The sequence below is a fragment of the Oceanicoccus sp. KOV_DT_Chl genome (assembly GCF_900120175.1).
Classification (GTDB): Bacteria; Pseudomonadota; Gammaproteobacteria; order Pseudomonadales; family Dasaniaceae; genus Oceanicoccus.
Map to the genome: position 1 here is coordinate 1,844,107 of NZ_FQLF01000002.1, position 57,671 is coordinate 1,901,777.

At 44.7% G+C, this 57,671-nt stretch carries 47 protein-coding genes, 6 pseudogenes and 1 riboswitch (2 of these 54 only partly in view); of the genes and pseudogenes, 40 read left to right on the forward strand and 13 right to left on the reverse strand.

Annotated features, from left to right (window positions below):
- The 4 genes and pseudogenes from UNITIG_RS25610 to def form a co-directional block, all read right to left on the reverse strand.
- Window positions 1–442 (reverse strand): annotated as a pseudogene (locus UNITIG_RS25610) (hypothetical protein); it reaches 109 nt to the left of the window's first position.
- A complete protein-coding gene (locus tag UNITIG_RS25615; protein WP_369809165.1) occupies window positions 379–1,197 on the reverse strand; it encodes a transcription antitermination factor NusB in 819 nt (272 codons plus the stop codon). Before UNITIG_RS25615 ends, UNITIG_RS25610 begins: the two are co-directional and overlap by 64 nt.
- Window positions 1,190–2,152, reverse strand: coding sequence for a methionyl-tRNA formyltransferase (gene fmt, locus UNITIG_RS12520; protein WP_101758683.1), 963 nt, complete (start codon window positions 2,150–2,152; stop codon window positions 1,190–1,192). The genes UNITIG_RS25615 and fmt overlap by 8 nt, the downstream gene beginning before the upstream one ends.
- A 21-nt stretch (window positions 2,153–2,173) precedes the next feature.
- On the reverse strand, window positions 2,174–2,677 hold the full coding sequence (def, locus tag UNITIG_RS12525; protein ID WP_101758684.1) for a peptide deformylase: 504 nt from the start codon (window positions 2,675–2,677) through the stop codon (window positions 2,174–2,176).
- 232 nt (window positions 2,678–2,909) lie between these two features.
- Between def and UNITIG_RS12530 the strand changes: the two genes are divergently transcribed.
- From UNITIG_RS12530 to aroE, 7 genes and pseudogenes are all read left to right on the forward strand, one after another.
- Window positions 2,910–3,938, forward strand: a complete 1,029-nt coding sequence (locus UNITIG_RS12530) for a LysM peptidoglycan-binding domain-containing protein (RefSeq protein ID WP_101758685.1) — start codon at window positions 2,910–2,912, stop codon at window positions 3,936–3,938.
- 204 nt (window positions 3,939–4,142) lie between these two features.
- Window positions 4,143–4,753: pseudogene (dprA, locus tag UNITIG_RS24350) on the forward strand (DNA-processing protein DprA); the annotation flags it as partial.
- Window positions 4,754–4,900: 147 nt separating this feature from the next.
- Window positions 4,901–5,077 carry a hypothetical protein gene (locus UNITIG_RS24355; RefSeq protein WP_235015442.1) on the forward strand — a complete coding sequence of 59 codons (177 nt, stop codon included), beginning with the start codon at window positions 4,901–4,903 and terminating at the stop codon, window positions 5,075–5,077.
- Window positions 5,078–5,206: 129 nt separating this feature from the next.
- Entirely contained in the window at window positions 5,207–5,716 is a 510-nt protein-coding gene (purE, locus tag UNITIG_RS12540) for a 5-(carboxyamino)imidazole ribonucleotide mutase (protein WP_101759275.1), read from the forward strand.
- A gap of 37 nt (window positions 5,717–5,753) precedes the next feature.
- Entirely contained in the window at window positions 5,754–6,311 is a 558-nt protein-coding gene (locus UNITIG_RS12545) for an L-threonylcarbamoyladenylate synthase (protein ID WP_101758686.1), read from the forward strand.
- Window positions 6,312–6,350: 39 nt separating this feature from the next.
- Window positions 6,351–7,270 (forward strand): annotated as a pseudogene (gene hemF / locus UNITIG_RS12550) (oxygen-dependent coproporphyrinogen oxidase).
- Window positions 7,271–7,357: 87 nt separating this feature from the next.
- A pseudogene (gene aroE / locus UNITIG_RS12555) lies at window positions 7,358–8,193 on the forward strand (shikimate dehydrogenase).
- Between the two features lie 13 nt (window positions 8,194–8,206).
- Here the strand turns inward: aroE and UNITIG_RS12560 are convergent.
- Together UNITIG_RS12560 and UNITIG_RS12565 are read right to left on the reverse strand one after the other, a co-directional pair.
- A complete protein-coding gene (locus tag UNITIG_RS12560) occupies window positions 8,207–8,929 on the reverse strand; it encodes an SIMPL domain-containing protein (protein WP_101758687.1) in 723 nt (240 codons plus the stop codon).
- 55 nt (window positions 8,930–8,984) lie between these two features.
- Window positions 8,985–9,533, reverse strand: coding sequence for a gamma carbonic anhydrase family protein (locus UNITIG_RS12565; RefSeq protein WP_101758688.1), 549 nt, complete (start codon window positions 9,531–9,533; stop codon window positions 8,985–8,987).
- Window positions 9,534–9,606: 73 nt separating this feature from the next.
- Here UNITIG_RS12565 and UNITIG_RS12570 point away from each other — a divergent pair, with 73 nt between their 5' ends.
- The 3 genes from UNITIG_RS12570 to UNITIG_RS12580 all read left to right on the forward strand — a co-directional run bounded on the left by UNITIG_RS12570 (window position 9,607) and on the right by UNITIG_RS12580 (window position 13,299).
- A complete protein-coding gene (locus UNITIG_RS12570; RefSeq protein ID WP_200821285.1) occupies window positions 9,607–10,869 on the forward strand; it encodes a TIGR03790 family protein in 1,263 nt (420 codons plus the stop codon).
- A gap of 94 nt (window positions 10,870–10,963) precedes the next feature.
- On the forward strand, window positions 10,964–13,009 hold the full coding sequence (gene prlC / locus UNITIG_RS12575; protein ID WP_101758689.1) for an oligopeptidase A: 2,046 nt from the start codon (window positions 10,964–10,966) through the stop codon (window positions 13,007–13,009).
- Window positions 13,006–13,299 carry a YheV family putative zinc ribbon protein gene (locus UNITIG_RS12580; protein WP_101758690.1) on the forward strand — a complete coding sequence of 98 codons (294 nt, stop codon included), beginning with the start codon at window positions 13,006–13,008 and terminating at the stop codon, window positions 13,297–13,299. The genes prlC and UNITIG_RS12580 overlap by 4 nt, the downstream gene beginning before the upstream one ends.
- Before the next feature lie 212 nt (window positions 13,300–13,511).
- On the opposite strand, the gene UNITIG_RS12585 is transcribed toward UNITIG_RS12580, so the two are convergent.
- Window positions 13,512–14,168 carry a hypothetical protein gene (locus UNITIG_RS12585; RefSeq protein WP_101758691.1) on the reverse strand — a complete coding sequence of 219 codons (657 nt, stop codon included), beginning with the start codon at window positions 14,166–14,168 and terminating at the stop codon, window positions 13,512–13,514.
- A gap of 171 nt (window positions 14,169–14,339) precedes the next feature.
- Window positions 14,340–15,677, reverse strand: a complete 1,338-nt coding sequence (locus UNITIG_RS12590) for an MATE family efflux transporter (RefSeq protein WP_200821286.1) — start codon at window positions 15,675–15,677, stop codon at window positions 14,340–14,342.
- A gap of 439 nt (window positions 15,678–16,116) precedes the next feature.
- Here UNITIG_RS12590 and coxB point away from each other — a divergent pair, with 439 nt between their 5' ends.
- The 4 genes and pseudogenes from coxB (at window position 16,117) to UNITIG_RS12610 (ending at window position 20,483) form a co-directional block, all read left to right on the forward strand.
- Window positions 16,117–17,274: a cytochrome c oxidase subunit II gene (gene coxB / locus UNITIG_RS12595; RefSeq protein ID WP_101758693.1), complete on the forward strand. Its 1,158-nt coding sequence runs from the start codon at window positions 16,117–16,119 to the stop codon at window positions 17,272–17,274.
- 11 nt (window positions 17,275–17,285) lie between these two features.
- Window positions 17,286–18,845: a cytochrome c oxidase subunit I gene (ctaD, locus tag UNITIG_RS12600; protein ID WP_101758694.1), complete on the forward strand. Its 1,560-nt coding sequence runs from the start codon at window positions 17,286–17,288 to the stop codon at window positions 18,843–18,845.
- 40 nt (window positions 18,846–18,885) lie between these two features.
- Window positions 18,886–19,454: pseudogene (locus UNITIG_RS12605) on the forward strand (cytochrome c oxidase assembly protein).
- Window positions 19,455–19,508: 54 nt separating this feature from the next.
- Window positions 19,509–20,483: a cytochrome c oxidase subunit 3 gene (locus UNITIG_RS12610; RefSeq protein ID WP_101758695.1), complete on the forward strand. Its 975-nt coding sequence runs from the start codon at window positions 19,509–19,511 to the stop codon at window positions 20,481–20,483.
- Window positions 20,484–20,555: 72 nt separating this feature from the next.
- Here UNITIG_RS12610 and UNITIG_RS12615 read toward each other — a convergent pair whose 3' ends face one another.
- Window positions 20,556–20,804 (reverse strand): twin transmembrane helix small protein, encoded by a 249-nt coding sequence (locus UNITIG_RS12615; protein ID WP_101758696.1) that lies wholly within the window; start codon window positions 20,802–20,804, stop codon window positions 20,556–20,558.
- A 133-nt stretch (window positions 20,805–20,937) separates the two neighbouring features.
- Between UNITIG_RS12615 and UNITIG_RS12620 the strand changes: the two genes are divergently transcribed.
- The 5 genes from UNITIG_RS12620 (at window position 20,938) to UNITIG_RS12640 (ending at window position 25,162) form a co-directional block, all read left to right on the forward strand.
- Window positions 20,938–21,624: an SURF1 family protein gene (locus UNITIG_RS12620; protein WP_235015374.1), complete on the forward strand. Its 687-nt coding sequence runs from the start codon at window positions 20,938–20,940 to the stop codon at window positions 21,622–21,624.
- A 13-nt stretch (window positions 21,625–21,637) separates the two neighbouring features.
- Window positions 21,638–22,264, forward strand: a complete 627-nt coding sequence (locus UNITIG_RS12625) for a hypothetical protein (RefSeq protein WP_235015375.1) — start codon at window positions 21,638–21,640, stop codon at window positions 22,262–22,264.
- 68 nt (window positions 22,265–22,332) lie between these two features.
- Entirely contained in the window at window positions 22,333–23,526 is a 1,194-nt protein-coding gene (locus tag UNITIG_RS12630; protein WP_101758699.1) for a heme A synthase, read from the forward strand.
- 41 nt (window positions 23,527–23,567) lie between these two features.
- Window positions 23,568–24,488, forward strand: coding sequence for a heme o synthase (gene cyoE / locus UNITIG_RS12635; RefSeq protein ID WP_101758700.1), 921 nt, complete (start codon window positions 23,568–23,570; stop codon window positions 24,486–24,488).
- Window positions 24,488–25,162, forward strand: a complete 675-nt coding sequence (locus UNITIG_RS12640) for an SCO family protein (protein ID WP_101758701.1) — start codon at window positions 24,488–24,490, stop codon at window positions 25,160–25,162. The genes cyoE and UNITIG_RS12640 overlap by 1 nt, the downstream gene beginning before the upstream one ends.
- 191 nt (window positions 25,163–25,353) lie before the next feature.
- Here the strand turns inward: UNITIG_RS12640 and UNITIG_RS12645 are convergent, their stop codons facing one another.
- Window positions 25,354–25,623, reverse strand: a complete 270-nt coding sequence (locus UNITIG_RS12645) for a hypothetical protein (protein WP_101758702.1) — start codon at window positions 25,621–25,623, stop codon at window positions 25,354–25,356.
- A 324-nt stretch (window positions 25,624–25,947) separates the two neighbouring features.
- Window positions 25,948–26,937 carry a homoserine kinase gene (locus UNITIG_RS12650; protein WP_101758703.1) on the reverse strand — a complete coding sequence of 330 codons (990 nt, stop codon included), beginning with the start codon at window positions 26,935–26,937 and terminating at the stop codon, window positions 25,948–25,950.
- A 129-nt stretch (window positions 26,938–27,066) separates the two neighbouring features.
- Here UNITIG_RS12650 and polA point away from each other — a divergent pair.
- Window positions 27,067–29,819, forward strand: a pseudogene (gene polA, locus UNITIG_RS12655) (DNA polymerase I).
- A 246-nt stretch (window positions 29,820–30,065) separates the two neighbouring features.
- Here polA and yihA read toward each other — a convergent pair.
- On the reverse strand, window positions 30,066–30,707 hold the full coding sequence (gene yihA, locus UNITIG_RS12660; protein ID WP_101758704.1) for a ribosome biogenesis GTP-binding protein YihA/YsxC: 642 nt from the start codon (window positions 30,705–30,707) through the stop codon (window positions 30,066–30,068).
- Window positions 30,708–30,880: 173 nt separating this feature from the next.
- On the opposite strand from yihA, the gene UNITIG_RS12665 reads away from it, so the two are divergent.
- The 11 genes from UNITIG_RS12665 to UNITIG_RS12715 all read left to right on the forward strand — a co-directional run bounded on the left by UNITIG_RS12665 (window position 30,881) and on the right by UNITIG_RS12715 (window position 44,646).
- Window positions 30,881–31,189 (forward strand): cytochrome c5 family protein, encoded by a 309-nt coding sequence (locus UNITIG_RS12665; protein ID WP_101758705.1) that lies wholly within the window; start codon window positions 30,881–30,883, stop codon window positions 31,187–31,189.
- Between the two features lie 56 nt (window positions 31,190–31,245).
- Window positions 31,246–31,902: a cytochrome c gene (locus UNITIG_RS12670; RefSeq protein WP_101758706.1), complete on the forward strand. Its 657-nt coding sequence runs from the start codon at window positions 31,246–31,248 to the stop codon at window positions 31,900–31,902.
- Between the two features lie 172 nt (window positions 31,903–32,074).
- Window positions 32,075–32,728: a thiol:disulfide interchange protein DsbA/DsbL gene (locus UNITIG_RS12675; protein WP_101758707.1), complete on the forward strand. Its 654-nt coding sequence runs from the start codon at window positions 32,075–32,077 to the stop codon at window positions 32,726–32,728.
- 124 nt (window positions 32,729–32,852) lie between these two features.
- Entirely contained in the window at window positions 32,853–33,884 is a 1,032-nt protein-coding gene (locus tag UNITIG_RS12680) for a hypothetical protein (RefSeq protein WP_101758708.1), read from the forward strand.
- An 8-nt stretch (window positions 33,885–33,892) separates the two neighbouring features.
- Window positions 33,893–34,642, forward strand: a complete 750-nt coding sequence (locus tag UNITIG_RS12685) for a GGDEF domain-containing protein (RefSeq protein WP_101758709.1) — start codon at window positions 33,893–33,895, stop codon at window positions 34,640–34,642.
- A gap of 638 nt (window positions 34,643–35,280) precedes the next feature.
- Window positions 35,281–35,420: riboswitch (cyclic di-GMP riboswitch) on the forward strand.
- A 29-nt stretch (window positions 35,421–35,449) separates the two neighbouring features.
- Window positions 35,450–36,031 carry a VPLPA-CTERM sorting domain-containing protein gene (locus UNITIG_RS12690; RefSeq protein WP_101758710.1) on the forward strand — a complete coding sequence of 194 codons (582 nt, stop codon included), beginning with the start codon at window positions 35,450–35,452 and terminating at the stop codon, window positions 36,029–36,031.
- 264 nt (window positions 36,032–36,295) lie between these two features.
- The gene (locus tag UNITIG_RS12695; protein ID WP_101758711.1) at window positions 36,296–37,849 is read left to right on the forward strand and encodes a sulfotransferase; all 1,554 of its coding nucleotides are present in this window, start codon (window positions 36,296–36,298) and stop codon (window positions 37,847–37,849) included.
- A 5-nt stretch (window positions 37,850–37,854) separates the two neighbouring features.
- Window positions 37,855–39,393, forward strand: coding sequence for a sulfotransferase (locus UNITIG_RS12700; protein WP_145999163.1), 1,539 nt, complete (start codon window positions 37,855–37,857; stop codon window positions 39,391–39,393).
- A 346-nt stretch (window positions 39,394–39,739) separates the two neighbouring features.
- Window positions 39,740–40,252, forward strand: coding sequence for a TonB-dependent receptor plug domain-containing protein (locus tag UNITIG_RS12705; RefSeq protein WP_101758713.1), 513 nt, complete (start codon window positions 39,740–39,742; stop codon window positions 40,250–40,252).
- 26 nt (window positions 40,253–40,278) lie between these two features.
- On the forward strand, window positions 40,279–42,318 hold the full coding sequence (locus tag UNITIG_RS12710) for a TonB-dependent receptor (RefSeq protein ID WP_159931150.1): 2,040 nt from the start codon (window positions 40,279–40,281) through the stop codon (window positions 42,316–42,318).
- 84 nt (window positions 42,319–42,402) lie between these two features.
- Window positions 42,403–44,646, forward strand: a complete 2,244-nt coding sequence (locus tag UNITIG_RS12715; protein ID WP_101758715.1) for a hypothetical protein — start codon at window positions 42,403–42,405, stop codon at window positions 44,644–44,646.
- 216 nt (window positions 44,647–44,862) lie between these two features.
- Here the strand turns inward: UNITIG_RS12715 and UNITIG_RS12720 are convergent, their stop codons facing one another.
- On the reverse strand, window positions 44,863–47,397 hold the full coding sequence (locus UNITIG_RS12720) for a S8 family serine peptidase (RefSeq protein WP_159931151.1): 2,535 nt from the start codon (window positions 47,395–47,397) through the stop codon (window positions 44,863–44,865).
- A 643-nt stretch (window positions 47,398–48,040) separates the two neighbouring features.
- Here UNITIG_RS12720 and UNITIG_RS12725 point away from each other — a divergent pair.
- The 9 genes from UNITIG_RS12725 to UNITIG_RS12765 all read left to right on the forward strand — a co-directional run.
- On the forward strand, window positions 48,041–48,607 hold the full coding sequence (locus tag UNITIG_RS12725; RefSeq protein ID WP_101758717.1) for a polysaccharide biosynthesis/export family protein: 567 nt from the start codon (window positions 48,041–48,043) through the stop codon (window positions 48,605–48,607).
- Between the two features lie 52 nt (window positions 48,608–48,659).
- On the forward strand, window positions 48,660–49,991 hold the full coding sequence (locus tag UNITIG_RS12730) for a hypothetical protein (RefSeq protein WP_101758718.1): 1,332 nt from the start codon (window positions 48,660–48,662) through the stop codon (window positions 49,989–49,991).
- 19 nt (window positions 49,992–50,010) lie between these two features.
- A complete protein-coding gene (locus UNITIG_RS12735) occupies window positions 50,011–51,780 on the forward strand; it encodes a GNVR domain-containing protein (protein ID WP_101758719.1) in 1,770 nt (589 codons plus the stop codon).
- A 34-nt stretch (window positions 51,781–51,814) separates the two neighbouring features.
- Window positions 51,815–52,630, forward strand: a complete 816-nt coding sequence (locus UNITIG_RS12740; protein WP_200821287.1) for a CpsD/CapB family tyrosine-protein kinase — start codon at window positions 51,815–51,817, stop codon at window positions 52,628–52,630.
- Between the two features lie 14 nt (window positions 52,631–52,644).
- A complete protein-coding gene (locus tag UNITIG_RS12745) occupies window positions 52,645–53,553 on the forward strand; it encodes an ExeA family protein (protein WP_101758720.1) in 909 nt (302 codons plus the stop codon).
- A 412-nt stretch (window positions 53,554–53,965) separates the two neighbouring features.
- Window positions 53,966–55,174, forward strand: coding sequence for a UDP-N-acetyl-D-mannosamine dehydrogenase (gene wecC, locus UNITIG_RS12750; protein ID WP_101758721.1), 1,209 nt, complete (start codon window positions 53,966–53,968; stop codon window positions 55,172–55,174).
- On the forward strand, window positions 55,171–56,343 hold the full coding sequence (gene wecB, locus UNITIG_RS12755; RefSeq protein ID WP_369809166.1) for a non-hydrolyzing UDP-N-acetylglucosamine 2-epimerase: 1,173 nt from the start codon (window positions 55,171–55,173) through the stop codon (window positions 56,341–56,343). The genes wecC and wecB overlap by 4 nt, the downstream gene beginning before the upstream one ends.
- Before the next feature lie 7 nt (window positions 56,344–56,350).
- Entirely contained in the window at window positions 56,351–57,154 is an 804-nt protein-coding gene (locus tag UNITIG_RS12760) for a sulfotransferase domain-containing protein (RefSeq protein WP_145999164.1), read from the forward strand.
- A gap of 54 nt (window positions 57,155–57,208) precedes the next feature.
- Window positions 57,209–57,671, forward strand: the 5' end (the start) of a protein-coding gene (locus UNITIG_RS12765) for a lipopolysaccharide biosynthesis protein (RefSeq protein WP_101758723.1). Its footprint extends 908 nt past the window's final position; 463 of the gene's 1,371 nt are visible here — the first part of the coding sequence; its start codon is at window positions 57,209–57,211; its stop codon lies off the right edge, out of view.

Consider the following 57,671-nt stretch of genomic DNA (forward strand, 5'->3'; position numbering starts at 1 on the left):
GCCAGATGCTCGGCGTCGTCTTGGCGCTGGCAAAAGGCAGCGACGACTTGAGTGTTTTCTGTGGGTAAGATTGAACAAGTGGCATACAGTAATAGGCCGCCGGGTTTCAGTGTTGGCCATAATGCGGTAAGGATTTCTAATTGCAGTTGCGCCAGCTGTTGGATGTCGTTGGCGTTGCGGTGCAATTTGATGTCGGGTTGCGACGGATTACGCCGGTGGCCGAGCACGGCGCATCGAGTAATATACGATCAAATAGTTCGCCATCCCACCAGCTCTTGGGTTGTGCTGCATCGCCGCTGATTAGTTGTGCTTGTAGCTGCAACCGGTCCAGGTTTTGTTGTACCCGTTGCAGTCGGTCTTCGTCGATATCCAGCGCGATTACTGTTTCAAGGGCGGGCTCGGATTCCAACAGGTGGCAGGTTTTGCCCCCGGTGCGCAGCAAGCGTCCAGTACCCGATGACCTTGTTGTAAATCCATTAAGGCTGCAGACAATTGCGGGGCTTCGTCTTGTACACTTACCCAACCCTTGTTAAATCCGGGAAGCTGTTCAACGGCAACAGCCTGGGTCAGACGCACACCTTCGTCAGCAAATTCACAGGCTTGAGCATCGATATCGTGATCGCTTAATTGCGTTAAATAGGCGGCGCGTGATTGATGTCGTTTATTGACACGCAAACACAAAGGCGCCTGTTGATTGTTAGTGGCTTCGATGTCGGCGGCAAGCGCGGGCCAGGCATCTGCGAGTGCTTGGTGCAACCATTGTGGATGGGCACTTTGCTCGGCGCTGGTGAGTTTGGCTAACAGTTGATCTTGGTTGCGCTGCCACTGGCGCAGTACACCATTGGTTAAGGCTCTGGCCCAGGGTTTTTTTAAAGCTTTGATGGCATTGACTGTGGCACTGACCGCAGCGTGATCCGGGATGCGGGTTTCGCTCAGTTGATAAATGCCTAACAAGATCAGCATTAGTACATCGTGATCTTTTTCCTTCATCGGCTTTTTTAACAGCTGCTGGCTGATGGCGAGTAATTTAGGGTAGAAGCGTAAAACGCCATAGCAAAGTTGGCGAAATAAGGGGCGGTCGCGTTCGCTGACGGGTTGCTCAAAGAGCGGAATTTGCTGCGACAGAGAAGAGCCGTTAGCAACAGCCGCCAAACAACGAGCGGCGGCGGCTCGGCAATCTTGCGGAGCTTTACTCATTGGCGCTAATCGGGTCGAACTGGCTGGCAGTGCTAAACAGCTCTGCTTTGGAATTCATTACAGCGGCAATATCCAGCGCTTTGGCATTGGGGAGTTGGATGGTAGTAAGTTTTAAGCTGTCTTCCCCGCAAGCGACAATGAGATTTTTTTTATCCGCATGAACAATGCTCCCAGCGGCGCCTTGTTGAGTGCAGTGTTCAGCTTGCCAGATTTTTATGCGTTCACCGTTTAAATGGGTATAGGTAACGGGAAAGGGATTAAACGCACGGATTTTCCGTTCGATAATTGTCGCTGGTTGTTGCCAGTCAATTTGCAATTCTGACTTGGTAATTTTCGGCGCATAACAGGTCTGGCTGTGATCTTGTGGCGTGGCGGTAATCTGCCCAGTGCTGATTAGCTGCAATGCTTGATTTAAGGCCGGAGCGCCAATATCGGCGAGCTTGTCGTGCAGGCTGCCGCCAGTCTCCTCAGCAGTAATAATGCAGCGGGCTTCTAATAACATATCGCCAGTATCCAGCCCTTCATCCATCTGCATAATAATCACCCCGCTTTCTGCGTCACCGGCTTCAATCGCGCGCTGAATGGGCGCGGCACCGCGCCAGCGAGGCAATAAAGAAGCATGGACATTAATGCAGCCAAGCCTGGGCGCGTCGAGGATCACTTTGGGAAGTAACAGGCCATAAGCCACCACCACCATAAGATCGGCGGCGAGGGTTTTCAGTTGTTCTTGATCGTCAGTTTGCTTGAAGTTTAATGGTTGATAGACGGGGATCTGATGATCCAGTGCCACTTGTTTAACTGGGCTGGGCTTAAGTTTTTTACCGCGGCCGGCAGGGCGGTCAGGTTGTGAATAAACGGCGATAACATCATGTTGATCGGCGGCAATGATCGCTTCCAAATGAATAGCCGCAAAGTCCGGAGTACCGGCAAAGATAATGCGAAGCCTGTTGCTCATAGCGATAGACGCATAGTTGGTTTAAGCCTGTTTATGTTGTTTTTCTAATTTGCTGCGGATGCGTTTGCGTTTTAAGGGCGAGATATAGTCTACAAATAACTTGCCATTCAGGTGGTCCAGCTCGTGTTGAATACAAACGGCTAATAAGCCTTCTGGCCTCATTTCGAAGGGGTTACCTTCACGGTCGAGCGCGTTAACGACAATGTTTTCAGGCCTGGAAACCGCTTCATGAAAGCCGGGTACCGATAAGCAGCCCTCTTCATATTCGAATTGGGGGCCGTCTAGAACGGTAATCTCGGGATTGATAAAAACTTGTGGCTGGTTGCGCTCGTCACTGATATCGATAACCACTATACGTTGGTGGACATCCACCTGGGTGGCGGCTAACCCAATGCCGCTGGCCTCGTACATCGTCTCTAACATGTCGTCTAGCAGCTGATGGGTGCTAGCATCAACATGCGAAACGGGTGAGGCTATCGTGCGAAGTTTGGGGTCTGGGAATTCGAGAATTTCTAAAATGGCCATTACGAACTAGTCTGCTTGTATAGGGGTAACAATGTGATCGATTTCTAACTTCTAGTATAAATCTAAGTATTGCTGCTAAGATTATGATCAGAAAGCAAATATTGCTGTCTGAGATCGGCACTCATTTGCCGCTAAGCTGCTATAGTATATCAGGTTATCGATAAAAATTACCCAGTGTTGGGGCCTTGTCTAGTGCTCAATACCGGCCTGATTCCGAGAAAGGAATGCGATTATGAAAAAAGTGGTGATGGGATGCATCTTATTGACGATGCTGTCTCTGGTGTCTATCAGCCAAGCTGGTGATGTATTGGCGTTAAAAGAAGGTCATCCTCAAACCTATATGGTGAAGAAGGGAGATACTTTATGGGATATATCCAAGGTGTTTTTGGATAGCCCGTGGTTATGGCCAGAAATTTGGCATGTTAACCCACAAGTGGATAATCCTCATCTGATCTATCCGGGTGATGTTTTGAACCTGGTGTATATCGACGGCAGACCCAAGTTGGTGGCCAAGCGTAATCGTGAGGTGAAACTTACTCCGCAGGTACGAATCTCTGAATTGGACTTGGCTATCCCGGCTATTCCACTGGATGCGATCTCCCCCTTCCTTACCGAAAGCCGGGTAGTGAGTAATGAAGAGTTAAAGACTGCGCCCTATGTACTGTCGGGAAGTGATGGGCATATTGTCTCAGGCGCCGGTGATCAGATTTATGGTCGAGGTGTGTTCAACGAAGGTGAGGAAAATTTTGGTATTTTTCGTCCGGGCAATGCTTATATAGACCCGGATACTGAGGAGCTATTAGGTTATCAGGCTTTTTCAGTTGCCAGCGGCAAAGTGGTGAGTGTAGAGAAGGACATCGCTACACTAGGCTTGAATCGGACTAGCGAAGAGGTCCGGCGCGGCGACCGCTTATTACTGGATGAAGAAATTCGTATTAACTCCAACTTTTACCCCAGTGCCCCTGAAAGTGAAATCAATGGCTACATCATTGCTGTCGAAGGCGGTGTTTCCCAAATCGGGAGTATGGATGTGGTGGTATTGAATAAAGGTGAACGCGACGGCCTGACTTCTGGTCATGTGCTGGCGATTTACCGGGTTGGTGAAAGTGTTCGCGATACAGTTACCGGTGAGATTGTTAAGGTACCGGATACTCGCGCAGGCTTATTAATGGTGTTTCGCACTTTTGAGAAAGTCAGTTATGGCATAGTATTAAAGGCCACCCGTGCGTTGGTGGTATCGGACCGGGTTGAAAATCCCTAGTTCTATTTCAATAATATTCTCGATGATCAAGGAAGATCAATGCATAACAAGGACGTTAGCACTTATTTAGCGTTACATCGTACCCCTACCCTGACTGATCGAGCGCTGTGCCGCCTATTACAAGCAGTCACCGCGGTAGAGGATATTTTTCAGCTATCGGCAGAACAATTCTTTGCCCTTGAGATCGAGCCATCGGTGCAGCGGATGCTGCATTCCCCCCCTGATGCTGCGCAGTTGGAACAAGATCTAAACTTACTGCGGCAGCATAAGATTCAATTAATACCCTATTTATCCCCGCTTTATCCTGAGTTGCTTAAACAAATTAGTGATCCACCCCCGCTATTATATGTGCGCGGAAATCCCGCATTATTGAATCAACCGCAGCTGGCGATGGTGGGAAGCCGGCGCTGTAGCCGCCAAGGCAGCGAAAATGCGTTTCGTTTCGCAAGGGAATTGGCGATGGAGGGCTTTACGGTGACCAGCGGTTTAGCGCTGGGCATTGATACTGAGAGCCACCGGGGTGCGCTAGACGCTGGCGGTAATACCGTGGGGTATTAGGGACGGGGGTGGATGTGGTCTATCCCCGCCGCAATACGCAGCTGTTTTCAGAAGTTGCTGAACACGGCTTGATCGTGTCTGAGTTTCCACTGGCGTCGGGCCCGCGGCCGGGTCAGTTTCCCAGGCGCAACCGTATTATCAGTGGTATGAGTTTAGGGGTATTGGTGGTCGAGGCCGCGTTGCAAAGCGGCTCGCTGATTTCAGCTCGTTGCGCGCTGGAACAAGGGAGAGAGGTATTCGCAATCCCCGGTTCTATCCACAGTACCGCCAGTAAAGGCTGCCACTCTTTGATTCGCCAAGGTGCAACACTGGTTGAAACGACAGCAGATATTCTAGAGGAGTTACAAGGTTGGATACCTGCTGACGATGTTGTGAGTCAGCAATCGAACGGTGATTCAGCAGTTATGTTGAGCCTGAAAGAGCAACAACTACTATTTTTACTGGGGTTTGATCCGCTGGCAATCGATCATCTGCTGCAGCGCAGCCAATGGCCGTTGTCCGAGTTAAGTGCGACTCTAACGACTTTGGAATTAAAAGGGCAGATAGAATCTATCGGCGCATGCTATCAGCGTGTGGTTTAAAGGTTTCGAAATAGATTATTCCGGCCTGATACGAAAAATCGATAATGCTTGCATTCGTACCCGCAGTTGGGTAATTTTCGCGCTTTTTCTTTGGCCTTGGGCCAAAAAGACAGTGTTGAGGACAAGACCATGACTAACCCTTTTGTTGCCATCTTGATGGGTTCTGATTCCGATCTGCCGCAAATGGAGCCTGCTTTTGCGGTTTTAAAGACCTTTGGTATCGATTATGAAGTTAAAGTGACCTCCGCACACCGCACCCCTAAAGTGACACACGATTATGTAACTACCGCTGACCAGCGTGGTTGCGGTGTGTTTATTTGTGCTGCAGGCATGGCTGCGCACCTCGCAGGCGCGGTTGCTGCAGCAACTTTAAAGCCGGTTATCGGTGTACCTATCAATGCTTCATTAGAAGGTTTGGATGCGTTATTGTCGACTGTGCAAATGCCAGGTGGTATTCCGGTAGCCACAGTAGCAATTGGTAAGGCAGGGGCAAAAAATGCGGGCTATTTAGCCACACAAATATTGGCAACGGGTAATCCCGAGCTACATCAAAAGCTAATTGCTGAGCGGGAAACCAGTGCTCAAGCCGTCATTGCTAAAGACGAAGCTTTGCAGCAAAAACTTAACGCTGCAGGTTGATTTGGCCCGGTTCTCAGGAATAGGGTGCTGAGCGCTAATGGTTAGTCAGTCGCTACAGTTGCAGGCCGCCGTCTCATACCTTCGGGCGGGAGCTGTAATTGCTTATCCAACAGAAACTGTTTGGGGTTTTGGTTGTGATCCGAATAATCGTAAAGCGGTATTGCGGTTGCTAGCTCTGAAGCAACGACCGCTAGATAAAGGCTTGATTCTGGTTGCTGCCAATAGCGCTCAGTTGGCACCTTATTTGGCGCATTTGGATGTTTCATTACAGCATAAATTTGACCGACAAATGGTTCGACCAACGACTTGGCTGGTTCCCGGCACAGTGGCTCCTGATTGGATACGAGGCGATTATCAAAGCGTCGCTCTGAGAGTTAGCACTCACCAACAAGTGGCTAAACTGTGTTTAGCGTTTGGTGGCCCGATTGTTTCAACCTCGGCTAATGAGGCTGGAGCTCCCACCGCTCGTTGGCCTTGGCAATTACAGCGCTATTTGGGACGCGGTTTAGATTATGTGATGCCAGGAACACTGGGCTTAGGTGGCCAACCGTCTATTATTCGGGATTTACTCACCGATCAAATTATTCGAGGCTAGTGTTATAGTGCTTGCCCTCATTACTAAAAATCACCAAATATGACTTCTATCGCTATCGATCAGGTAAAGCAGTACCTCTTGAGCTTGCAAGACACCATTTGTGCCCGGCTAGAGCGGGAAGATGGCCAGGCCCAATTCCAACAAGATGAATGGCAGCGGCCTGAAGGTGGGGGTGGTCGTTCTCGAGTCATTAGTGGGGGTGCGGTGATTGAAAAAGGGGGGTAAATTTCTCTCATGTTTTCGGTAAGAATTTACCACCATCTGCCACTCAGGCGCGACCTGAGTTAGCGGGTCGAGGTTTTCAGGCGATGGGGGTGTCTCTGGTTATTCATCCTGAAAACCCCTATGTGCCTACTAGTCATGCCAATGTCAGATTGTTTGTTGCCGAAAAAGCTGGTGAAGACCCAGTGTGGTGGTTTGGCGGTGGCTATGATTTAACGCCCTATTATGGCTTTGAAGAAGATTGTCGCTATTGGCATCAAACCGCAAAGCAGGCCTGTGACCCTTTTGGCGAGGATATTTACCCACGTTATAAAAAATGGTGTGATGAATATTTTTATTTACCGCATCGTGATGAGCCGAGAGGTATCGGCGGTTTATTTTATGATGACTTATCCAGTATTGCGGGTGATAACAGTTTTGAGCGTTGCTTTGCTTTTATGCAGGCAATCGGTGATTCTTATATTGAGGCATATCAACCCATAGTGGCGAAACGTAAAGCACTGGCTTACGGTGAGCGCGAACGAGAGTTTCAGTTATACCGGCGGGGTCGCTATGTCGAATTTAATCTAGTACATGATCGAGGCACTATTTTTGGATTACAGTCCAATGGTCGTACCGAGTCGATACTCATGTCACTACCGCCGTTAGTGCGCTGGGAATATAACTACCAGCCCGAAAACAATAGCCAAGAAGCAGAACTTAATAATACATTCTTAACCAATAGGGAATGGGTTTAAATCGGTCTAAGCAAATGGTTTCTAGCAGCTATGCTGAAACTACTTTTCATAGCATTATTGTGATCGTTAAATTCAGATGTAAAAATTATGCCAAATACCGATAAATATGCAGTTTTCGGCAACCCGATAAAACACAGTAAGTCGCCATTAATTCACAGTGCCTTTGCTGAGCAAACGCAACAACATTTAAGTTATCGCGCCCATCAAGTAGACGTTGGAAAATTTGCCGATGCTGCTCGGAGTTTTTTTGATAACGGCGGCAGGGTTTGAATATTACCGTGCCATTTAAAATAGACGCGTTTAATTTTGCCGATGAGCTCAGTGCGCGCGCTAAGCGGGCCGGTGCGGTAAATACTTTAGCCTTGCAAGATGATGGCAGCATTTACGGTGATAATACCGACGGCCCAGGGTTAGTTCGTGATATCTGCGAAAACCTTGCCTGGGATGTTACGGATAAGCGTGTACTACTACTTGGTGCTGGTGGTGCAATACGCGGTGTATTGGAGCCGCTCATAAAATTAAAACCCAAACATTTATTGATTGCCAATCGCACGGCAGAAAAAGCGCAAAAACTAGCGCAGTATTTTTCTGATATCGGCGATGTAGGCGCTTGTAGTTTTGAAGCATTAAATGCCAATCAATACGATTTAATTATTAATGGCACTAGTGCCAGTATGGCCGGTGAGTTGCCGCCTCTTCCTTCCGATGCGTTAACCAACGAAGGCTGCTGTTACGATATGATGTATAGTGCAACGCCAACCCCTTTTATGCGCTGGGGAGCAGAGAATGCAGCTTGGGCATGTTCAGATGGTTTGGGCATGTTGGTCGAGCAGGCCGCAGAATCATTTTGTATCTGGCGTGGAGTCCGCCCTCAAACCCGCCCTGTGATTGACGCAATACGGGCGGTACTTGAAAAAGAATAATATTGTTTTTAATTTATTTGCTAATTAAATACACCACGCGTATTTGTTGATCAATTTTTTCTTTTGATAACACCAACCCTACCGGTTTTGAATCGGCCACTCTATCCATACTCATCGCCATCCGGGTCATGATGGGCTGCTGTTGTAGTGGTGCAACTTGATACACGTTTTTAATTTTCACACCTAAATGCTGGCTGATTGAGTCAGCTTGCTGTCTGGCATTATCCAGTGCATTACGGAGCGCCTGTTGCTGCAGTGTTTGCCGCTGTTGAAAATCCAGTTGCACTGAATTTAAGCGTTCAATACCGGTAGCCAGTAGTGCATCGACTAAGTCGTTGTAACGCGAAACATCGTTAAGAGTGATTTCAATGTGCCGAACAACCTGCTCGCCTTTATACACCCGTTTTTTTTGCTGCCACTCATATAGGGGAGAAGCACTTATTTGCGCGGCATTAATTTGATCGGTAGCAATATTTTGTTTGCTTGCGGCGGCAAATACTTTTCCTACTATCGTATCGACCGTTTGTTTTGCCTGGTCAAAATTATCTGCAGTGGCTGATGCTTGAAAGTGAAGTTGTACCTGATCAGGAATCGCTTCTACGAAGCCGTAGCCATCAACGACTATGTGTGGGTCGTTAGGTAGTGGTAATGCCATCTGCGCTTGTGCTGATAGGCTGGTTAAACTTAATAATGCAGCATAGAAAAAAAACGATAGAAGTAGGCGCTGGGCAATCATATGTCGCTCCGGTAGTTAAGGGCTTGTGTGTTTAGACGCTAATGCTGAAAAAAGTTTAGCCCGTAAGGTAATCATTTTTAAGCACAATATAATTCGCTGCGTTGCTGATAAAGCCATTGCGTTCACTTTCTTTGAGGGGCCTTGTCGGTCTCGCTGGGCTGCCAGTGTAAAGATAACCGCTTGCCAGCGTTTTACCCGGCGTCACCAGTGCACCAGCACCAATAATGACATCGTCTTCAATAATGGCGCCATCCAATATAATCGCTCCCATGCCAACCAGTACACGGTCGCCGATGCGGCAGCCATGTAGCATCACTTTATGACCGATAGTGACATCCTCGCCAATTACCGTGGGATAGCCTTCAGGATTGTTGGCTCGCGGTCGCGATTCATGGATAACGCTGCCATCCTGAATATTGCTGCGATCACCGATTTTTACATAATTAACATCGCCGCGAATAACGACTAATGGCCATACTGATACATCTTGACCTAAACTGACTTCGCCAATTACCACCGCTGCTGGGTCTACATAAGCGCCTTCAGCGAGTTGCGGGATATGATTTTTAAACGGGCGAATATGGGTGTGGGGAGTAATAGGCATAGTGAAGCGGCTCGGATAACTGTTACAGTGGCGTTATTGTAATAACAAATAAGAGTTACGGGTACTTGAGATTGTGCGTTTAGTTTTTGTACTGTTTTTAATGGTGGCGTTGCCAGCCTTTGCTACGCCAAAAATTATTTTGCCGGTTTCTGGCCTGGTTGCTAATGACATTGCTGTAGTGGTTAACACCAGTGACCCACTAAGTGTAAAGATAGCAGAGTATTATCAGCAACAACGACAGATTCCAGCGGAAAATATTATTCGCATTACCTTTGATCCGGGTAAACCCAAAATGCACCCCGGTGAATTTGCAGTACTGCAAAAGTTGGTAGAGGCTCAAATACCATCGCATATTCAGGCATTTGCCTTAACCTGGGCAGAACCTTATCGGGTGGGTTGTATGTCGATCAGCTCGGCATTTGCTTTAGGTTATAGTCGAAAATACTGTGCCAAGGGCTGTAAGCCAACGGCGCAGTCTATGTATGTGCGTTCATCCAGTTTACGTCCTTATGATGATTTGGGAATAAGGCCGACGATGTTATTAGCCGCAGAAAATTTTGCTGATGCTAAAGCGTTAATCGATCGCGGCGTAGCTGCTGATAAATTAGCTCTGGCCAATGTTGAACAAGGCACTGCGTATTTGGTAACGACGGCGGATAAAAATCGTAATGTTCGCAAGTTATTTTTTCCGGAAATAAAACAGCGTTTAGGCCGCCGGCTACCGGTTGAGCTGATTACCGCAAGCAGTATTCAGAATCGTCGCGATGTGATGTTTTATTTTACCGGGGCAGTGACGATACCGGATATCGACAGCAATCAATATCTGCCGGGTGCCATGGCGGACCATCTTACCTCGACGGGTGGTAAATTGACCGATAGCTATCAGATGAGTGCTTTGCGCTGGTTAGAGGCAGGCGTTACTGGCAGTTATGGCACTGTCGTTGAGCCTTGTAATTTACTGGGTAAGTTTCCTAATCCTGCTGTGGCGATGAAGACGTATTTAGAGGGGGCCAGTTTGTTAGAGGCCTACTGGAAAAGTGTAGCTATGCCCGGGCAAGGGGTTTTTATTGGTGAGCCTCTGGCCTCCCCTTACCGTCATTACAGTTTAAAAATAGAAGCTGATACTGCGGTCTTATCATCGCCAGTCTTACAGTTTGGTCATTACAAAATATGGGCGGCAGAAACGTCAGAGGGACCGTTTACCTTGTTACACAGCGGTATTGAAATTAATCACTTTAATCCCCATATAAGGTTGGCTAAGCCATTGCGTGCCGTCTATAAAATTGAGCGTTTAGAAGTTTTTGGTAAGCCATCCTTGCCCCTCCTAATCGATTAAAATGTTCAGTTGGTTGATGCTGGTTCCGCCACCGCTAAAATTATGCTTAAGTCGCGCCACTTAGTAAGCGCAATAGTTCGAGGTAACGATCATAGTGACAAATCCATTATTACAATTTAATAAATTACCCGTGTTTGCGGATTTTACCCCAGCTAATATTGAGCCCGCGCTCGATCAATTGTTGGCGGAAAACCGGAAGCGGATTGAAGTTCTATTAGATCAGGGAGGTCCGTTTGATCAGCAATTCCTGGCCAACATGGAACAGTGGAATGACGAGCTAAGCCAGTTATGGTCGCCGGTTGCGCATTTAAATGGGGTTAAAAATTCTGATGAATTACGTGATGTCTATAATGCCTGCTTGCCTAAGTTGACTGAGTACTCCACGCAAATCGGACAAAATAAGCGATTGTATGAAGCCTATAAGGCGCTGGCAGAGAGCGAAGTGTATGCGCAATTAAACGAAGCCGAGCGCAAATCGGTGGATAATGAGTTGCGTGACTTTACTCTCTCCGGCATTGCTCTGGAAAGTCAGCAGCAACAACGTTTTGCCCAGATTAAACAGCGCTTGGCTGAACTCTCCACCCAATTTTCAAACAATGTACTGGATGCAACCCACGGCTGGAGTAAGCTTGTTGAGGATGTAGCGGAGTTGTCGGGCATTCCTGAAAATACATTGCAAGCCTATCAACAAGCCGCACAGGCGAAGCAGCAAAGCGGGTATTTAATTTCATTGGATTTACCGGCTTATTTACCGCTAATGCAGTATTGTAATAACGCCGCTCTAAGGGAAGAAATGTATCGCGCATATACCACCAGAGCGTCGGAACAAGGTCCGAATGCTGGTCAGTGGGATAACAGTGCGTTAATGGATGAGATTTTGGCCTTGCGGTATGAGCTTGCTCGTTTACTGGGTTTTGAAAATTATGCGCAGAGATCTTTGGCTACCAAAATGGCTGAAAACCCTGCACATGTTGAAGAATTTTTAATAGATCTGGCAGAAAAAAGTTTGCCGGTAGCGCAGCGTGATTTTGCTGAGTTACAGGAGTTTGCCGCCGATCAGGGGGTGGCAACACTCAATGCTTGGGATGTGCCTTACTACAGCGAAAAACTCAGGTTGGCGAAATATGATTTATCGCAGGAAGAGCTGCGAGCTTATTTTCCCGCCGATAAAGTAATTGCCGGCATGTTTACTATTGTCAGCCGTTTATTTGATGTTGAATTTAAACAAGCCAATGCCGACATTTGGCACCCTGATGCGCGTTTCTACCATGTAGAAAAAAATGGCAAAACGATCGCCAAATTTTATTTGGATATTTTCGCCAGGGAACACAAGCGCGGTGGCGCCTGGATGGCGGATTGTCGTGTGCGCAGAACACTGACCTCGGGTGAGCAGCAAATACCAGTAGCGTTTTTAACCTGTAACTTTAGTGCGCCCACCAAAGATACCCCATCATTACTGACTCACAATGAAGTGACTACTTTGTTTCATGAATTTGGACACGGCCTGCATCATATGTTGACGGAAATTAACTGTGCAGCGGTTTCTGGTATCAATGGCGTCGCTTGGGATGCGGTTGAATTACCCAGCCAGTTTTTAGAAAACTGGTGCTGGGAAAAAGAAGCGATTCCTCTTATTTCGGCCCACTATAAAACCGGTGAAGTGTTACCCGCGCCGATGTTGGAAAAAATGCTGGCGGCGAAAAATTTTCAGGCTGGCATGATGATGGTGCGACAACTGGAATTTTCCTTGTTTGATATAAAAATGCATGCCGAGTATAACCCCGACAAGTTAATCCCGATTCAGCAGACGCTGGATGCGGTGCGGCAGAAAGTATCGGTATCTCCAGTGCCGGAGTTTAATCGTTTTCAACACAGCTTTGGTCATATTTTTGCTGGCGGTTATGCGGCCGGTTATTACAGTTATAAGTGGGCGGAGGTGTTATCTGCAGATGCATTCTCCCGGTTTGAAGAAGAAGGTATTTTTAATTCACAAACGGGACAGAGTTTTTTGACTGAAATTTTACAGCAAGGTGGTTCAAAGGAGCCAATGGAATTATTTAGTCGGTTTCGTGGTCGTGAGCCTTCGGTTGATGCCTTGTTACGCCATAGCGGTATTGTTAGCGATGAGGCAGCTGCATGAGCGATAAAGTCATCAAGCGCTTTATTGCTGGCGCAGTGTGTCCTCGCTGTGCCGAGATGGATAAACTGGTGATGTACGATAATGCAGAACAGCAGCAAGTGCGGGAGTGTGTGCGCTGTGGTTATATGGATGTGATGACTGATAACGGACCGCAGGCAATTACCGCCGAAGAAATAGCTACACGAGTGAATCAACCCAGGCTTGGTGAGCAAGCTTTAGCGCATGAAGAGGAAATACAGGTAGTCAACATTATTAATCCCAATCCAGGCAGTAAGCGCAGAGATCATTAGCGCCTAACGAACATAATTAGCGGCGACGACTGCGCATTCGTTGGGCACGACTTTTCCGCCGTTTATGTGTTGCTCGAACCAGCCCCGCCATTTTTACGGCGAATGTATTGCTTTCTTCTTTTTTTGAGTCCCTGGTATTTATCGGTGTCGGTAAGGCAAACGCCAGTGCGGTCATAGGTTATTCCTTTTTCGTTTTAGAAAAAGTTAAAGTTTTAAAGATGAATGTTGGAAAATTGTAAATTGATTGCCAATGAGTCAGTTAAGCAAGGCCAGTGTTGTTGTTCACGATCCCATTGATTATCTTTATGTTTATCGATATAAGCTTTAAATTCAGGGCTGTCATAAATATGTTCTTTAAACATTGCCCGCTCAGCGGTGTATTGAACGGCTTCGTCCAATTCATTGGCAAAGGGTTCACCAATTAAACTGTGAATAATTAAGTTGGACATGGTCATATCCATTGGTACTAATGGAATGGATGTGCGTATCATAAAACGATCATTTATTTCTTCGATCAGGCGGTGAGCCAAATACGCTTCATCCATTAATTCGTCCAGACCAATATGGCCGGCGACGATTTCAGGGGGTTTAAGAAAATACTCCTCAGCAATTCTCAATACCGGCTCAGCATAATCCTGAATGTGGGCATCCTTGGAAATAGACCGCGCCGCGTCAATAAAACTAGGAACGTGTTCAATATAGGCGATGACAAAATCAACCAGGCTGGCAGTGGATTCCTGCTCAGGCAATTGAATAGCAAAGTGGATATTATCTATCACATGCTGGTCAAACAGTTTTGCTAAGTGGCCATGTTGCTGTTCATGTAGCTTGGCTAAAGCAATGGTGTCTCGAATGGCATTGGTCGCCACGTTATTCTCCTGATTTTTTCATTAACCCAGCAGCACTACCAATGATATTTTCCAGCATTGAGCTGGCTTTGATAAAAGAAAGTATGGTGGTTAGAGTGCTGGAATTTTATCTATCAGCTAAGGCTAGTACATTTAATCAGCTTCGCTATGGACCGCTTAGAATAATATGAACTAGATAACGGTGTTTTTTTGCCACCAACGGTGGTGCAAACTGTACTCTCGAAAAACAAGACCCAATGAAACACCGCGAGCAGCGTTGAACAGTAAAAAAGCCAGCCAAAGGCCATCGTTGCCCCAGCTTTGGGTAAAATACCAACAGGGCAAGTAGATCAAGCCGGCGGAGAACATCATCGTATATTGCATGGCGGCAGTTTGGGTTGCGCCGATAAAGATACCGTCCAATAGATAGCTCCATACGGTGATTAATGGCAGCACAATCAGCCATGGGAGGTATTGTCTGGCTTGTTCGATGACCGCGGGTAATGAGGTCATAATGGAAATTAACGCCTGCCCTGTCAGTAAAAAAAAGAGTGAGAATAAGCCGGCGGTCGCCAGTGACCAGATTAGGCAATGTTTACAGGTCTGCATAAAAGCGGTTTGGTTCTTCATGCCTACGGCGTCGCCGACCAGAGCTTCAGCAGCATTAGCAAAGCCATCCAGTCCGTAAGCGGTCAATAGCATTAAGTTCAACAGGATAGTGTTAGCTGCCAGAATGACCTCGCCCTGTTGCGCCCCCTGGGCGGTAAAAAAGGCGAGACTGCTTAATAAGATCAGCGTGCGGGTAAACAGGTGCCGGTTAGTTGCCAGTAATTCACGGTAGTCCAACCAGCGCCACAATCGGTTTTTATCCAGCGTCCCCGGGATGTTGGCCAGTTGCTGCCGTAACACCCATATCGCCAAGCAACAGCCACTGTATTCAGCAATAACTGTGGCGATGGCGGCACCATCGCTTTTCATGTTGAGGCCGATAATGAATAGAAAATCCAGACCGACGTTAATCCCATTGGTGGTGAGGGCTATCACCAGTGGCCAGCGGGTATTTTGTCGGCCGATAAGCCAACCGACAATTGTAAAATTTACCAGTAGGGCCGGTGCGCTCAGAATGCGAATCTGAATATAGCTAGCAGCAAATAGCTCCGATCCGGAAGGTGGTGAAACCAGTTTGAGGCCAATATAGCCTATCAAAGGGCTCAGCAAGACAATGAGCAGCCCCAGTCCTACCGCGAGGGTAATGGCCTGAGCACTAATGAGCCGGCCAAGATCGTGTTGTTTGGCACCATAGGCCTGCGCCGCCAAGCCGGTTGTTCCCATCCGTAAAAACGCCAGCCCCCAGTACAAAATCGATAAGATGCTGCTGCCAACGGCGACAGCGGCCAAATAGTGAGCATTTTCCAGGTGGCCAAGGATGGCGGTATCGACTAAACCCAGCAGCGGCACGGAAATATTGGAGATGATCATCGGCCATGCCAAATACCATATCTTGTGGTTGAGCTGCTTGCTGAGCATCATATCTTCAATTCTTCGGTGTGGGATCAAGGACTTAGGGGCGCCAAGGAAACATCTTTCCCGTAATTTTAAGGGGGATATAGTGGCCTGTCCCGATAAACGTGCGTATAATCGCGGCGTTTTGTCGCACCCAGCGACCGGGGATACTGAAAACACTACTATTTTTCGTATTTTATGTGGCTTTGTTTTATCAACAAAGGGCAATAAAATTCGATTTTGCCTCCAATTAGACATCTGCATACCCTGCGGATGTGAGGGGTTTGAAGGCAATTAGTCCACAAGGATTGAAAGTCACTGCTATATTATTCCGAGGCGACCAGTATTTGGTTCGTGTTTGGACTATAGCGTAACTTTGCTATGAGTTGATCTTATAGTGTGGGTTGGTCGAGTTCGGAGCGGGTTCTGGGGTATTTTTAACAATTTAACAATGGAGACACGGGAAATGCATTCACAAGCGAAACGGCTGTACAAGCTGGCGCTTAGTCCTGTGCTATTGCTGCTCAGTTTTCTGAGTACAGGTGCTTGGGCAGAAGAAGCTCAACGCTGGCAGATGAATCTGTCGCCAGGCGTTACCGAAGTTGGGGCAGAAATTTACGATCTACATATGATCGTTTTCTGGATTTGTGTAGTTATTGGAATTTTAACCTTTGGCGCTATGTTCTACTCGGTGTTCGCACACCGTAAGTCAAAGGGCGTTAAGCCAGCTACTTTCCATGAAAGTACGTCGATTGAAATTGCCTGGACTATCATCCCCTTCTTAATACTTATCGTTATGGCATTTCCTGCCACAACCACCCTATTAAAAGTCTATGACTTCGATGATTCGGAATTGGATATTTTAGTTACGGGCTATCAGTGGAAGTGGAAGTACGAATATATCGATGAAAGCGGCGAAAACGTGGTTTTCTTCAGTAATCTTCGTACCGGCAAAACTGAAATTTATAACGAAGACAGCAAAGGCGAACACTACTTGTTAGAAGTAGACGAGCCAGTTGTGCTGCCAGTGAACAAAAAAGTTCGCTTTCTGGTAACAGCTAATGACGTAATTCACGCATGGTGGGTGCCGGCCTTAGCAGTTAAAAAAGATGCTATTCCCGGTTTCATCAATGAAGCCTGGACAAAGCCACTGCAAACCGGTGTTTACCGTGGCCAGTGTGCCGAGCTTTGTGGTCGCGACCACGGCTATATGCCCATTGTTGTGAACGTCGTTGAACAAGACGAATACGACTCCTGGTTAGCCGGCAAAAAAGCCAAAGCAGCTGAAATTAAAGCGCTGATGGACAAAAATTTCACTCTGGATGAGCAGATGGCTGCCGGTAAAGCGGTATATAACCAGTACTGTGTTGCCTGTCATGGCCAGAAAGGTGAAGGTGGTGTCGGTAAAGCGATAGCCGGTAGCGCTATTGCAACAGGCGATGCTGCAGGCCATCTGGCTGCGTCTATCAATGGGGTACCAGGGACTGCGATGCAGGCTTTTGGTGCACAGCTAAATGATGTCGATATGGCCGCAGTTGTTACGTATCAGCGTAATGCCTTTGGCAACAATATGGGTGATGTAATTCAGCCCATCGACGTTTACAACTTCAAGCAAGGTCAGTAGGAGGAGTCACAATGGGTGCGCACGGGCCTACTACAAAGGGTTTAATGCGGTGGGTAACCACTACAAACCATAAAGATATCGGTACGATGTATCTTTGGTTCAGCTTCGCCATGTTTATCATGGGCGGCGCTTTTGCCATGATCATTCGTGCGGAATTGTTTCAGCCAGGACTACAAATTGTAGAGCCTGAATTTTTCAACCAAATGACCACTATGCACGGCCTCGTGATGGTGTTCGGTGCCATCATGCCCTCTTTTGTGGGCTTGGCTAACTGGTTGATTCCAATGATGATTGGTGCGCCAGATATGGCGTTACCACGAATGAACAACTTAAGTTTCTGGATTTTACCACCTACCTTCCTGCTGTTGGCTTCAACACTGTTTATGGAGGGTGGTGCACCAAACTTTGGTTGGACGTTCTATGCGCCATTATCAACGACTTACGCCCCTGACACAGTCACCTTCTTTATTTTTGGTGTGCATTTGATGGGTTTGTCGTCAATCATGGGTTCGATCAATATCATTGCAACCGTCGTTAACTTACGCGCTCCCGGCATGACTTATATGAAAATGCCGATGTTCGTATGGACCTGGTTGATCACTGCGTTCTTGTTGGTGGCAGTTATGCCAGTACTAGCGGGTGCAGTAACAATGATGTTGATGGATGTTCACTTCGGTACCAGCTTCTTCTCAGCGGCCGGTGGTGGTGATCCTGTGTTGTTCCAGCATATTTTCTGGTTCTTTGGACACCCTGAAGTTTATATCATCATTCTGCCGGCATTTGGTGTGGTGTCTCAAATCATCCCAACCTTTGCCCGCAAGCCTTTGTTTGGCTATGACTCCATGGTCTATGCAACAGCCTCTATCGCCTTCCTGTCGTTTATCGTGTGGGCTCACCACATGTATACCGTCGGTATGCCAATAGCGGGTGAGTTGTTCTTTATGTACGCCACCATGCTGATTGCGGTGCCTACCGGGGTTAAAGTATTTAACTGGATCACTACCATGTGGCAGGGCGCGATGACGTTTGAAACGCCCATGCTGTTCTGTATTGGTTTTGTGTTCCTGTTTACTATTGGTGGTTTCACCGGCGTTATGCTTTCTCTGGCGCCAGTCGATTTCCAGTACCACGATAGCTACTTTGTGGTTGCTCACTTCCATTATGTAATGGTTGCTGGTGCGGTATTTAGTATGTCGGCAGCGGTGTATTACTGGTTACCCAAGTGGTGTGGGCGGATGTATAACGAATCCATGGGTAAAGCCCATTTCTGGATTTCGTTTATCGGCTTTAACCTGACGTTCTTCCCGCAGCACTTCCTGGGTCTTGCGGGTATGCCACGCCGTATTCCTGATTACGCATTACAGTTCACTGACTTTAATACCATGTCGTCAATTGGTGCGTTTATCTACGGTACTTCTCAGCTATTGTTCCTGTTCAACGTGGTTCGCACCATCGTTGCCGGTGAGCCAACCAGCGAAGAGAAAACCTGGGAAGGTGCAGAAGGTTTGGAATGGACAGTGGCAACGCCAGCGCCATACCACACGTTCTCTACGCCACCAGACGTGAAGTAAGAGCTGTACTTAGTACGGTTAAGAGGTAAAAGTGGCGAATATGTCTGACAGCGATGTAGAAAAAAACGTCATCAAGACGGTCGGTAAATTATCGATTATTGTTGTGGCCATGTTCGCTTTTGTATTTGTGGTAATGGTGCCGTTATACAATGTGCTATGTGATGCACTGGGTATAAACGGCAAAACCAGTGGTGAGCGTTACAGAGTTGTTGAAGCCGCTGTCGATACCGGTCGTGAAATTCGAATTCAATTCGTTGCGACTAACAACGATGGCATGCCGTGGGCATTTCATCCGACCCAGTCGGTAATGAAAGTAAACCCCGGTGGTGTTAACGACACAGTGTTTTACGCGAAGAACCCGTTGGCAAAGGATATGGTTGCACAGGCAATACCAAGTGTGTCACCAAGCCGGGCTGCGGAGTACTTCCATAAAACCGAATGCTTTTGCTTTAACCAGCAACCATTGGCAGGGGGGCAGAGACAGAAATGCCGCTGCAATTTATTGTCGATCAGGATCTTCCGGCCGACATTAAAACCATTACCCTTTCATACACAATATTTGATGTGACGGATATGGTGTCGAAAGATACTCCCGTTGCGATACGTTAAAACGGTTAGTTATTTCTTTCACAGTATTAACTGAAAGAACAACGGAGAAAAAAAATGGCAGGTCAAAGCAACTCTGATTACGAGGCCTATTACGTCCCGGAAAAAAGTTATCTGGCAATATTTGCTAGCTTAACTTTATTCACATGCTTATTCGGTGCGGCCAATGTGCTGAATGATAAGACGTTTGGTGATCCTAGTCTGGAAACAAATTCCTGGTTTATATTCCTTACTGGTCTGGTTTTATTTTTAGCCACGCTGTTTGTTTGGTTTCGCACCACGATTATTGAAAATCGTGCTGGCATGAACAGTGCGCAATTGAAGCATTCATATGCGATTGGCATGCAGTGGTTTATCTTTTCTGAAGTGATGTTCTTCGCCGCCTTCTTTGGCGCGCTGTGGTATGTCCGTAACCTGGCTGGCCCATGGTTAGGCGGTGAAGGCGACGGTGGCCGCATGAACAGTTTACTGTGGGGAAGCTTTACCTATGAATGGCCGATGATGACGACGCCACAGGATGCTGTGGGTGGTGCGGCTAACCAGTTAATCGCCAATAATGGTGTGATGACTGGACCAGAGCGCAATTTGAGCTTTCCTGGCTGGAGTAATATCAGCCACTGGTTGCCTATGTGGAACACGATTGTTTTGATTACTTCGTCTTTTACTGCGCACTTCGCACATACAGGGTTGCTTGCCAATAACCGTAAGAAGTTTAATGTGTGGCTATTCATCACTGTGGCATTGGGTATTATTTTCGTCGGTTTACAGTACATGGAATACCATGAAGCGTATGTGGAATATGGCTTATACTTGAACTCTGGAATTTATGGTTCTACCTTTTTTATGCTCACTGGGTTTCATGGATTTCACGTTTGCATGGGCATGATTATGTTGTTGGTTCAATGGTTGCGATCTACTAAGGCGGGGCATTTTACCGCTGAAGACCACTTTGGTTTTGAAGCGTCTTCATGGTATTGGCACTTTGTTGATGTAGTATGGGTGGGCTTGTTCCTATTTGTTTATATCCTCTAGCCTGGTCGCTACTTATTTTAAAACGGCTGTGAAGCAAAACTTCACAGCCGTTTTTTTATTTGTTCATGTAAATTATTTTTCTAGTTTGGATTCGTAACGGGCATCCCAAGGAGCATTAGAGCCTAGTTGGTCGGTGAAAATCCCGTAAAAAATAAAGCCGATTAGCAGTGCTGCGAGGGTAATCCGTACCGTGAGCGCATTCCAGGTTCTGCGGCTTGAGGTATCACCCGCTTCACGGTCTTTGAGCAAAAAGCCCAAACCCGTAAATAGACTGATGACGAGTCCAATAAATAACACCACAATTACAATTTTTAACCACATGAAGCTGCTCCCCTTGATAAGATAGCGCCAAGTATAACCTAGCCGTTTAAAAGCCTCGATATTGAATATGACTGATAGTCACACACATGTTTTGCAATTAACCCCAAACTGGCGGGCAACGGCCCTAGTGCTTGTGCTATTACCACTTTTGTTGTCACTGGGGTTTTGGCAGCTTGATCGGGCTGAAGAAAAACGCAGCTTACAGCTACTATTTAAGCAGCGGCAATTAAAAGGGCCGATTGAGATTGAGCAAGTACAGCCGCAGCAAGATTTACGTTATCAGCCGATTAAGTTACGTGGCCATTATATCAATCAAAAAAACCTGCTATTGGATAATCGTATTTATCAACGTCGCTTCGGTTATGAGATAATCACGCCGTTACAATTAACAGGCACTGATCAAATCGTATTGGTAAATCGCGGCTTTTTACAGGGAGATATTTCTCGTCGGGAGCTACCAGCCATTGAAGCCATTGAAGGCGAGGTTGAACTAATTGGCGAAGTATATGTGCCGCAAAGCGAAATGATGACCTTGGCGGCGGATAATGCCAGTGGTTGGCCGCGCTTAATTCAAGTACTGGATATGGACGCGCTTGCTAAAGAGTTTGGTTCGGCGCTGTTTCCTTTTAGTGTAAGAATACAATCACCTATTGCAGGCAGTTATGAGGCTAACTGGGTAGTGGTAAATTTACAGCCAGAAAAACATACCGGCTATGCCGTGCAGTGGTTTGCTATGAGTGCCACCTTAATAATTATTATGGTGTTAGCTAATACTAATTTATGGGTGCTATTGAAACAGCGAAAATCCCAGCAAAATTAAATAGAGGTCTATCGTGTCAGAGTCAGGTTCAGTTGAACAAAATAGAAAAAACCGCAAAGTCATTTTAGGGATAGTTGGCATCCCTGCCTTGGTATTTCTGATATCGACCGGCTTGTATTTTTTGGTGGAATCCAAAGCTGTAGATTTAGGCACTGTTAATAATGGTGAATTAGTTGTTCCTCCCCTGCCCTTTTTCGAATTGCCACTAAAAACATTATCCGACGAAATATTTGATTACAGTAAACCAGAGCCTAAGTGGGCGTTTGTCGTTTTTGGTGATCGTCATTGTGAAGGCGAATGTGAGCGCATGTTGTATATCGCCAGGCAAAGTATTATTTCACTAGCGAAAAAAATGGGGCGCGTGCGATTAATTTATGTTACCAGTGACGCGGTTATTGATGCGCAGTTACAGCAGCGCTTTGATGATGAATATCGTGGCATGGATATCTTAACGTTAGCGCCCGATGAGTTAGATTCTTTTTTTCCTGCAACAATAGACCCATATCAATCACGAACGTTTTATGTTGTTGATCCTCGTGGATGGATGATGATGTTTTACCAGATTGAAGACACAGAGCAAGCCACATTAGCAACGTTAGGTAAGGCTGTCACTAAAGATATGAAGCGTTTAATTAAATAGTTTTATTAAGCTATTTTTTTGCTAAGTGTTATGGCAGTGCGAGTGTTTAAGCAATAGGACGAAAATGCATGACTTTTTTTAATTCATCTGAGCAGCGTTTACCAGGTTTTAAATTGGCGTTGGTAGGTTGTATTTTTGCGGTAATGGTTTTGGGTTTGGGAGCGTTTACGCGTTTGGCTGATGCGGGTTTAGGTTGCCCTGATTGGCCAACGTGTTACGGCCATGTGTTGTGGCCAACCACTGACGAACATGTTGATGTTGCTAATAAAGCTTTTCCTGATGCCCCGGTTGAACACGATAAAACTTGGCCAGAAATGGTGCATCGCTATTTTGCTCAAGGTTTGGGTTATATCACCATCGCATTATTTGTTGTGGCGGTTAGGCGGCGACAGCAAGAACAGCCAGTAAAGTTAGTGAGCACATTATTGGCAATCAATGTATTGCTTACAGCTGTTACCGCAGTTGTGGGTGAAGTCATGGAGCCGTATGCAGTCGGCTCGGTAGCCGTGACTATGTTAACGCTAGCTTATCTAGGTTTTAAAAAAGGCAGCTCTACGCAACCGTTTAAACTGCCGGCTTTTATTTTGGCGTTTATTATTTTGCAGGGGCTGTTTGGTATGTGGACGGTGACATTGAAGTTGTGGCCGCAAGTGGTGACATCACATCTGCTGGGCGGATTTACCACGTTTAGTCTTTTATGGTTGCTGACGTTGCGGTTAAATAATAAACCTTGGCAGTTAAGTTCTTCGGCGCATCAGCAATTAATACAGTTCCGTCGTTTTGCGGTACTTGGTTTAATCGTGGTTTGTATTCAAGTCGCTTTGGGTGGTTGGACGACGTCAAATTACGCTGCTGTAGCCTGTCCGGATTTGCCAACTTGCCAGTCCCAATGGTTGCCGCACATGGATTTCGCGCAGGGTTTTAATATCACCCAAAGTATTGGTCCTAACTATTTAGGTGGCACGATGGATAATGAGGCACGAATTGCTATCCACTTTAGCCACCGTGTAGGCGCAATAATTACTACCCTATTGCTACTGTTTTTAGTCCATACTTTATTTGTTCGTATCGCCACACCAGAAACTCGTACGATGGCAAAAGTCATTGTTATGGTGTTGATATTGCAAGTGGCACTGGGCTTAGGGAATATTCTTTTTAAATTCCCTGTATCAGTTGCTGTGGCGCATAACTTGGTGGGCGCCTTATTAGTATTAGTGATGGTAACCTTAAACCATCGTGTATTCACCGCGCGTCAATTATAATAGCCAACCATTTTACTCCGTTATTAGAGTTTAAGAGCCTTATGTCAGAATCTGCCGTCAATACCAGCAAAGAAGCACCCACTTGGGGTGATTATTATGAGTTAACCAAGCCTAACGTGGTTTATCTCATGTTGCTGACATCGGCTATCGGTATGTTTATGGCTACAACGGGTGCAGTACCGCTGGATATTTTGATTTTAGCCAATGTCGGCATTGGTTTGTGTGCGGCCTGTGGTGCGGTGATTAATCATTTAGTCGATCAGCGTATCGATACTATTATGGCGCGTACCCATAACCGTCCAGTAGCCCAGGGTCGAATCACCCAGAAACAAGCCGGTGTGTTTGCAGCGATACTTGGTGTGGTCGGCATGGCAATATTATTGATTTTTATTAATCAGTTAACAGCCTGGTTGACGCTATTTTCGCTTATTGGTTATGCCGGTATTTATACGCTGTGGTTAAAGCGAGCTACTCCGCAAAATATTGTGATTGGTGGTTTGCCTGGCGCCGCGCCGCCGCTATTAGGTTGGACCGCGCTAACGGGAGAGATCCACGGCCATGCGTTGTTATTGGTGTTGATTGTTTTTGCCTGGACCCCTCCTCACTTTTGGGCTTTGGCCATTAACCGTAAAGATGATTACGCCAAAGCGGCAATTCCGATGCTGCCTGTGACCCACGGGGTGGAATACACCGCCTTGCATATTATGCTTTATACCTTGGTGTTAATTGCGATTAGCCTCCTGCCCTTTGCTACCGGTTTGTCGAATGTGTTGTACTTGGCTGGCGCGGTTATTTTAGGCGTGATTCATTTGTACTACTCACTACAAATTATGCGCGGTGATCCAAAAGCGCCGATGGCCACTTTTAAGTTTTCGCTGGTGTATTTAATGGCAATTTATCTCATTATGTTATTGGATCATTACTTGATGCCGTTGACGCCTATAGTTGGAGGTGCCGCGTAATGGCGACCGAGCAGCATAACGGCTTACGCCCGGAACAAAAGCGTGGTATTTATTTAACGGTCGGCATTGCGGTCACTACGGTCAGTTTTTTGGTAGCGATGTTTGTTTTGGGTTTAAGTCGCCCAGTGGTATTAAGCGATGAAGAACTAAAAGCAAAAGGTACTTTTATTTTTGATAATCCGCGTTCGTTTAAAGAATTTTCATTGGTTGATTATCAAAACAAGCCATTTACCCCTGAGGCTTTTCAAGGAAAATGGTCTTTAGTGTTTTTTGGTTTTACCTATTGCCCGGATGTCTGCCCCACTACACTGGCTTTATTAAATCATTTTTATGCTGGGCAGCTTGAGGGTGATTACGCCGATGACTTGCAAGTTATTTTAGTCAGTGTTGATCCCGGACGAGATACGCCTGAAAAATTGTATGATTACGTACAGTTTTTTAACAAAGACTTTATTGGTGTTACCGGTGAGTTTTTAGATCTGCACCGTTTTGCGACGCAGCTCAATATTCCTTTCAGTAAAGTACCTGGTGGTGGCGAAAATTATACGGTTGAGCATGGCGGCAATATTGCGATCATCAATCCTAATGGCCATTATGTAGGTTTTTTTCGAACACCTATTACCTTATCGGGCTTAAATATAGGTTATCAATCTATTCGTGCATCGCGCGGTTAAGCTTTCTTAGATGCTAGATGCTAGATGCTAGATGCTAGATGCTAGATGCTAGATGCTAGATGTGCTGAGGCGCTAATAGGGAAATGTCTTTAAGAATAATAATCTAGGAAGGAATTTCTGAATTTTGTATTGGGCACAAAAAGGCCCGGTACCATGCTTACCTTTCGGCAAGTGATTCCGGGCGCTAGGGTTTAATGCATTGCATACTCAAGTTCCTTGGCAATTTTCGCTTCAAGCTGCTCGCCAAGCTCTACGGAAACTTTTTCCATCGCTTTGCTAACTTCCAGCTCAATGTCGTCTGCAAGGGCGTCATTGTTAATTGCCGTTGCTGGCTTTATCCAGGTGACAGCAGCATTGCTGTTCATGGCTAAAGTCAATGGAGCTTCGCTTACGGCGCTTTCTGCGATTGCCGCGTTGCCGATGACTCCTAATAATACGGCTAAGATAGCCACGTTTTTCATGTTTACTCTCCTTTAGTGAGTGGTATTTAACGGTTGTTACTGCTTTGTTGCAGTGATTTGTTACATTTGTTACTGCAACGGTGCTAATAGTAACACTTATTCGAATATTGTCTACACAGTAGGCGTGAATTATTTGTTACCTTTATGAAATATTGGCGTAACAAATAGCTTATAAATAGATAAAAATTTTCTTAAGTATTTGATATATAAATGAATAATTGTATTTGTAACTGATTTGATGAAAGGTAACATTTTTTGATTTTTATTTAGAAAAAACTGTTACCTTTCAATTTTTTAATGGTGCGGTAGGTTTTCAGAAAGGTATCAGGATAATTTTTGCGGGGTGCTGATGCGGTGAAGTAGAATTCTGCGGTATTGTTCAGGGTCTTTTTGCTCAACTAAGCCCCCTGGTCGATGCCTGTTGTTGGGGTCTAGCTTGGTTGCTAGCCGGGATAACCAGAAGCGACTCGCTGCAATACGCAAAAAGTCATTCCACAACAACACTTCGTCAGACGTAAATGGCCGGATTTGTTGATAGCCAGTCATAATAGCGGTAACCAGTGACTGCTGAAGGCTGCCGTCGGCGTTGGCACACCAGTCATTGACTACGACAGCGATATCCATCATCAAATACCCATCGCCAGCGCTATTAAAGTCGATAATGCCGGTCAGCTGGTCGCCCGCGGCCAGGGCATTATCACGAAATAAGTCGCCATGAATAACGGTTACTGGCAAGTCAGAGTGTGATTTGATCAGTTGCTGAAAGCGACTGACTTCCTCTAGCAGTGTGAGGTCCTCTGCGTTTAGCCTCGGTTTGAGTTCAGTCGCCAGTTGGCTTAACCATGACAGGCTGCGGCTACTTTGGTGTTGCAGCTTAGCTTGCAGGCAGACCTGATGCGTTTTTGCCAAAGTCACACCAATAGCATGGCAAAGTGACTCCGACGGTTGTTGAGGATGGTTTCCGGAGACTTTGGGCACTAACACCGCCGGCTTGCCTTGTATTTGTTGGATGGCAATGCCGTCGGCATTTTCTAACGGACAGGGTACGGGTAGTTGGCTATGGTTGAGTAGGGTGGTGAGCTCAATAAAAAAGGCCAGTTCATCTGGGCTGCTGGCTTCAAAAATGGTGAGTACGTATTCTTGTTCAGTTCGTGTGCGCAGCTCGCTGGGTAAATCAGAGTGATCTGTGCTCAAAAAATAATTAGTGTTTTCGATGCCCGCAGCGACCCCGCGAAAGTCAATTAACGGCCCAATACCGTAAGGCTCAATAAAGGCTTCGATCTCGGCGCGTTCTAACACAGTATAAACGGCCATAAAAAAGGATCCTCTCTTTACGGGTCGGCTGGGGACAGGGGATAATGGTTAACCTATAAAAGCGCCATGATAACTTAAATAAAGCCGTTCTGTGGCACGCATTCCCCTTGCATAAAGTTAACTATGATTATGACTGATAAAAAAGCCCCTCCCATTGTACTGGTCGATGGTTCCTCGTATTTGTACCGTGCGTATCACGCGTTACCGCCGCTAACTAACTCTAAGGGGCGTGCTACCGGTGCGGTGAAAGGGGTGATCAATATGATGCGACGGCTGCTAAAAGATTATCCGGCCAGCCCCGTGGTCGTGATCTTTGATGCCAAAGGCAAAACCTTTCGCGATGAAATCTATCCCGAGTACAAAGCCCATCGGCCGCCAATGCCTGACGACCTGCGGGAACAAATTGACCCTATTCACAACATCATCAAGGCCATGGGTTTACCACTGATTATTATCGACGGGGTGGAAGCCGATGACGTGATCGGCACCTATGGGCGTCAAGCCACCGAGCAAGGACTGGATGTGGTGGTTTCCACTGGCGACAAAGATATGGCGCAGCTAGTGAACGAACATGTCACCCTGGTGAACACCATGACGGCGACGGTGATGGATGTGGCTGGTGTGAACGAGAAGTTTGGTATCCCTCCGGAGTTGATTATCGACTTTTTGGCGTTGATGGGGGACAAAGTCGACAACATACCAGGCGTACCTGGCGTGGGCGAGAAAACGGCGCTGGGGCTATTGCAGGGTATTGGCGGATTAGACACTTTATATGCCAATTTGGACAAAGTATCTGGGCTGGCTATTCGTGGTGCCAAATCGCTTGCGGCTAAGCTGGAAAAGGAAAAGGAAAAGGCCTATCTCTCCTATGAATTGGCCACCATCAAGTTGGATGTAGAGTTGCCGGGGTCTGTAGAGTCTTTTGAAAATAAACCGCCTGAGAGTGAGTTATTGCTCACTTACTTCAAAGAGTTAGAGTTTAAGTCCTGGGTTGAAGAAATGGAGCGGGGTGGCACTGGTATTCCAGAGCAAGCAAATACTGCCGTTGAAGATAAGCAGCCGGTTGCTGCCGTTACTGTCGATTACCAACTTGTGCTGACGGAGGCCGACTTCCAGCAGTGGCTAAGCCAGTTGCAGCAAGCAGATTTATTCGCTTTTGATACCGAAACCACCAGCCTGAATTATACCGAGGCGCGAGTAGTCGGCGTGTCATTTGCGGTGGCAGCGGGCAGTGCTGCCTATGTGCCATTTGGGCATGATTATTTGGGCGTCGAGCAACAGCTTAGTGAAGACCAGGTGCTGGGGGCATTGAAGCCGTTATTAGAAGATCCAGCCAAGGCCAAAGTGGGTCAAAATCTGAAGTACGACAAGAATGTACTGGTCAATCACGGCATTGATTTGCAGGGTATCGCGTTTGATACCATGCTCGAATCCTATGTACTGAATAGCACGGCTAGTCGTCACGATATGGATACGTTAGCGCAAACGCACCTTGATACTGCCACCATAAAATTTGCAGATATTGCCGGTAAAGGCGCTAAGCAGCTGACCTTTAACCAAATACATCTTGATCAGGCCGGTCCTTATGCCGCAGAAGATGCGGATATTACGCTGCGTTTACACCAAGTACTGTGGCCGCAGTTAGCCGCTATTGCGCCGTTGGCTGCGGTTTTCAATGACATAGAAATGCCGTTAGTTAATGTGCTTTCTACCATAGAGTCTAATGGCGCATTAGTAAGCAAGGACTTACTAGCTACTCAGAGCGGCGAAATTGGCGCGCGCTTGATAGAGTTAGAAAAATCGGCGTTTGAGTTGGCGGGAGAAGAATTTAACCTCAGTTCCCCCAAGCAATTGGGTCACATTTTGTTTGAAAAGCTGGAATTGCCGGTAATCAAAAAAACGCCCAAGGGGCGCCGTCAACCGCAGAGGAAGTATTAGCCGAGTTAGCACTGGATTACCCTTTACCGAAAGTGCTGATGGAATATCGCGGTTTGAGCAAGCTTAAGTCCACTTATACCGATAAGCTGCCAGAGATGATCAGCCCGGTAACAGGGCGTATTCATACCTCTTATCATCAGGCGGTGACCGCTACTGGCCGCTTATCTTCTTCCGATCCCAACTTGCAAAACATCCCTATTCGGACCCCGGAGGGCCGCCGGGTCAGGCAGGCATTTATTGCCCCTGCAGGTTATAAGATATTAGCGGCGGATTACTCGCAGATTGAATTGCGGATCATGGCGCACTTATCTCAGGATAGCGGTCTGTTAACCGCTTTTGCCGAGGGCAAGGATATCCACCAGGCTACCGCCGCAGAAGTCTTTGGCCTGCCGTTAGCTGACGTTTCAGCCGAGCAGCGTCGTCGCGCGAAAGCCATTAATTTTGGTTTGATCTACGGCATGTCCGCGTTTGGCTTGGCTAAACAGATTGATGTGGGTCGGCATGAGGCGCAAGAGTATATAGACACGTATTTTGCTCGCTATCCGGGGGTTAAAAAGTATATGGATAACACCCGTGCAGATGCTTCTGAGAAGGGCTATGTTGAGACTTTATTTGGTCGACGCCTGTATCTACCGGAGATCAATGCCAGTAACGGCATGCGCCGGCAAGCCGCGGAGCGCACCGCGATTAATGCGCCTATGCAAGGGACCGCAGCAGATATCATCAAAAAAGCCATGGTACTGGTGCAGCAATGGTTAGATGACTCGGAAGTTGATGCCAAAATGATTATGCAGGTGCACGATGAATTGGTCTTTGAAGTGGCAGAGCCTTTAATTGAGGAGGTATCAGCAAAGGTGAGGGCGTTAATGTCAGCAGCCGCTAGTCTGGATGTGCCGCTGATTGCCGATGTCGGGGTTGGCGATAACTGGGATCAGGCCCACTAGCGTTAGCCGTAATGGCTAACGCTAGTGGGGGACAGACTTTCAGCTCTGTCTCCCAAAAAGCTTGCCAAAAAATAATTTCTCACCTCGCGGAACTTCCACCAATCCCCCAAGTCTTATCTAGCGTGGTTGATGATCACAACTTGCTAGCTTTCCCCTGAGTTAGTGAAGTCTCCAAGCCAGTGCACTTCCCCTAAGACGCTCTGGATACTTAATGCCCAGCACAGTGTAAACTGTAGCTGGGTTTTTTTATTGTTCCTCTGCGCTGGTTATTTCCTCTGCCGCGATAATTTCAAGCCAGCCGTTTAATACTTGCTGTAATTGGTCGAGACCAGTACGTTTCAAGGCAGAAAACAGTTGTACCGAAACCAGGTCAGCCATGGGTTCCAGCTCTTTGCGTACCTTTAGTAGAGAGGAATTAGCCGGCCCTTTTTTTAATTTATCGGCTTTGGTGAGCAAAATATGCACTTTCATGTCGCAACTTTGCGCCCATGACAGCATCATCCGGTCAAAGTCCTGTAACGGGTGGCGACAATCCATCAATAAAATCAGGCCACACAGCGATTGCCGCTGGCGCAGATATTCTTCTAAATGCCGCTGCCATTTTTCTTTGACTTCCATCGGTACTTTGGCAAAGCCATAACCGGGTAGGTCTACCAGGCGCTGCTGGTCACTGAGAGTAAAAAAATTAATCAGTTGGGTGCGCCCCGGCGTTTTACTGATACGGGCCATACGCTTATTATCAGTGAGCGTATTAATGGCACTGGATTTACCGGCATTCGAACGGCCTGCAAAAGCAACTTCCAAGCCGGTATCCGGTGGGCAGCTGGCTAATTTAGGTGCGCTGGTTAAAAACTCAGCGGTCCGAAAGTTAATGATGGGTGTGGTCAAGAGGGGCCTTTTGCTAGATTTAGTCAGTGAGAATAAGAATGGCCATACTACAGGGATGGCGATAGGATGCCAGTCTTGTGTATAATGCCGCCGTTTTTGCGGTTCAGGCTATTCTATAAGGGTTGGCCGCTATATCAAACGAGATTATGACGGATAATCAGAGGAATGGTTAGATGAAGAAATTGCTTCTCGCAGCATCGTTAGTTGGCTTGGTAACTGGCAGCGCAATGGTGCAATCTGCTGATCAGGCAGTTGTGGATCGCTACAGTAAAACCTGTGCTGTTTGTCATACTGCCGGTGCTGCTGGCGCCCCCAAAACCGGTGATGCTGCCGCTTGGGCTCCTCGCTTGGAGAAGGGTATGGACACGTTGGTAAGCAGTGTAGATAAAGGTATGAACGCAATGCCTCCAAAGGGAATGTGTTTTGATTGTAAGCCTGCAGATTTTGAAGCGTTGATTGAATATATGGCTGCGGGTAAGTAAGACTTTAGCGCGCCACAAAATATTAAAGTTGTTTATAAAGTTATAGTGGAACAATTATGAAAAAACTATTGGTAAGCTTTTTAGTGCTGGCAGGTTTTGCTGGTGCGGTAAATGCCGGCGATGCTACTGCAGGTAAAACAAAGGCTGCAGCTTGCGTAGCTTGTCATGGTGAGGGTGGTAATAGCCTCGCGCCGAATTTTCCAAAGCTGGCTGGGCAAAATGCTCGCTACTTGCTTAAGCAAATGCAGGATATTCAATGTGGTGCACTAAGTGAAGCGGATCAAGCGACGCAAAAATGTAATGGTCGCACGGTTCCGACTATGGCTGGTCAGCTAGATAGCTTTAGCAAAGAAGACCTGGCAGATATCGCAGCTTATTACGCAAGTCAAACCATTAGTGTCGGTCAGACAAGTCCTGATCAGGCCGCTAAAGGAGAAGAAATTTATCGTGCAGGGGTTCGTACTAAAGGTGTAGCCGCGTGCTCGGCTTGTCATTCGCCAACAGGTAAGGGCAACGAGTTAGCCGGTTACCCCAGTTTAGGTGGCCAGCATGCTGATTATATTGCAGCACAATTAAAAGCATTTCGTGCCGCGGCAGATGGCTTGGCTGGTCGTAGTAATGATGGTGATACAAAAATCATGCGCGATGTAGCGGCCATGATGAGTGATAGTGAAATCACGGCTGTAGCTAGCTATATTACTGGTTTGCACTAGCTCGAATAATGAAAAAAGGTGGCATTAGCCGCCTTTTTTTTTTAGTTAGTGTTAATCAAACTCGATAAACAATAATAGATTAGGGAACCGGGAGCGCGATACTGGTTCTTAGTATAATCAATTGGGTGCTGTAGTTGTTACTATGCACTTCTAGCAGAAAAATGGAGTCAATATGAATCGTCGTATCAACTTTCGTAGTCTTATAGTTGTCGCGCTGTTAGTGCTATTAACGCCGGTAATGGCAGTGGCACAAGAACAGTACGTCGCTGGAAAAAATTATATCGTGCTGGATCAGCCTGTACGTACACGCGATAGCAGTAAAGTAGAGGTAGTCGAGTTATTTTGGTACGGCTGTAGTCATTGCTATGCCTTTGAACCGTTAATTAAACAATGGAAAAAACAACAGCCTGCTGACGTCGATTTTTGGCAGTCACCTGCAATGTGGAATGGGGCGATGAAAACCCATGCCCAGATGTTCTTTGCTACCGAAACCATGGGTGTTCGGGACAAGGTACATGATGCAATTTTTACCGCCATGAATGTTGAGCGTAAGCGTTTTGCCAATGTTGCAGAAATTGCTGATTTCCTTGCCGACTACGATGTCGATCCGCAGCAGTTCACCAAGACGTTTAATTCTTTCAGCGTAAATAGCCAGGTTAAGCAGGCGGACGCCCGTGCCCGCAGTTATAAAATCAGTGGCACGCCAGAAGTGGTGGTTAATGGTAAATATCGAGTCTCGGCAAGTTTGGCAGGTGGTCAGGCTGAAATGCTCAAGGTAGTAGATTTTCTGGTTAACAAGGAGCGAGCGGGACTTGCCGCGAAGTAACAAGCTAGCTTGGAAGTCTAAAGGCCGCTATTGATATAGCGGCCTTTTTTGTTTCAGGGCAGTTGTTACTGATTAGGATAACCGGTCTATACTAATTCTCAGCATAATTAATTCGGGTACGGCTATGAATCGTAATACCAGTGATTGGAAGGATAAGTATCTGGACGCGCTTGACGAACAGGAGAAGCGGGATCGTCAATTCAAACAAATGATGACGCTACTGACCAAAGGCATTATTCGAATCAGCATGGTGGCTGAAGGGATAGATGGACAGCTAGATAAGCAATTGGCGGGGATGCGCCAAATGTTTCGTGATGGCAGTCCGTCGCGGCGAGATTTAAATACCGTCATTGATGCTTTGGAGGGCCAGGTTAAACGGATTGATACGGTTAAAACTGAGCGTGCCAAAGTCATAGCGTCGGCTTTTCAATCCCTGGTGTCGCAATTACAAAGTTTGAAGCCTGAAAAAGAAGCGGCGCAACAATTAAATCAACTTGGTAAAGTGATCAAAATACGCAGCGGGAAAATTCAGGAATATTCAGCGCTGATAAATGATTATGTCAGTGTGCAACAAGAAGTATTGAACGAGCGAAATATTAAGCGGGTAAGCAAACCCTTTTGGCATCAGTGGTCAGCAGAAAAAAACCTTGCTGATGAAAAAGAACCGGTGGTGAAGAACGGAAAAAAAATAAGTGACAAAGATGAAAATAATAAAGCTATTCAGGTAGTAGAAAAAAAATCGTCAAAAGAAACCTCAGCAGAAAAAATTAATGATGGATTAGACCTTGCTGATCAGGTGGTAGCACCTCGCGCTGAAATTAATGCCGACGCAATGGGTGAAGAGCCTGCGTTTTCCCGATTAAATCAAGCAATATGCGAAGTATTGGATGAACTTCTCCAGCAAATAGAAGCGCCGCCAATGGCCAAGGAGAATTATCAAGCCGCCAAAAGACAAATTGAGAAAGGTTTAAATTGGTATGAATTGGTTCCTACTTTAGAAGACATTAGTATCGTTGTTGTATCGGCCTTTCATAATAATCAAAAAGATTTTGAAACATTCTTAAACCAGTTAAATGATCGCTTGTCGCAAGCATTTGAATTTATTAGTGCCTCGGGCAATTACAGGGGGAGGGATTTAATGCCGGCCGCGAGCTAAATGAATCTATGCGCGAGCAATTTAGCGCTATTCAGCAGAGTGTAGAAGCCGCCACCGAACTTGATCAACTGAAATCGGCAGTGAGTACGCGTTTAGAACAAGTCGTCGCGTTGATGGATAAACACCAATCCGGCGAGGTGTTGCGCGAACAGAGTCTTTCTGAACAATTGGATGCCTTGGTTGCCCGAGTCAAAAATATGGAAGCTGATTCTGCCCAGGCTGAGGAGCGAATAGAAGAGCAGCGTCAAAAAGCACTGCGGGATGTGTTGACCCAACTGCCCAATCGGGAAGCGTATAACCAACGTTTGGAGCAGGAGTGCGAGCGTTGGCAGCGTTATGATCGACCCTTAACCATGGCAGTTTGCGATGTAGATCATTTTAAACGAGTCAATGATACCTACGGTCATTTGGCAGGTGATAAGGTGTTACGCATTATTGCTAAAACTTTACGTAAGCGCTTACGTAAAACAGATTTTATCGCCCGTTTTGGTGGTGAGGAGTTTGTCGTACTGATGCCAGAAACCGAGCAAGCGTCTGCGCTCAAGGTGGTCGAGGGCGTCAGGGAGGCTATTGCCAGTTGCCCTTTTCATTTCAAAGAAAAACCAGTGACCATTACCATGTCTTTTGGCGTTTCAACCTTTAGTGGTGAAGATAATGGCGAGGCGGTCTTCGCGCGCTGTGATAAGGCGTTATATCAGGCCAAGGAGCAGGGGCGTAATCAGAGCGTGGTGGCCGGACAGCCAGTGATCGAATTGTAATAGTTCATCATTTCAGGCGTTCTCATCGGCTTAAGTCGCCGTTAGATAAAAGCCAAGCTTTAAAATTGATTGCTCACAGTGCAGCCCGGGGCCCACAATATATAGTGGTTAGTTAGTAATTCGATACAATATAAAGCTCGTCGAAAATGAGTGCACCATAAAAAGGCGCCAAGTGTCTCAAAATAAAATAATGTGACGGGAAAATTTACATCTTGGGCGATTGAACAGAGGTCTTGTAGCTTAGGAAGATGGTTTGTGTCTGTGGAGGGTAATAGTGGGCAGCAATGTGAGTCTAGTGTCTCATTTTGTTCCTCGGCTGTAGGGTGTAATCATGAAAATCACTGCTATTCATCACCCGTACCCGCCAGCTGGATCAGTTAGCCTGTTTAAGGCGACGGATTATTTTACACAACGCAACTAATGGCTTGTAGTTTGTGCGACCTGAAGATGAGACAGCTGCCTAAGTTATTGATTACTAATGTCTAATAGTTTGTTGGCATCAATATTGGATAGTGTACGAGGCAATAATGATTTAGTAGCGGTTTTTTGACACTCATGCCAGTAGCTGCATTCATTGGCTGAGTAACAAAATTATTAAATCATTAATAAACGTTTGAAACTTCTTAAATAACAATAAGGAAGGCAAGCGCCAAACCCATCGTGAGGTGGGGACGGAAAGCCTACGGGTCTTTCGAGTAATGTTAAACAGGGATGACAGTGTTCTGCTGCTATTGAACACTACAAGGAATTTACTCATAAAGACGGCCGGGTTGTTACCCTTCTTCGAGAAACCTCGAGGAATATAAAATGAAAAAATTAAATACTGTTCTTGCTGCTACTGCTTTGGCTCTTGTAGCTGCTCAATCTCAAGCTGCTTTGTTTGACGTATCTGTGGCTATTTCTGGTACTACTAGCGGTGCTGCCATTGGTGGTGCAACTGGTTCAACTACTGGCTCTGGTTCAGGTACTTTAGATACCGGCACTGGCGTGATTAGCTTTTCATCCGTCTCTAATGCCACAACTCCTGTGACAAATGCTTTTGTATACGGTGTTGCTACTGTTGATACTATCGGATTGAGTTCAAGTACAACTGCTACCGACTGTGTTGAAAATGGTGGTCTTTTACCGACATGCCCTAATGTACCACTAAATGTTAGTGGCCCAATTGGTAACCTTAGTGAAGTATACGGTGGTTCAGCTACTGGTACTGGCGATATCTTTACTCTGGTAGCTGTTGGTGACCAAGGTTCAGGTATTACTTCTAACAACTCTTACACCTTTACTATTGGTGCCGAGCAGGTTTCTGAAGTGCCAGTACCTGCAGCTGCTTGGTTGTTTGGTTCTGCAATCGTAGGCTTGGCTGGTATCGGTCGTAAGCGTAAGGCTTAATAGCTTTGTTAGCTAAATAACAGGTGTCTGGATTTATTTTCCATAACCTGTGAAAAAACCCTGCTAGAAATAGCAGGGTTTTTTTTTGCAAATGATAATTAAAGCTGACATGTTAAATATTAACTGGGCTAAAGATAATTAGTTGAATTATTGCAGAAGTGGAAGGTATTTGCGGTGGCGTAAGTTAAATGAATATAGTTACTATATAGCTTGTATATAATAAGTCACATAGTAGTGTCGCTCTCAGTGTAGTTGTTATTGTTGATGAAAATTAAAAAAAATAAAATTAAAAAAATACAGAATAAACGAGTTGTATTTAAGCCGGCGCCTAATCAACAAGCAGTACAGGTTATCTACGCGGAAGCGTTACAGTATGTTTTTGATACATCATCAAAAACCAGTGATTGGAATCTTGTTGAATTTCAGGCTCTACAGCTTGCTGAACAACTGCCTAAAGAAAATATAATCCAGCTAATTTTAATTGAGGCGTATTGTAATAGTTTTCGGTTTGATAAGGCTGAAAAGCTGATAGATCCTTTGCTTAAATTAGCCCGGCTGGATACTGACTCCGCTGTCGTCATTGCCAAGTATTATCGGGCCAGCAATCAGCCAGAGAAAGCGATTGATGTATTAGAAAAAGGTATTGTCCGCAGGCCTGATAGTGTTAGATTGTTAGATGCGCTGGGGTCCTGTTATAACTTGATGGGGAAAAAAGAGCGCGCTTTAGAAGTCTACAATAAAGTTACCAAAATAGATTCGGCATTTAGTCAGTCGTATTGGCATCGGGCGCACATTCAAAAGAACAGTTTTCCCCAGCGTGACCTGGATAGTATTAAAAAACTATTGGAAAGTAAGTCTTTAACAGAAATAGACAGGGCTAGACTTTATTTTGCGCTGGCTTGGGGTTATAGCAATGAGCCAGAACAACATTTTAATGAATTACATAAAGCGAATAAGATCATAAGTGCTTTGCGTCCTTGGTCTATTGATGCCGAGCGTATAAAGTCTGAGAAAGTTAGGCAGTTTGTCACGAGAGATATGTTAGAGGCGTGCAAAGGCTCCGGGTATTCTGATAAAGCGCCAATAATTATCGCATCAATACCTCGTTCTGGCACTACGCTTCTGGAACAAATTTTGGGTGCCCATACTGCGACTTATGCCATCGGTGAGTCACAGCCTTTTTACCAGGCAATTAACGATACAGCATTTGAATTTAGAGCAAATGAAAATTATTGGGGTTGGTGTCAGCCACAGGAATTTAACAAGTACTTTCCTGCACTCTATAAATCTTATTGTAATCATGGGTTCGTGCAAAAATCGGGGGATAAAAAGCCAGTAGATAAGTCGATGAATATGATGCATTACCTGGGTATATATTTAGCAGTTTTTCCTGATGCTAAAGTAATTCAGTTAATGCGAGATCCAATGGATGCGTGTTTGTCTGCATATCAACTTTATTTTCCTAATGGAAATGAGTACACATTTTGTCAAAAGTCATTTATTCAATACTATAAATTATTTGAAGAAGTAATGGCTTACTGGAAAGATTTATTTCCGGAAAATATTTTATTGGTTGATTATGAATCTATCGTCGAAGACCCTCGTGGTATGACAGAGAGAATATTGGGTTTTTGTGGGCTTGAATGGGAAGAGAATTGCCTGAATTATCATAGTACCGAGCAAATAATTAGGACTGCTAGTCATATGCAAGTAAAACAACCCGTTTATAAATCGGCTGTGGCTAGATGGAAAAAATATGCGCCATATCTTCAAGAGGCTCTGGAAGAGCTAAATACTCCGCTAATACCTGAAGGGTAAGACTTTTGAAAAAGAAAAAGAAAAGCGCCAAGAGCAATCCCAAGCATAATATTCAGCTTAAGCCAAACGAAGCAGTTATATGCCTTCCAGTTGAAGATATTGTAAGTAGAGCTAATCATAGTTATCAGTCAGGGAAGTTTTTAATGGCAGAATATGTGCTTCAGCAGCTTATTGACACTATAAAACCGCTTCCGCTAAGTGCGAGTATATTATTATTAGATGTCTTCAAGGCTTCTGCAAAGCTTGATAAGGCATGTGATTTTGCAAAAAAATTATTGATTGATTATCCAGAAGATCCGAAAGTATTGCGTGCCAGTGCTAGTGTGCAACAATTGTTGGGCAATAGTGCTAATAGTCTGGGTTTACTAGAAAAGGCACTGGAGATTAATAAAGATCTTTGTCCGACGTACAATCAGTTAGGCCATTTGTATATATCTATGTCTGATAAGATTCAGGCAGAAAAATCCTTTAAAAAAGCCATTAACAGCGGGCCAAACAGGATCGGTGGGTATTGGGGATTAGTGCGTGTTTTAGGGGGGGATACACCTGAAAAATATATTTTGGCGGTAAAAAAATTAGAAAATAAACTTAAAGGCAGGCATGAAGAATTAGCTTATTTGAACTTTACCTTAGCAAAATATTATGAGGAAAGAGATAGTAAAAAAAGTTTTACTTTTTTTAAAAAAGGGAATTTAGCGATAGGGAAAATTCGGCCATGGAATTTTGAGCAGGAAAGTGCACGAGTGGAAAAACTAATAAATTTCTTTAGTGCCGATCGTTTAAAAGAACTTCATGCTAAGCATCACTCAGATTATAAAGCCGTATTTATCGCATCAATGCCACGCTCTGGAACTACATTATTAGGCCAAATACTATCCGCGCATAGCCAATTACAATCAGTTGGAGAGAGTGATGCATTTGATCGGGCAGTAAGTGCTGTTTCAGTCTCTATGGGGCGTTATCCGGATGTCTATAGCTGGACGCCGATGTCTATTTTTGAAACGATGTTTAAAAAAATTGATGAAGCGTTTATTAATAGCTATTTGATTAAGTCCGCTAAAGGTTGCGTTGTAGATAAATCAATGAGTAACTCATTTCATATTGGTTTGATTTTGAGCATATACCCTCAAGCTCGTGTGATCTGGCTGCAAAGAGACCCTCTGGATACAGTTCTGTCTTGCTATCAACAACTATTTGATAAAGGCAATGCATTTGCTTTTGACCTGTCGAATTTAGCGCATTATTACCAGTTGAATAATAAAATCATGAAGCACTGGAGTTTACTATTCCCCAAGCAAATTTTAATGGTTAATTATGAAGCTCTGGTTTCAGATCAAGAGGCGGAAGCAAAAAGAATTATTGACTTTATCGGATTAGAATGGGAGCAAGGCTGTTTGAAGTTTTATGAAAGCAATGAGGTTATTAATACGGCAAGTGACCTCCAGGTAAAACAGCCTATCTATAATTCTTCCGTTGGGAAGTGGCGGCCTTATGCCAAAGATCTTGAAGAAGCGGCATTAATTCTTGGGGTTGATGTAACTTGAGCAAGCTATTAGTTTTGGTCGGTACAGAGCTAACTTTAACATTTTAGATATGCTGGGCATCAGGCGTGTGAATTATTCACATTTTTATCAAAGTTTTTGTTTAAATTGCAAAATACACGGCGATATTTTGACGGCTGAAGCAGGGTAAGTTTTATTTTGTCATTATGGTTAAAATTTAATTATTTGCTTCTTGTAGCCGCTTTACCTATGTGAGACATTTGTCTAATATAGGCTGCTAATAAATTATCCAGTTCTCAATAAAAGTAATAAATAAAGTATATATATTGCAGTTCCTGATTTCGTTTAATAATAAATTATAAAGATAAAACAGTCGGAGAGTTATAGAATGAAGCGGTCTTTTAGCCGGCAGCTGTCGGTCCCTCATCGTTTTTTAAATTCAGCAGTTGTTATCCCAGCTATCTTCTCGGTTTTTTATGTTGCGCCTGTATTTGCACAGGACTCCAAGGGAGGGTTTGCAATCGAAGAAGTGGTTGTAACCGCTCGTAAACGAGAGGAATCCATGCAAGAGGTTCCTGTGGCGGTGTCGGCTTTTTCTGCAGAGGGTTTGAAATCATTAGGTATTACCAATGTTAAGGATATGGAAGGCATCGTGCCAGGCTTGAATATGGGTGGCGGTGGTAATGGCGCCAAAGGCGATGCAAGTCCTTATATTCGGGGTATCGGTCAGCGAGAAACAAAAGTCACAGTTGATAGTGCCGTTGCTACTTATCTTGACGGCATCTACTTGTCGCGTTCGGCGGGCTCAACTTTGGACGCGCTTGATGTGCAAAGTATGCAAGTGTTACGGGCCCACAGGGTACTTTATTTGGCAAAAATACTACCGGCGGCGCCATTGTAATTACCACGGTAAAGCCAGGCGCTGACTTGGGTGGTCATCTGGATGTCACTTACGGAAATTATGGTCGTCAAAATGCCAGAGCGACCGTAAATATTCCTTTAATTGATAATACGTTATATACCCGCGTTACCTTGGCAAGTACTCGCCGTGATGGTTTATATGAAAACGTCATTGATGGCACCGCCTGGAATGATGAAGACCGTCTTGCCGGTATCGTTCAAGTGCGCTGGGATGCGTCTGAGGATTTGGTCGCTGACTTATTGGTCTCTGCTACCAAGACCAGACAGACTCCTCGCGGTCAGAAGTGTGAGTTTTTTGGTCCGGAATTTGGCTTTAATGGTAAGGCGCCCCTTGAGGCTATTTACGATTCCGAGGCTGCTGTTACAGCTCAACAAGAATGTGAGAATAGCGGTATAAATTTAGAGTTGGACGAATTTCGTAGTGAGCTTAATGCGCAGTCAGATATTTTTGAACAGGGGCGCTATGAAGTTGATACTAATTTGGCAGGCTTAACGTTGTCCTGGGGTCTGGGAGAAGCTTTAGGCTTTGAAGACTTGAACATTAAAAGTATTACGGGTTTTCGCCGTACTCAGTTGAGTGCTGATGAAGATCTAGATGGAAGCTCTGCAGGTCTTACAGGCAGGGTTGCCCCTGAGGATAATGTTACTGATCAGTACAGCCAGGAGTTTCAATTTATTGGTACTGCCATGGATGGTCGAATGAATGTGACCTTGGGTCTTTATGCTTTTCAGGAAAAAACGGACGATGATTGGTTGCAATCGTATGCTGGGCTGGTTGAAGGTTCATCACAGCCAAATAGCTTGTTGTTAGCACAGTCGCAATTAACGGAGCGTAAAACTGAAAATGAAGCCTGGGCCGTTTTTTCTCAAGTCGGTTTTGATATTACTGAAAATCTTGAATTAACACTGGGCCTTCGTTACACCGATGAAACCCGACGTACCGATTATCAGGAAGCAGAAGTTTATTTACCGAGTATTGGTAATGGGGATTTTTGTCCCGGAGGCGGCTGCAGTACCAAAATTGGCTCAGGACAGCTACATCTGTTTTCGGCATCTGGCTTCACGCCTTTCAATAGCTGGCAGTATGGCTTTGATGCTAACGCCAATGGAAATTTAGAGCTACGTGAATTGGGGAATTTTGGTCAGGACAGTGCCGAGCGTTCAGATGACGATTGGACGCCAAGTGTGAGTTTGAAATATCTGGTAGATGACGGCCTTCGAGATCTCTTGTCAATCGATGATGGAATGATTTTCTTCACCTATAGCGAAGGCTTTCGTTCAGGCGGTGTTGTGGTTGCCAATGGTGATTTCGACAATAATGGCCTGAAAGATATGAGCCAGTTTGAGCCAGAGTATGTAAAGAACTATGAAATAGGTCTCAAGCTTGAAGCATTTGATAAGACCTTGCGTGCAAACTTCGCAACGTTTTTTACTGACTATGAGGATATTCAAGTAACGGCTATTGTGCCCGACCGTATCGGTATTCCTTTGCCTGCAGTTGAAAATGCCGGTAAGGCAGAAATTAAAGGTGCCGAGGCAGAGATTACTTATGTGCCTTTTGATAGCTTGCGTTTTACCACCAGTATTGCCTATACAGATGGCGATTATTTAGAGTACTCCGTTGATACGGCTGACTTGGTTGGCAATGTAACCGTTGTTGATCGGTCTGATGAGCCTATGCCACGTATAGCGCCCTGGACTGCATTTTTGGCAGTGGACTATTTCATATTTACAGATAACTGGGGGACGTTTGCGCCGTCAGTAAATGTTCGCTACACCGATAAAATTTATGGCGGTTTCGATCGTGCAGGGTTTTTAGTGGCTGATGAGGTTACCTCACCGGAGACTCACTTTGTTGATGTGCGCTTAACATGGAGTTTGCCAGACGATCGCACGACTATTGCATTTTGGGGTAAAAATGTAGAGAACAACGATGATTACACTAATGGTGGTGTGCCACTAATTAGTGTTAACAGAAGCACTGGTACCGTTTATGCGGACCCTCGCACTTATGGTGTCGATATTTCTTATGTATTTGGTGATTAAAATTGGGTAACGATACATAAATATAAATCAATAAAAGTATAGGAAAGCTGCTGTTGAAAGACTAGCTGGCAGGAGAATAAAAAGATGAATACTTTAAGTAAAAAACAAGCTCTGTCGCAGAATAATTTGGGCGTCGCCGTGAAAAAAAACTTTGTTAAACCTGCGCTGATTGCAAGCCTATGTACGACATTTTTTATGGTTGGCTGTAGTGATGAAACGGATAGTTTTGGCGAACCACCTCCCGCACAATCTTCGGCTTCAGTTCAAGGTGCTGCAGTTAAAGGCCCAATTACGGGTGGCGAAGTGGCTATCTATCGTTATGACAGTTCTGCTGCAGATTTTAAGGGAGAGCTACTAGATACCGGTGAGACTAATGCGAATGCAGAAATTGTCGGCTTGGAAATTCCGGTAAGTATCACCGACGAGGAAAATTTCCTGGAACAACTATTTATTATCGAGGTTACAGGTGGGACGGAATTGACGACAGGTAATGCGCCTGTTATCGAATCATTACGCGCCATCGTGACAGGACAAGATTACAGTACTGACTCCCCTTTTTACGTTACGCCATTAACTACTTTCATGCTAGCAATCCTAAGTAATGATCGCACTGATGAGCCAATGGTAATTAAAATTAATAATGCCCAGAATAGAGCGCTGGCTGCTTTTGGTTTTGGCTTATTAGATAATGTTCGTAATTTAGCGGTCCTGCCACCCATTATTACCGAAGGGGGCGACGCATCTAAAGCACTGGCATACCGTACCGCCATTGAAAGTTTTTCGGCTATTACGCTTTTATTGAAACAGCAAGCGTTGATTGATGCCAGCATAGACGTTAGTGCTGATGAATTAATTCGTCAGATGGCGGCAGATGTCGTGGATGGCACGATTGATGGTGTTGATGAAAATGGCGGTAGCACCCTCACCGCGTTGTCCGTAATTGCCAATCTTCAGGCAGTAATCACGTCGGATCCAGCAGCGCTTAAAATACCAGGCACAAATACATTAATTTCAAGCCTGATTGATATTCTGGTTCAGGAATCAAGCACCGTTGCCCCAAGAGCGGCTGCTCCAGTGGTAGCAAATATTACATTGCCTGCAACTAAAGCTGCAAAAGGCGGTGTTAATGACGTGGACGGTGATGGCGTTATTGATGGTTATGATCCATTTCCGAATGATGGCACGAGAAGTATAGATGCAGATAAAGATGGCTTCGCGGATGATGCCGGATTATCCGATCGCGACTTGTTTCCAAATGATCCTACTGAGTGGGCCGACAGGGATGGAGATGGTACCGGTGATAACGGTGATGCTTGTCCTGATGATGCCAGTGAGCAATTAGATACTGATGGCGATGGCGTTTGTGATAACACAGATTACAACCCTACCAATCCTGCAATTAAAATTATTTGTGACGATACTTCGCTTTCTATTAGCATAAGAACGGCCGCTAATTGCTTCCAGGATTCCGATAACGATGGCGTTATTAATCCACTTGATCGCTTCCCTAACAATCCGCGCGAGAACGCAGACACTGATCAGGATTGGCCTTTTCCAAATCAGCTAGATGGTTTAGAGGATGGTGATGGCTATGGTGATGCAAGTGACAAGTGCCCGAGCGATCCAACAGAGCACCTTGATACAGATAACGATACCGTCTGTGATGGTAAAGACCGTTTTCCTACTAATCCTCTCGAAACCAAAGATACCGATGGAGATTGTCCAGCGTTGTCAGATGGTACCGATGGCTGCGGTGATAACCTGGATAAAAATATTTGTTATAACTTTATTACCAATACCGTAGTGGTTGGTGCTGCATCTGGTAGTTCAAGTGGCATCGTTGGTAAAGCGATGCGGGATACCTATTTAGACTTTATTCGTATCCAGGAGGCCGGTAATCCAATTACCGTGGTGACAAATGCATTTGTATGGCAAAAGTTCTACATTGATACGGCAGTGCCTTCCAATTCGCGCAGTATTATTCTTCAGTGCACCGAAAATGGCGGCATTTTACCTACCTGTCCTAACCTGATTTTAAATACCTTGGCGCCAATTAATGATACTGGTGAAACTGACTTGATCGCGGGTGCACCGGCAGTGATAGCTCCATTGCCAGCGTTTACTATTGATGACAGCTCGGGCCCTGATTTAATGGATATCGTTTTCGAAGCTCGCACAATAAAAAGCGGGGGTGTGGTAACAACAGGCACAACATTTAATTTAACGAATGGTCGTGTTATGGAACCAGGTGAAATCTGTTTAGATAATAATACTTATAATTATAACTGGAATGCGTTAGCAAAAGACGATAAAGCCTTAATCCCTTAAGGCAAACGTTGAGTTAATAATTCTCAATCTAAAAATGCCCTAATCGAATGATTAGGGCATTTTTTTATATTTCAGGCGGGCATTATTCAACTTACTTTAAGTCTAGCTAACATTTGTTTATTGTTTATTGTTTATTGTTTCTTTGTGGTATTTGAGACGGGTTATATTTAGGCGAATGTTGAGTTACAACCTATTCCACAGTAGATAAATAGTAGGCTATGGCTGAGCGTTAAGCAGTATTTGTTGTAGCAACAGTAAATCAGCAACATCCAGTCGATCATCGCCGGTAACGGGATATAAATCACCGCGATTAATGGCTGCTGTATCCAGCAAGGCGTCACCAGTTAAGTATTGTTGCATGATTAACAAATCTGCCAGGTCAACAACGTGATCGCCATTAACATCGCCGGCCATGCCTATGGTAACGTTCAATGTAATCGATGCTTTATTCACAGGGAAAGCTCCCTGGCTATCAGTTACTAATGCGCTAATAGTATGAATACCATTGCTAAGAGAGGCGTTAATAGATGCTCCCATTCCGAGAGCGCCATCCACATCTGATAGCCACTGAACATTACTACCAAGATCGCCATCTTCAATATCATTGGCAGTGGCGGAAAAATAAATTTTGGTCAAAGTATCAAAAGCTGCGGCAGTTTGAGGGGTATTAATCACAACCGTTGGTGCTGCATCCGCCGGATTGCTGCCGTTGCTATATTCTTCGAGATTAGTAAGACCGTCACTATCCAGGTCTTCACCGGGACTATCAATTCCGTATAACGCTTCCCAGGTGTCTGCCATACCATCCATATCACTATCCGCAAGAATATTAAGCTGGATCGAGGGTGTTATAGTCGGGGTAGCACCATCACTATCAGTAACAGTTGCTGTGATGGTATGTTGTCCTGCACTTAAGTTGATATTGATAGCGCTTCCGGTTCCGAGGTTGCTATCCAGGTTAGAAAACCACTGCGTATTCGTCGACAAATCGCCATCTTCGGGATCATAGCTATTAGCCATTAATGTCAGCACATCGCTTTCGAGAAATTCAGCATTATTTGTAGGTGAAATAATGCTAACAACGGGGCCATTAGCTACCTTCATGGTGACACTATCAGTAGCGATAAAACCAGTACTATCGGTAACATTGGCGGTAATGGTATGAGTGCCGAGTGACAGAGACGCGGGTGATGTGATTGCCCCGTCAATATCTGAAGACCATTTTATCGCCGCTGATAAATCCCCATCTTGAAGGTCGCCTGCCTCAGCTATTAGATTGATAGGGGGTTGGTCGGCATTAGTGATGCCACCGTCTATAGGGTTGAAGATTGAGACTTCTGGAAGATCCTCAGGCTGGGCTAAAAACTGGGTGACCAGACCCAAGTCTAACCGAGGGTGAATTTGGGCGGGGTTGGGACGGGTATCCGTAATTGCCACACTATGTGTAATGAGTAAGCTTTTCATGGTGGCCAGATCAAGACTATTGTTGTGCGCTTTTAATAGCGCAAAAGCACCAGCCACATGCGGTGCCGCCATAGACGTTCCGCTTTTACCCCCATAGCCAGCGTTGGGTAGCGCAGAGCGGATCCCTTGGCCGGGGGCGAGAATATCCAGTAGCGTTGCTTCCGTGTTGGACCAACTGCTCACTGCATCATTCGTGTCACGAACACTGCCAACAGCAAATACACTGCTGACACAGGCAGGGCTACCAATTTTGTCGAGTTTTGAGTTATTTCCTGAAGCCGCCACCAAAGCTACGCCTAAATTGCTTAGCGTGTTGAGGGCCGAAGCATAGTAAGTATCGGTATCACAAGCGCTGGCATAGCTGCCGCCACTAAAGCTCATATTAACTGCTGCAATATTGTAATTGGCACTAGTGCCATCGACTAGATCAGCCAGATACTCCAGCGCTGAAAAGGTATCAGACGAGAAGGAAAGGATACAGGGGGCTTTGCCAACACCGCAGTCAGTTTCTGTGGCAAAGCGACTAAAAATTTGAATGGCAATGATACCGGCTTCTGGGGCAATCCCGGTAACGGACCCATCGCTACCGGCGGCAATCCCGGCGACATGGGTACCATGGGAACAATCGACATCGGTGCATTTAGTCAGTGCTGCAGCGCCAGTGCCATATTGGGTGATTTGTCGGTTAGGCTGAGAGCCGCCATTGGGGCACAGGTTGCTTGCTTGATAATCAGTGAAGTTAGTAGAAAAGCAGGCTTCAGTGATCATTCGGCCACTAAAAGCGGAATGGTTGCCATCAATACCGGTATCCAGAATGGCAACAATCGCGCCATTGCCTTTCAGTTGATAATTATGGGACACATCAGCGCTGATTAGCGCTCGGGATTGGACTAACGCAGGTGATAGCAAGGTGTCTTCAAAGATACGGTCGATACCCTCGGTAGCTATTAACTCGTCTAATTCTGCGGCATTAACCGAATAGACACCGCCGCGATAATTTCTGAACTCACGTAAAGGGGCAATTTCTTTCTGTATAAGTTTGCTAAGGATTCGGTCACGTATGGGTTTAAATCGAGCCTTTGCGGGTAGCGGTCCGAAACTATCCTCATGAGTCACAATGACTCTGACCTTGTTGCGTTGCTGCGCAATCTCTATCAGCCGCTCATACTCAGGGGCTTTAGTAAGGCGCTCAGCCGAACCCGCGGCGAAGCTAACTCCAGGTTGGGAGAGCAGCAGCGCGGTAATGACCGAAACCGCATGAAGAATACATTGGTACTTGATTTTCATCAGTGCCATCCAGTTATCGTGCTTTTTATTATTGTTTGAACTGTATTCTATTTGATCAAAAACGATATAACTACCAACTAATTGTTCTAAGTAGTGCTAATAGTTAGCAGTATTTGGGCGTGACGCTATGAAACGCTTGGTATTAGTGGCTATGGGTTCAACACATCTACTAAGCTAGGGTCAATCGCGGCGCTGGGGTTTATGGCTGTTTTTCTCGAAGCCGATTCGTACTTAGCATTCCCGAATGCAACAATCGGGAGTCAAGTTGCGTCTCCTTTCGCTTGAAATGTCTTTAATCAGGAAAAGTACTTGCCGATTTTGCGGCCGTTAACTCGACCGTCCATAGGATTCAAAGCACGAAATAAACAGTCACACTAAGCGAATGAGTAGCCTATTCATTGTGCAAGAACACTTTAATAGATAAACCGTACTATCCACATTCAAAAGATCGTCTATAGTATTGTTTAGATTGGATTTTTTAATATTTGGCATTTATTTTGCGATATTGTTTAAAAAACATCCAGCTTATCTTCGTGAATAGTTAACAGCGGCCTATCGGGCCTATTGTGCAAGCGTCTCACCCTGTGAGACTCTTTGCGGCCCTTGAGAAAGGTAGCTTGAGAATACGTAGTGGAAACTAATAATGAAAATGAATAATGGTTTAATTCGTACGCTGGCCTGCCTGGTTGGCTTAGTACTTTCAGCGAATGTATTGGCTGAATCCTCATACAAAATAAATCCCGGCGACATATTGCGTGTTGATGTCTGGAATGAAGAAAGTTTGACCCGGGAGATAGCCGTGCAGCCCGATGGATATATCAGCTTTCCCTTGGCTGGCTCAATAAAAGTTGGTGGCAATACCAGCCCTGCTGCTGAAGCAGCTATCGCCGAAGCTTTAGGTAAATACTTAAAAGATACGCCAACAGTAACCGTGGCAGTACAGCAGCTATTAGGCAATAAAATTTATGTGCTGGGTAAAGTAAATCGCCCTGGTGAATACCCGATAAATCGCCCGACCGATGTGATGCAGGCGTTAGCAATGGGCGGTGGTTTAAATGCTTTTGCAGCAGAGAACAGCATCAATGTGCTGCGTCGTATTAGCACCGGTGAACAAATTGCCATTCCCTTTGAATATGCCGAAGTAAAAAGTGGTGATGAACTGCAAACCAATATAGTGCTGCAAAGCGGTGATATTGTCGTCGTGCCGTAGCGGATAGCCATGATGAACCAGCACACACAAAATAATAAATAGTGGCAACCTTGTGAAATTATTCACCAATAAAATTTTAGCTTTAGCTGCAGCGGGGGCACTGATAAATGCTGCGGTTGTTGATGCCACCGAATATGCGTTAGAGCCTAGTGTAAAAGTTTCGACTGAGCACAATAATAATTATCGCTTACAGGTCGATAATACGGAATCGCTATTCGGCTATACTGTTACCCCTAGTATTAATGGGCAGATCAATGAAGAAAATTGGAATGTCGCATTAGATATTGATTTGGATTTTAGCCGTTTTAATCGTACTGAATTAAATACGGACGATCAAAATGTTAACCTCTCTTATGTAAAGCAAGGCGAAACCTATTATGTCAATGTCTTTGCCGGCTTGGTTAGGGATACTACACGCACCAGCGAGATTGAAGATTCAGGTCGTGTTGGAATAGTTGATCGACATGAAAATTATTCATTAGGTACTTCTTCGGCGTATATATTTGACGAATCTAATCGATTAAATTTTTCTGTATCAGCGGTAGAGTCAAAATACGATGCGATAGGTCGAACTGATTATCAATATTTTCAAGGGCAATTAGGCTGGGAGCATACTTTAACTGAAAAATTGTCGTTAAGCGTAATCGCTAACACGTCAATAATTAAATATGAACCGGTGGACGCGTTAGTCGCATTTCAGCAAACGATTAACTTCTTTGGGCAATTGATACCCATTGGTGACCCAGAGATCTTTCAGCAGAGTAGAGAGTCAACTACCGATAGTGCCGGTTGGACGGCCCAGATAGATTACAAACTTACTGAAAAGCTTAAATTCACAGCATCCTATGGTGAGTCCGATACTGAAACAAGTTATGAGATCAGTGACCCGGAAAATGCATGTTCTAGGGCGGAACAAGACCCTCTCTTTATTCCATTGAATTTTAATTTCTGTAGTCTGGTCGATCCAGAAAGCAGCGTTGCGAACTGGGATGTTAATACTGAGTGGGCAAATGAGCGCCAGGAGCTTAGTCTAACCTATAGTAATAGCTTGCAGCCTAGCTCTGATGGGGTGGTCATTGAGTCCGAAAGAGTGCGCTTAAAATGGGCCTATGCGATTACCCAACATGGAAGGATAGCTTTTGATAGCACTTGGGGTGAAAATAAAGCGTTAGACGAGCCGTTGAACTCCGATGTTAGTAGTGTAAATAGGACGTTTTTAAATGCTGTTATAAGGTATAGACATCGTTTTGCTGAGCGTTGGTATGCAAATGTTGCTTTAAGATATAACAACCAAGAGCGTGAAATATTTAGTGGTGTAGCCGAATCGGGTGCTATTGAAGTAAGCGTAAAGTATCAGCCAGTCCAACAAAGCTGGTCACGTTAAAGATTAAAGAGATAATAACATGAACATGGCAGTAGAATTTGAAGAAGAAACTAAAGGCCTGGAAGAATACATTGGGGCATTTAAGCGTCGTAAAAAAGAATTTCTAATACCGTCGAGTGTAATATTCTTTATTGCGCTGTTTGCCGCCATGATGTGGCCTTCAACTTATCAGTCAAGTGCTACCATCTTAATTGAAGAGCAACAGATTCCTAAGGATTTAGTAAGCTCTACTGTTACTAGTTTTGCTGCGCAGCAAATAGAAGTTATTAAAGCCCGAATTATGACTATGCAAAATATAATGGGCTTAGTAGATAAATATAACTTACATACAAGTGATGAATTGCAAGCCACCGCAAGAAGTGAGATTGTGGCTAGATTTGTTGAAGATGTCGGGCTTGATGTACTGAGTGCGGGAGTGCTGGATCCAAGAACAGGTCGGCCAACAGAGGCAACAATTGCGTTTACTCTATCCTATAAGCATAAAGATCCAGCCAAGGCGCAAAAAGTAGCTAGTGAGTTGGTTAACTTATATTTAAACGAAAATCTAAAAGATAGGGCAGAAAAATCTTCTAGTACGTCCGTATTTTTAACGGAGGAAGGCAAGACTTTAGAAGCAGAGTTGGCAGCTTTAGAGACAGAATTGGCAGAATTTAAGCTGAAGAACGAAGGAAGCTTACCTGAACTTTATCAATACAACTTGCAGGTAATAGAGCGTACGGAGCGGGAGATGCTAGATGTGTCTCTGCGATTAAAAGAATTAACAAAGCGCAAGCTGGATATTGAATCTCAGCTAGTTCAGTTAAGTCCTTATGCGCCGACAGTAATGCCGGATGGGCAGCAGGTTTTGAGTGACTATGACCGGCTTAAATCATTAAAGTCAGCATATCGTCAAAAAGTTGCGGTCTATAGCGAAGAGCACCCTGATGTAATTCGGCTTGCGCGTGAAATTGAAGTTTTAGAGAAAGTGTTAGGAATAAGTCTAAGTCAGGAAGAGCTTGAAGAGCAGCTGCGGATAGAGAAGAATATTTTAAGTGAGTTGCAGCAACAGTATACGGGGACTCACCCTAAAGTAGTTGCCCAACAAAGAGTTGTGGATGATTTGGTTTTGAGCAAGTCTGATGCTCTTGAAAAAGGTGAGGCCGCGAATAGCAAAGACAATCCGGATAACCCCGCTTATGTGTTGATGGATACACAGCTTAAATCGGTCGTCGTTGAAATGCAGATACTGAATGAAAATAAACTAGAGCTTGCGGAAAAGCTAAAACGATATGAAGATCATATTCTAAAAGCTCCGATGGTAGAAAAGACTTATATTGCCTTGCAGCGTGATTATGCAAATGCAACGGCAAAATATCAGGAAATTAATGCCAAGCAGCGGGCTGCAGAATTAGGGAAAAATCTGGAACAAGGTCGAAAAGGTGAGCGTTTTACTTTGATTGACCCCCCGGCCTTGCCAGAGGAGCCAGTAAGCCCCAACCGTCCGGTCATTATTTTTCTGGGTTTTATTTTTTCTGTAGGTGTAGGTCTAGGTACCGTGATTGTATTAGAGGCATTATCACCTGCTATTCGGGGGAGAGATGCGTTGGCTGTCATAATGGGAGCGCAACCATTAGCAGTTGTGCCCTATATGAGTAATGATGAAACTGATGGTCATAAAGCGTCAAAGTGGTACAAATTAATAGCATTGGCTATCGTAGTAATATCTATAGTTATGTTGGCTTTTCATTTTTTAGTGAAACCATTAGATGTTACTTGGTTTATGATATTAAGAGCTGCTGGCTTAAGTTAATGGCTCATGGGTTTAATTGGTAACAGGTAAAAGTATGGACTATATACAGCAAGCAATAGATAAAGCTAGAGAAGAGCGACAGGGGAATATTGGTAAAAAATCCAATGTTGAGTCAACTGGTAATGTGAAAGCGGATAGTGGGGCTATTGTCGATGAAGGTGTCCCTTCAATTAATTACACTACTACTCGTCAAGTTAAGCTTTCAGGCGCTGTGCTCAGACGTAATCATATTATGGCAGGTTTTCAGCATGAAAAAGAAGCGGAAGTTTACCGGCAACTAAGAACTCAAGTATTACAAAAAGTACGGGCTAATAATTGGAAAACCTTAGCAGTGACTAGCCCAAATGAGTCTGCAGGTAAAACAACCACTGCGGTAAACTTGGCGATATCTTTATCAAAAGAAGCTAATCAAACGGTATTGTTAGTAGATCTTGATCTCGGTAATCCTAGTATCCATAAAGTTTTAGGCTTTGATGTTGAGGGTGGGCTGGTCGATCATCTGAATGATGAGAAAAATATTGTTGAGCTATTAGTTAATCCAGGCCTCGAGCGTTTAGTAATTTTGCCGAGTAATCAAGACGAGCGTTATAGCTCAGAGATATTATCTACACCAAAAATGCAATCATTGTTAAAAGATTTAACTTCACGTTATGAGTCTCGTATTATTATTTTTGATATTCCTTCATTGTTGGTTAATGATGATGCGCTTATTTTTACTCCGTACTTAGATGCGACATTGCTTGTAGTTGAAGACGGTGTTACGACTAGTCAAGAGTTAGAGCAGAGCTTGCAAATGCTGCAAGGAACTAACATATTAGGTACCGTTTTAAATAAAGCCGCTCATTTATAGTGTCTTAACTTGTTATGTATAAAAAACACTTTGGCTTAAAAGATAAACCATTTAATCTAATTCCAGATCCAGATTATCTGTATTTATCAGCAAAGCATCGTACTGCTTTAAGTCTGTTAGAGTATGGTCTATTAGAGACTGCGGCAGGTCTCAGTGTGATTAGTGGTGAAGTGGGTTCAGGAAAGACCACTCTAATTCGTAAATTGATGCGGCGTATAGATCACGGTCAATTAACTGTGGGTTTAATTAACAATACTAGTTTATTTCAAAATGATTTGATGTCTTGGGTGGCATCTACTTTTGGACTTCAGCATGAAGGGATGGACAAAATTCAAGTATTTCGTGAGTTTCAGAAATTCCTTATTGCTGAGTATGCACAAGGTAAAAGAACGGTGCTAATTGTAGATGAGGCTCAAAATCTTGGTGGGAGCGCGTTAGAAGAATTAAGGATGCTAACAAATATTAATGCTGACAGAGATCAGTTGCTCCAGATCATTATTGTTGGCCAGCCGGAGTTATTAGAGGTTTTACAGAGACAGGAATATGCTCAAATTGCACAGCGTGTATCGGTTGAATATCATTTAGGCCCACTTGATTTAGAAGAGATTCATGGCTACATACGCCATCGACTACAGGTTGCGGGGGCAAGTGGTGATATATTTGAAGATGATGCTATAAATGCTATTTATTTTTTTACTGGAGGAGTGCCCAGATTAGTGAATACTCATTGTGATTATGCTTTGGTGCATGGGTATGCAACGGGTAAACTTATTATTGATATGGATGTTATTATAGAAGTGATGAAGGGGCGAAAAATTGGTGGTATTAATCGTTTTGTGAAAGATGAGGCACAAGCAGAAGCTGTGAGGGAATCAATTTTAGTTTCAAAGGGTGTTGATTTGGCCACTGTGTTATCTACATAAATGAAATAATAAAAAGCAAATTCTTTATATGATTTTCGGATCATGTTAGTAGGTTTTAAGGGGGAGTCTCTTAATCCCTAGAGATGTTAGAGGTCTAAGATTTTTACTCGCTTATGCCAGGTTATTCAAAGAGGCGAAAGCAGAACATAAGAAATAACTATTACGAATTTTGTTAATTATAAAATTATATTAAGTGTAAACTTTTATTGTTAGCAGTCAGTGGTTACGGTTCTAATAAAGAAGATTGATTTAACAAAAATTCTGTCGAGAAAATTCCGTATTTCAAATTTGGGCTATCGAATTTTTGAGGTTTATTAAACTGATAGTCTTTCTGATTAAAAGCTATTTATGCGTAGTGACGAGAGTCTTATAGAAAGTAAAAAGATTTATTAGAGTATTGAGAGTGTGAGTCATGAAGATATTAGATAAAACTATTTGTGTTTTGGGTTTAGGTTATATAGGGCTACCCACAGCATCATTGTTAGGTACAAAAGGTTATAAAGTCCATGGGGTAGATGTGTCAGAAAACGTGGTAAACACGATTAATGATGGTCGCATTCATATCGTCGAACCTGACTTAGATGTCATGGTTAAATCTGCAGTCAACTCTGGTAATTTAAAAGCTAGTTTAGAGCCTTGTGAAGCAGATATTTTTATCATCGCAGTGCCAACTCCTTTTAAAGACGGCAAGAAGCCAGATTTAAGCTATGTTGCTCAGGCTACAGAGAAAATAGCGCCCTTTGTAAAAAGTGGAAATCTAGTTATTCTGGAGTCTACAAGCCCCGTAGGAACTACCAATGAAGTTGTTGCTGATATACTTGCTAATTATGGCTTGAAGCCCGGTGAAGATGTTTTTGTGGCGCATTGTCCCGAGCGTGTTTTACCTGGAAGAATCTTAATTGAGTTGGTCGAGAATGATCGTGTAGTAGGTGGTATTAACGAAGCATCAACTAAAGTTGCAGTAGATTTTTATCAGGAGTTTGTTCGTGGTGATGTCCTAGCTACTACGGCTAAAACTGCTGAAATGGTAAAATTAACAGAAAATTCATCACGCGATGTTCAAATTGCTTTTGCAAATGAGCTTTCTATGATTTGTGAAAGTGAAGGTATCAATACCTGGGAAGTCATAGGGCTTGCAAATCGGCACCCTCGAGTAAACATTCTTCAGCCAGGTCCCGGCGTAGGCGGGCACTGCATAGCTGTTGACCCATGGTTTATTGTTGACCGCTCTCCTGACAAGGCTAGGCTTATTCGCACCGCGCGGGAAGTAAATGATTCTAAGCCTGATTGGGTTATTGATCGTGTTAAAAATTGCGCCGACAAGTTCAAAAATCCAACTATAGCTTGTCTGGGCTTGGCTTTTAAAGCTGATGTTGATGATCTCCGAGAATCACCAGCGTTTGATATAGTACAAAAGCTAAAGGCTGACAGCATAGGTAATCTTTTAGTTTGTGAGCCAAATCTCAAACAACATAAAGACTTCGATTTGGTTACTTTAGAAGTGGCTATAAGAGATGCGGATATTGTTTTACTTTTAGTTGACCACAAACAGTTCAACCACTTGAAGGTTATAGATTTTAAAGAGCGGGTATTAATTGATACTCGAGGTGTAATTAAGTGACCATCAAAGTGATGACAATATTTGGTACGCGTCCTGAAGCCATTAAAATGGCGCCTCTTGTTATCGGTCTTAATGAGGCTGACGGGATTGAATCAATATTATGTGTTACTGCGCAGCATCGTGAGATGTTGGATCAGGTGTTAAATCTTTTTGGTTTGAAGCCAAATCATGATCTTGATTTAATGGCACCTGGCCAGGACTTATTTGATATTACTACGCGATGCTTGCTTGGCTTAAGAGAGGTGTTTCGAACCGATCGACCAGACCTAGTGTTAGTTCATGGAGATACTACAACCTGTTTTGCTGCAGGCTTGGCAGCATTTTATGAAAATATCCCAGTAGGCCATGTTGAGGCGGGGTTAAGAACTGGCAATCTCCAAGCGCCTTTCCCGGAAGAAGCCAATCGTAGTTTAGTGGGGCGAATAACAAACTACCATTTTGCACCTACCTCGTTAGCAAAAAATAATTTACTTGCAGAAAACATAAAAGAAGAGACTGTGTGGGTAACAGGAAATACTGTGATTGACGCTCTATTGATAGTGCGTGATATCGTAGAAAATTATCCTGACGGGCATTGGGTAAATCAATTCGGGAAGCCTTTATTTGAGAGAATAAGTAGCACTAATAGAAAACTTATTTTAATCACTGGCCATAGACGAGAAAACTTTGGGCAGGGATTTATTGATTTATGTTCTGCAATACGTGAACTTGCAGAATGCCATCCAGAGTGGGATCTGGTATATCCGGTCCATCTTAATCCCAATGTACAAAAGCCAGTATATGAAATACTAGATGGGCTAAAAAACGTAAATCTTATTGAGCCGCTCGATTATGAGCCATTCGTTTGGATGATGAATCAGAGTGATTTAATATTAACGGACTCTGGCGGTATTCAGGAAGAGGGGCCTGCTTTAGGAAAGCCAGTATTGGTTATGCGTGAGGTGACAGAAAGGCCAGAGGCAGTTGACGCAGGAACAGTGCTTTTGGTGGGGACTAACCGAGAAAAAATTGTTACCGCCGTAGAAAATGTTATGGGTGACAAGGCCAAATATATAGCTATGTCGCGTGCTCATAACCCTTATGGTGATGGGCTGGCGGTGGAAAGAATCGTCCGCGCTATTTCATCTGGCTTTTTACCGACTAATAGTGAAGATCAGTGGACTATATAATAGACGTATGAAGAAAGCATTTGTCAATTCCTTGCCAAAATCAGGAACCAACCTTGTTGGTAAATGCCTCGAGCTTTTTGAATATCAACAACTACATGGATTTGCTTCTAGTGAGGTATTGAGCAATACCTTCAAGGCGAAAATAAAACGATTGCTCTGGATGCCATGGAAACAAGGCTATCTTATTGGTATTGATACCCCCGTTGAAATATCGCGCAGTGCTATTAACAAGCGTCTTGATGCGGTTGGGCCTGATCAGTTTTTATTTGGACACGTTGGTTATACATCTGACTTTTTGGCTAAAGTACGGGAGAAAGAGTTCGTGCTCTTTGTGATGCTGCGAGATCCTAGGGCGGTGCTAAATTCCTTTGTGCATTATGTGGTATCAAATAAGCGGCACGTAATGCATGAAGAGTTTTTAAAAATGACAGTTGATCAGCGCTATAGAGCGGCTTTGTATGGTTGTCATGGAGTGGACGCTAGCCTTGAGTCGCTAAAGATTCGTTGTAGTTCATTAAATCCTTGGATAGAGTCAAGCGATGTTACATTATTGCAGTATGAGCAGTTAGTTGGAGATAAGGGGGGGGGTTGTCAGGAGGCGCAGAGGAGGTCACTGGTTGTGTTGTGCAAGGCATTAGAGATACCCGTTAATGGTATTGAGGGAGTAATAGATGAGTTGCATGGGCCAGGTCGAGTGACTTTTAGGAAGGGGCAAATAGATTCATGGAGAGAAGAGATACCTTTAAGTTTGCAGGCAGAAATTAATCAAGAGCTGGCGGGTATTTTACAAGCATGGAATTATGCAGTGTAAATATCATGACTTTGCCATAACGATAATCGCAATTAAATTATTAAAAGTGTCCCTGTGCCAAAAAATAAAAAAATAAATATGATCAGGGAAAGGCTACTCAAGGGGGGGGCGATAGTTTTTCTTGGCAAACTATTCTCAGCATTTTCTTTGTTAGTCGTTAATGCGCTATTAGCAAGGTTGCTACAACCTGAGGAATATGGCGCATATTTTTTAACATTAAGCTTAGTAACTACCGCTGCAATGTTTGGTCAGCTCGGTTTAAATCGGGCGGTAGTAAAATTTGTCGCAGAGGCGTTAGCCAAAGGTAAACCTGGACAAGCTAAGTGGGTGATTCATAAAGTTCTGATTATTTGTCTTTGTTGCGCCCTGGCCGTTGGTTTATCGATATATGCAGGCCTAGGCAATTGGCTTGCCGAGTCAGTCTTTCATTCCAAACCTATGGCGCAGGTAGTCTGGTTAATTTCAGTTTGGGTAGTGATTTTCTCAATGCAAGGTTTGTTTGGAGAGATATTCAGAG

What these genes read in the sequence shown, in the direction of transcription:
- UNITIG_RS25615 (WP_369809165.1), bottom strand. Translation starts at nt 1,197, where the DNA reads ATGAGTAAAGCTCCGCAAGATTGCCGAGCCGCCGCCGCTCGTTGTTTG.
- fmt (WP_101758683.1), bottom strand. Translation starts at nt 2,152, where the DNA reads ATGAGCAACAGGCTTCGCATTATCTTTGCCGGTACTCCGGACTTTGCG.
- def (WP_101758684.1), bottom strand. Translation starts at nt 2,677, where the DNA reads ATGGCCATTTTAGAAATTCTCGAATTCCCAGACCCCAAACTTCGCACG.
- UNITIG_RS12530 (WP_101758685.1), top strand. Translation starts at nt 2,910, where the DNA reads ATGAAAAAAGTGGTGATGGGATGCATCTTATTGACGATGCTGTCTCTG.
- UNITIG_RS24355 (WP_235015442.1), top strand. Translation starts at nt 4,901, where the DNA reads ATGTTGAGCCTGAAAGAGCAACAACTACTATTTTTACTGGGGTTTGAT.
- purE (WP_101759275.1), top strand. Translation starts at nt 5,207, where the DNA reads ATGACTAACCCTTTTGTTGCCATCTTGATGGGTTCTGATTCCGATCTG.
- UNITIG_RS12545 (WP_101758686.1), top strand. Translation starts at nt 5,754, where the DNA reads ATGGTTAGTCAGTCGCTACAGTTGCAGGCCGCCGTCTCATACCTTCGG.
- UNITIG_RS12560 (WP_101758687.1), bottom strand. Translation starts at nt 8,929, where the DNA reads ATGATTGCCCAGCGCCTACTTCTATCGTTTTTTTTCTATGCTGCATTA.
- UNITIG_RS12565 (WP_101758688.1), bottom strand. Translation starts at nt 9,533, where the DNA reads ATGCCTATTACTCCCCACACCCATATTCGCCCGTTTAAAAATCATATC.
- UNITIG_RS12580 (WP_101758690.1), top strand. Translation starts at nt 13,006, where the DNA reads ATGAGCGATAAAGTCATCAAGCGCTTTATTGCTGGCGCAGTGTGTCCT.
- UNITIG_RS12590 (WP_200821286.1), bottom strand. Translation starts at nt 15,677, where the DNA reads ATGATGCTCAGCAAGCAGCTCAACCACAAGATATGGTATTTGGCATGG.
- coxB (WP_101758693.1), top strand. Translation starts at nt 16,117, where the DNA reads ATGCATTCACAAGCGAAACGGCTGTACAAGCTGGCGCTTAGTCCTGTG.
- ctaD (WP_101758694.1), top strand. Translation starts at nt 17,286, where the DNA reads ATGGGTGCGCACGGGCCTACTACAAAGGGTTTAATGCGGTGGGTAACC.
- UNITIG_RS12610 (WP_101758695.1), top strand. Translation starts at nt 19,509, where the DNA reads ATGGCAGGTCAAAGCAACTCTGATTACGAGGCCTATTACGTCCCGGAA.
- UNITIG_RS12615 (WP_101758696.1), bottom strand. Translation starts at nt 20,804, where the DNA reads ATGTGGTTAAAAATTGTAATTGTGGTGTTATTTATTGGACTCGTCATC.
- UNITIG_RS12630 (WP_101758699.1), top strand. Translation starts at nt 22,333, where the DNA reads ATGACTTTTTTTAATTCATCTGAGCAGCGTTTACCAGGTTTTAAATTG.
- cyoE (WP_101758700.1), top strand. Translation starts at nt 23,568, where the DNA reads ATGTCAGAATCTGCCGTCAATACCAGCAAAGAAGCACCCACTTGGGGT.
- UNITIG_RS12640 (WP_101758701.1), top strand. Translation starts at nt 24,488, where the DNA reads ATGGCGACCGAGCAGCATAACGGCTTACGCCCGGAACAAAAGCGTGGT.
- UNITIG_RS12645 (WP_101758702.1), bottom strand. Translation starts at nt 25,623, where the DNA reads ATGAAAAACGTGGCTATCTTAGCCGTATTATTAGGAGTCATCGGCAAC.
- UNITIG_RS12650 (WP_101758703.1), bottom strand. Translation starts at nt 26,937, where the DNA reads ATGGCCGTTTATACTGTGTTAGAACGCGCCGAGATCGAAGCCTTTATT.
- UNITIG_RS12665 (WP_101758705.1), top strand. Translation starts at nt 30,881, where the DNA reads ATGAAGAAATTGCTTCTCGCAGCATCGTTAGTTGGCTTGGTAACTGGC.
- UNITIG_RS12670 (WP_101758706.1), top strand. Translation starts at nt 31,246, where the DNA reads ATGAAAAAACTATTGGTAAGCTTTTTAGTGCTGGCAGGTTTTGCTGGT.
- UNITIG_RS12675 (WP_101758707.1), top strand. Translation starts at nt 32,075, where the DNA reads ATGAATCGTCGTATCAACTTTCGTAGTCTTATAGTTGTCGCGCTGTTA.
- UNITIG_RS12680 (WP_101758708.1), top strand. Translation starts at nt 32,853, where the DNA reads ATGAATCGTAATACCAGTGATTGGAAGGATAAGTATCTGGACGCGCTT.
- UNITIG_RS12685 (WP_101758709.1), top strand. Translation starts at nt 33,893, where the DNA reads ATGCGCGAGCAATTTAGCGCTATTCAGCAGAGTGTAGAAGCCGCCACC.
- UNITIG_RS12690 (WP_101758710.1), top strand. Translation starts at nt 35,450, where the DNA reads ATGAAAAAATTAAATACTGTTCTTGCTGCTACTGCTTTGGCTCTTGTA.
- UNITIG_RS12695 (WP_101758711.1), top strand. Translation starts at nt 36,296, where the DNA reads ATGAAAATTAAAAAAAATAAAATTAAAAAAATACAGAATAAACGAGTT.
- UNITIG_RS12705 (WP_101758713.1), top strand. Translation starts at nt 39,740, where the DNA reads ATGAAGCGGTCTTTTAGCCGGCAGCTGTCGGTCCCTCATCGTTTTTTA.
- UNITIG_RS12715 (WP_101758715.1), top strand. Translation starts at nt 42,403, where the DNA reads ATGAATACTTTAAGTAAAAAACAAGCTCTGTCGCAGAATAATTTGGGC.
- UNITIG_RS12720 (WP_159931151.1), bottom strand. Translation starts at nt 47,397, where the DNA reads ATGAAAATCAAGTACCAATGTATTCTTCATGCGGTTTCGGTCATTACC.
- UNITIG_RS12725 (WP_101758717.1), top strand. Translation starts at nt 48,041, where the DNA reads ATGAAAATGAATAATGGTTTAATTCGTACGCTGGCCTGCCTGGTTGGC.
- UNITIG_RS12735 (WP_101758719.1), top strand. Translation starts at nt 50,011, where the DNA reads ATGAACATGGCAGTAGAATTTGAAGAAGAAACTAAAGGCCTGGAAGAA.
- UNITIG_RS12740 (WP_200821287.1), top strand. Translation starts at nt 51,815, where the DNA reads ATGGACTATATACAGCAAGCAATAGATAAAGCTAGAGAAGAGCGACAG.
- UNITIG_RS12745 (WP_101758720.1), top strand. Translation starts at nt 52,645, where the DNA reads ATGTATAAAAAACACTTTGGCTTAAAAGATAAACCATTTAATCTAATT.
- wecC (WP_101758721.1), top strand. Translation starts at nt 53,966, where the DNA reads ATGAAGATATTAGATAAAACTATTTGTGTTTTGGGTTTAGGTTATATA.
- UNITIG_RS12760 (WP_145999164.1), top strand. Translation starts at nt 56,351, where the DNA reads ATGAAGAAAGCATTTGTCAATTCCTTGCCAAAATCAGGAACCAACCTT.